This window comes from Bacillus sp. EKM501B (assembly GCF_011800505.1).
Taxonomy (GTDB): domain Bacteria; phylum Bacillota; class Bacilli; order Bacillales; family Bacillaceae_G; genus Bacillus_A; species Bacillus_A cereus.
In genome coordinates, this window is the sequence record NZ_JAALFZ010000010.1 from 1 (window position 1) to 57,671 (window position 57,671).

A 57,671-nucleotide genomic window follows, 5' to 3' on the forward strand; every position below is an offset into this window, starting at 1 on the left:
AGTGGTTAAAAGAAGTTGATTCATTAGCTTTGGCAAATGCTCAACTAAACTTGCAAACTGCCTATAAAAATTTCTTTATTGGTCAAAATGACTTCCCAACATTCAAAAGCAAAAAAGACAGAAAGTCTTATACAACGAATGTAGTGAATGGAAATATTATGTTGCTTAACGGTCATATCAAATTGCCAAAACTGAAAATGGTACGTATCAAACAGCATAGAGAAATACCACAAGGCCATATAATCAAGTCATGTACGATTTCTATGACACCTACTGGTAAATACTATGTGTCCATTTTGACTGAATACGAAAAAGAAATCGTACAAAAAGAAGTAGAAACAGTTGTTGGATTAGACTTTGCGATGGATCAATTATACGTCAGTTCTGAGGATGAGAGAGCCAATTATCCTAAGTTCTATCGTAAAATGTTAGACCGATTAGCAAAGGCTCAACGAGTATTATCAAGACGTACAAAAGGTTCAGGGCGTTGGAATAAACAACGTATCCGTGTAGCTAAGCTGCATGAAAAAGTAGCAAACCAACGTAAGAACTTCCTTCATCATAAGTCTAAAGAGTTAGCTACTCATTTTGATGTTGTAGCTATTGAAGATCTAAATATGAAGGGAATATCGCAAGCACTTCATTTTGGAAAAAGCGTCGCTGATAATGCTTGGGGTATGTTCACTTCTTTCTTAGCTTATAAACTAAATGAACAAGGCAAACAGCTTGTGAAAATAGACAAATGGTTTCCTTCCACAAAAACATGTAGCAGTTGTGGAAATGTGAAAAATATGTCATTGTCTGAGCGAGTCTATTCTTGTATATGCGGTGTAAATATCGATAGAGATTATAACGCAGCTATCAATATCAAAAATGAAGCAATACGCCTATTAGCGTTAGCATAGATAGCAATAAAATAACCCTTGGAACAAGGGAGTTAGCTCGGCTGTCTTAGGACGAATTCGTTAGCTATCAAAAGTAACGACTAACCGAGAAGCCCCCACTTCAAACAGTCCGTTAGGACGTTAAGTGGCGGGTAGTTCACTTCAGCCTACAGTTTGTACATATACTATTTCTGCCCTTGAATAAAACCCAATATTCCGTCAATACTGTAAACAACCCATTTCGAACCATATTCCATTACCTGAGCAGTTAGCTTTTGCTAGCTGCTCTTTATTTGTACAAGGTACTCAATTGACTGGCGCACATATAATATTCTGAGTTCCTTTCTTTATAAAATAGTCGTTATAAAATGAGACTTGTCACGAGAGCACTTTACTAAGTGCTCTTTTTATATTTCAACTTAATACAAAATGAAATTTTTATTCTAATCTTCTCTAACATGGTCCTTAATTAAAAACGACTCACATTCCTTACAGTAATATTGTTTCATGTATGGCAAGTAATACATTTCATCATTTGGATGGTCACAACTCATTTCTCATTCCCCTTTTTTAATAAAATAGCGTTTTTGTTGAAAATGATGTCCTCATCTATTTGGACACATTTACCTGTATTTTTACCAAAAAATTCATGATATGGTTATTTAGTCTAGTACGTCATTACTTGACGATTACCCTTAGAAACCCCGCAGACAAACGGGGTTTCTTTTATTTAAATAACGATTTTTTCTTTCTCCTCAACCAGCTAAAACTGCGTTAAAATTAATCTATAATTTGTAAGTAGGTGTATAAAATGCTCTCACTATATACATGTGTATCTTGTGATCAACCTCTCATACAACACGATGAACATTTGTTTATTCATTACTGCATTAATCCAAATTGTGAAGAAGCAAAACTGCACTTATCTCTTTTTCTTTACAATAAGGATTTTGTATTAAATCTACACCAAGATTAAGAAGCATACATGCCCCATCTTGTGCACCTTTTTATATAAATCTTGTTCATTGGGCGCCTTTAAAAGCGCTCTTTTTGTTGAAAAACTACACAAAGAGAAAAAAAAGCATACAATGTTACGTATTCTTTTTCATTGTAAGTTTGGGTAGAAGAGCGTTCTCCAGAACGCTCTTTATATTTGTTTATAAACAAACAATTTACTTGAAAATACTCACAGTTTGTATAAGCCAAGCATATATTTACTTAGACAAGACATAGTTTTTTACTATACATGTACAATTTTTGTGCATGTTTTTTGTTCAATACAATAACTATTTTATTAAAAATCCTTAATGAGCTACTCCTTACAGTTTTGTAATATGAATGTCACTAAAATCAATTTTTTCACTATAAACTCTTTACTATAATTTTCTATATACACAAACAAGGAGAGTGTTATATGAAAAAATCATTAGTTATATCTGTATTACTCGCACTATTTTCTAGTTTTGCTATTGGATGCGAAAGATCACCTACTATAAATAGAATGGGAACAGAACAATATTATGTACAAATAACAAACAACGGTGAGATAAAAAGGAACCAACGATTCTATACTTTATCTACTTATAATAAGGACGGGATAGAAAAAACAGTTACATTCAGAAGTGTAAAACCTGAAAATAAACCTCTTAAAGAAAATGCCTTCATCCGCCTTTATGTAGATCAAAAAGATGACAACAATACAGAGATAAATCATAGAGAGATAAAATCCTACGAAGAAGTTCAAAAAAACGATTTACCTTCAAAAGTAAAAGAAAAATTACATATTAAATAGGTATACAATCAACATAAAAGATACTCTCTTATACATCATAGAGTGTCTTTTTTGTTGATTTTTTTCACATTCCTCCTTATTTATTGAGACAAAACTTATGGTATAATATAGGTAGCTAATTTTAGGGAATGTTTTCTCTACATCGCTCGTTGCCAACGAGCGTTTTTATTTTTCAATAGCTAACTTTCTGAAAGTTTGTTAAAATCTGGTTACCAATATGTGTAACAACTGACCCGTGCTTCTGCACGGGCTTTTTTGATGTTTTCACGCATCGTAATACCCAGGAATCCATTTACTAGGTGATGGATATTATTTAATTTCTGAATATCAAGATAGTAAAGGTCTTGTCCTATTTAGCTAGACCTAATCAGGACGTTAATAACGTTCATTATGTTCGTTTGTTTTGTTAGATGTTAAATCAAATTGAAACTGTATTCTTCGAATTAACAAGTACTAATAAAAACATAATAAAAAAGAGTGCGATTAAGATATGCACTCTCTCAAAAGAATTTACCACTCTCGATGGTCACCATGCTCATGATTACGATCGCGGTCATGATCACGTCTACGACGACACTCATCACAATCGCAGTCACGTCTACAATGACAGTTGTTAAAATCGTTTCTTCTGCGTCTACGACCGCATCCGCAAAATACTAAATCATCCCAAAATCTATTACAATCTCGAGAATGTCCAAAATTATTATTCCATCCCATAGATATGATTCCCTCCTCTAAAAATTGAATTCATCATATTCTATGATTAAAAGTTAGAAATGGTTTGTTTACTAGTCTATGTTTCAGACTAATAATATTTCAATTTGCAAGTCTATCTGACCCCTTATCTTTCCTTAACAACAAACAAGACGCCACCCAGATTACGGCAGCGCCTACGATAATTGCTATAAACTTAATCAAACTTATTTATCCTGACTTTATTTATTCCTTTGTTTCCATACCCCATTCTCTTTACGATAAGTATTCTTGCCATCCATGAAGTCAGCTGTATTACCCGGAATGCTATATTTCTTATTTTTTTTCTTAGCCTTCTTCTTCAGTCTCTTCTCTTTTTGAATAGCTTGCAAATCTGCCTTCCATTGTTTCAACAAATCCTTTTCACGTCGCATCGAATTTGTACCCCTTGGATTAAAATGTGAACTAAATAATTAGATTCTACCTATTTATATAGAATCCTTTAATCCAAATGTCCATTTTATTCTACCCCTCGTTTAATATGTACCAATTTATGTTTTTCCTTCTATATTGGCCAACGATATATTATAATCCTTTATATCCCCAAGGAGGTTTACCATGCTTAATTTCCATAAAATATTTCCCGTCTTAGGATTCTTTTGGTTTTTATACAGTTTTATTGGTCTCATATTTTTATTACTATTCCTTAGCGTATCGTAACAATGCGTATACATGTATGCTTAATGTGTAATTTCTATATAACAAAGAAAAAAGCACCCGTTATGGATGCTTTTGATTACTTATGCGCTTAATTTTCCAGTAATCTCTTCTGCTGTTAAATCGTATTGTTATTCCTCACTGTCTATAAAAATAATTAGTTCGTTAAGTTTCAATATGTAATATTGTATACTCTTTACTTTCAATTTCCATATATGCAATAATTTATTTATAAAAATACAAAATATTAGTAAGGATGATTTATATGAACAAATTCCGGAAGAAGATAATTAAATCCTTACAAACTTCTTGGGGATGCTTAGCATTTGGTGTATTAATATTTGCTATCTTCTTAATTATAGATCTAACAGATACACCTTTAAATACATTAAGTTGGAGAGATTGGCTAGGTTCTTCAGTAGGTGCAGCCATTGTATCTGTAGGAATGTTTACTTTAAGTAACTTGGATTTAAAATAATTTTTCCGTCAATACTATATGTAGGCTGTATGTCAAAACTCATTTGAAGTAATTTTCTTTGTATCTCCTTGTATGGAGCAGTTAACTTTTACTAACTGCTCTTTTAGTCGTGAGCATTATTGACAAGCTATCATATAATGTAGTCATGCCTTTCTTAAAATTAAGTTCGTCACTTGAATTATAAAAATGGGATTAAACCCTATAATCTTTTCAAGAATCAGCCATATTTTATTCCTGAAAAAGTGCTTTATTTTTCTGAAAGGTGGTTGCGGAAACAACTGCCTTTTTGTTTATGACAAAAGGATTATTTTTTTCAAATGTTTACTACTAATGATCAATAAATATCTTATAATTTTTATATATGAAATAATTTGTTTAGGAGCAGATAAAATGCCAGTTACACTAGAACTTATTCTTTTTATTCTTATAGCAATTAGTGCTGTTGGCTATTTGATAAAAGAATCTCAAAAAACCAAGAAAAGAACACTTGGAATTTCACTAGAACTTTTAGTTCTTTTCTGGTCAATATGGAGAATATCGACTATTATAATCCAAATTTCGGAATATAATCTCTCGTGAATAAAACCCAATATTCCGTCAATATTTTATATGACATTAGATTTTCTCCCTGTTCCCCCTTGGAGAACCGAGCAGTTAGCTTTTGCTGGCTGCTCTTTGTCTGTAAAAATACACTCAATTAACAAGAAACGCATATAATATTCTGTGTTCCTTTCTTTATAAAATAAAGTAGTCTTCACAAAATGGATCTCGTCACGAGAGCACTTAATTAAGTGCTCTTTTTTGGTTTTAAAATAAACAAAATGAAATTTTTATTTATTTTTCTTTCATATATAATATTTTAATATTTGTTTATGATATAGTTGTAACTTTTGTACAACATATAGCTGTATCCAGTGAAACTTCTAAAATTGTACAACCGAGCAATTAGCTACTTTAGCTAGCTGCCTTGTTATGTAAAATAAGGCATTTATAAAAAGCTTTCTCAACACCCAACTGATGGAATCCAATTACCTTTTATGGTAATCACGTAAAAATCTATCGTTCCATTAACAGGACCCGTCCCCCTAATCGGGTCCTGTTAAATGTTCTCTATTAAAATGGTGTTTTGGTTCGACTATCGTCTTTACTTCCCCACGTCCTACAATTCAATATGCAATATTACATATTTGGTATATCAAATTTATAAACATGTAATAATTGCTTTATATAATGTTTATAATTATTATCGAAAGGAGAATACTACATGTCTTTCTTTTCGTGGTCTCCTCTTATTTTCTTAACAGTTGTTGCAATCATCATTTCTATTAAAAAGACTAAGAAACAATAGCTTTAAATAGTTACAATAAGTTATTTTTAGGAGGTGTAGTTATGTCATTTGCAGCATGGAGTGCAATTTTTATGACTTTAATCGGAGCAATGTCCGGAGCAATCTTTGGTACAATTTCTTCTAAGAAGAGTAAAAATACCAATTAAAAATCAATTAATAAAAATGAATTTTTATTTTTGTGGCAGCTGAAACAATCTTAATATTTCAGCTGTCATTTTCTATTCAAATAACTATTTTTTTCACTTTTTTGATACATTTATGAAACATTTATGTGTTATCTTCAGTAAGTTCTTTTCTTTTCATAAATTGTGTGAATTATACCCACACAAGAAGCTCTAGATCCCTAAATCTAGGGCTCCTTCGTTTAAATAAATATTTTTTCAATTCGATGTATAGACAACTATATATTAAAATGTTAAAATATCGTTGTGATTCCCGTGTGGTTTCACATACGACTTTTTTCTTCGGTTATGGGGTTCTTACGTAATAGTAAGAGCCATTTTTTTATTCCAATAAGTTTTTTGTTAAAAATTTACACACACGTACTTTTCGATATATAATTAAATTATCAATATATTAGGAGTGTTAAGTGTGTCAGGAACAATAATGATTTTGTTATATATTTGTTTCGGAATGAGTGTCGTTTTTAGCTTAATAAGGGAATTTCGAAAACCACAGAAAAACCAGTTCTTAATTTTAGTTGATTCTTTAATTTTGCTAGGAGCTCTATTCCTAGTTAGCAGTATCTTCATCTAAATCAATAACCACGTAACTCGGTACTATTAAGATTTCTTTACCGCATACATTACATTTAGGATTTCCATGTGCAGAAATCCCTTTAATAATTTCAATTTCTAATAAATCTATTTCTGTGTTATCAAATATTTCAATCACATGTAAAAGTTACGTAAAGATTGCTATGATTTAATTCTTCCACCCCAGAAACGTTATATAATGAAATTGCAAACATTAGGTTTTTACCTTTCTGTACGACATAATTCTTTGCTAGGAGCAAATCCTAGCCTTTTTTATTTCACCCTCCGTTGATTCGAAGTCCAGATTCCCTCTTTCAATTACATTAGCTTGCATGCTAGCCTCTTTAGGGAATTCAATGTAATCAACAAGTACACTAACCTTCCCTCTAAAACCACTATCTTCAGTTCCAAGAATCACGCGTCATACCACTACGCGGACGTACCTGCAATTCATATCCTGGTGGAATCTCCAAAGCTAATCCCATTTGTACAACCTTTGTTTGGCCCGGCCATATAATCGTGTCCTCTGCTGCTACAAAATCAAAACCAGCACCACCAGACTTTGCATATCTTGGTAACTCCACATCTTTTATAGATTTTCCGAACGGGAAACCCCACTACGGTGCGATAGCACCCACTTTAGGAATGGGATGAGAGTGAGGTCAAATGCGATGTACAAATAAAACACCGAAGGTACGTTCTCTACATCAAGAATTTGAATTGGGATCATTTTTATAATAGGCAAATAAAAGTCTCTAAAACAATCTTGTTCTCTGAAAACAGAATACATAGGAGGTTGAAGTAACAAATTCTTCTACTCCGTAAAATGTATTGAGTCGTCAAGCACAAGACGCTAAAACACATTTGAGAACTCACAATCTGACTCGTTTGGTAATAGAGAATGAGTGCCGTATCTGCTATATGCACTGGATACGGAGTGTTGATGGCACACCGCAATCTTGCACGTCAGCGATACTAGAAATAGACTTCGCCTTTGGTAGTAAGAATCCCACTGACATTAGTCAGCTTGTGGCTTTAGCCGTGGGAGTGTCAATTACCTCCCTTTGCTTTGATTAATAATTGAGTCACTTCGTAAACATCATGTTGTATTTCCATCATTCTTGATACACTCCTTTAATTAGATTCCACAACTCTTGTTCAGTCATCTCATAAAGTTGTCGACCAGTCTTTTCCTCTTTATAAATTCCTTTTTGTAGTAAAACATCGATATAGATTTGTTTCCTGTCCATGTTGCCTCCTAGCTACTTTTCTTCTTAGGTCTCCTTATAGGTGTAGTTGCTGCCCTTTGTGGACTCCATCCTCCTTTTAATACTCTTTTACTAAATGTGCTATATGAAATACCGTTCTCTTCAGCTAAATTGACCATATCTTCCATTGTTGCTCTTAATTTCTTTACAGGCTTTTTTGCTGCTTCCTCTGGTGACATCCCTTTATAAACACGAGTTAAAAATGTTTTCTTTTTAACCCCATTTTCTAATGCTATTCTTAACCACTTTTGTTCCCTAAATTGATATTTCCGAGGCGGTGTATTAATTGCCTTACCAACATCCCATCCCATTTGATACACCCTACGATATAACATGTTATAGCCAATGCCGTTCTTCTCGGCTGCTTGATAATCTTCCTTTTCTAGCCATCTATTTATCATCATGGCGCTATGCCTCCTAATCCAAATTCATAATCTCCTCTAAAGTTCTATCTGAAATATGGGTGGTAATGATTTGTATGTTCCCGTATTTCTTTTTAGCCATTTCTATAGCTGCGCCCTCGGACTTCGCGTCAAACCAACGGAGCTTCCATTTCTCGTCTTTATCGTAAAACTCTACTGAATACGTCATAATGCTATTACGTTTCAAAAACTTATCCGCTGTACTTGTTGCAGTATAATCAAAACTTCCGACTACATCCTCTAGTGTTAGTTGTTTCATGCTCCTAACCCCATTGGGCGCGATTTGATTTTGTTCTTATCTGCCTGATCCATGATTAATGCGGCGATTTCTAGTTGATGCCTTCCTAGCTCTTTTGCTATTTCGAGAATACCTTTATCCTCATCCCACATTTTTCTTAATTGAATCACTTCACTTTCATCAAACACTAAGTCTAATTCTTCTAAAGCGATATATAAGTTACGACGCGATTTCTTCATGTACCTTTCCTGTTGCAACGCCATTATGTAATTCTCCTTTTCCAAATCCGTTCCAAGTCGTGGCATCCCATTTCCCCTCCAGTTGTAATTGATGAATTTCCCTTAGCTCCGCCATAACAGCATGACGTCTTCTATCCACTTCTTCAGGACTGCGATTCCCTGCTTCGCAAATACAAGGTACAAATTGATAGCAGCCATTACCCATATCGTTCTTAATTATTCCCGTTCCGTTACATGCACACATTTTAATTCCCCCTTTAAAAATGATAATGTCTTTCTTCTGTAATACTTTGTTTCTTTGAAAATAATCGTTCTGAAGTTATTGAGAATCCGCGATACAATCCGTTCATCATAAGCACCCTCTAAACACACTCCTGTAAGGTTTGTTGTAAATATAGTAGATTGAACCTTACTATTTTGTTTGATCTATTTTTAACTTGTTGTAATTCCTTTTTATAAGTAACCCTTGCTTCTCAAGTTTGTTTATTATCCTTCGTAATGTAGCAGAAGACCATAAAGGAAATTGCTTAAGTCATTCATCGTAACTGTTATAGCCTTCATTGAAATTCTTTAATTTATTTACCAATAATGAACTTGTTGTAAAATATCGCTTCATTTAATACAATAGTTTTATTAATCCCAATAAAACGATTAACGATTGTTAATGTATAAGTAATTTGCTCATTTAGTTCACTTTCTTCATCCAACACTCATAACTCACATTGTCCTCCATGCCAGTAAACCGAACCTTTTCTCTCCCTCTGAACTTACCTTCATGATAAAAGGTTCTTTCTGCCCTATATATTCGTTTAATTGGCGTTACATAGTCATAACCTCGTTTTTCTAAATCACGAACTGCTATTAACATCTCCTTCATAGACCCACGCCTTACAGGTATCTTAAACATCACGCATTCGCCCTTTCGCATACCGCTATGTTGCCTTTAACCCACTTTGTTGATTTCTTAAGTACTTCTTCTGCTTGTTTTAATGTCAATTCGACAATTTCTTTAATACTTAATTGTCCTTTAATCATGTCTTCATCTACTTTTCGACGAGTAGCTAATTTTTTTATGTTTAATTTAATTGCACTAACTTGTTGGGCATTAATTATTTCCTCTTGGATTTCTAGTAAATCTTCACTCGCATAGATTTATAAATCTAATCCGTGAATTGCAATTGCTTTTACTAAGCACCGCTGGATACTCGTGTTAATGTCAAAGCTGTTACGCTCTGCAATCGGCTTGTTTTGATTGTTTAGTAGTGGATGACTTTGACTTAGTGATTTTCTTGTACAGTTAATTCCCCCCCCCTACAAAGTAACCACAATCTGTTTTGAGGTAAGGCCCTCCATTAAATCGTTTTACTTCCCATATTGCTGTTGGATCTACTTTTTAACTGCCCATGATAAGTAGTTAAAACGCCCCTTCTTTTCAACATGTTCCTTGCAATCTATTTAAGCTAATTTAGAAAAGTAATTTTCAGTTGTCATATCAATTTCCCCTTTTTAAAATGGTGCTATTTCCGTTTGTTTACTAGCTTCATACACTTGCATAAGTGCTTGTAATCCATATTCGTAAGCTACAACCATTGATGCAGCGTTAGGCTCTTTGCTTTGCTTATATCGTTCAACCAAATTCATTAAAATTTGAATTTCAGCTTCAATTTTGGTTTGTAGTCCCACCTTATTCACCTGCCACTTTCTCTGTAGAATGAGACATTACATATTGCGTAATGCACTCTGTTTCTGCGTGTAAGTAATCACCACCAAAATCTAAGTAACTTTCACCGAAGTATATTTCTCCATTGCAACCTTCACATTCTTCAATAAAGTCTCTTGCTGATGAGTCATGATAATTACCGTAAGTAATTGGATTTTCAATCATATTTCATTCCTCCTTATTTACTGAGAAAAAACGTATGTTATAATATATGTAGCTAATTTTAGGGAATATTTTCTCTACAACGCTCGTTGCCATCGAGCATTTTTTCATTTTTAATAGATAACTACCTAACAATCTGTTAAAATTTAGTTACCGATATGTGTAACAACTGGCCTGTGCTTCTGTACGGGCTTTTTTGATGCTTTCAGGCATCGTAATACTCAGGAACCAGTCTATTAGGTGGGGCCCCCTATTAGATTACCAAATATTACGAAAAGCAAGAGCTTGTCTTATTCACTCTGTAAAAACGCTATTACAAACATAATCCCTTTTGGCTCCTATGGATTATCAACTTTTTTCATAATTTTTATCTTTGTTTTTTTATATTCATAATTTCGTAATATCTTTATATAATGTTTTAATAGATTTTATGTTAAACTTATAACATTCCAAGAAGTCCTTTACTTTTAGAATCGACAATTCTTCAATACCCTTAGTCTTGCCCTACATCCCCTGTAGGGCTTTTATCATTAGCTAGAGTGATATACCTCAACCTTATCAGTGCTGTTATGCACAACTCTAGTTCTTAAATCCCTTATGATCCACAAGACTTTCTTTTGTTCATATTCATCATCTTGTTACCATCCCATTTTTGGTCTCAGACATCTATTTATTCGGTGTACCAGGTATTCCAATAAACATATTAATGACGATACGAATACCAGTGATAATGTGCTTTCCTCCATCATTTACATCGCCGCCCTATCCATTTCTGAAATAATTCCACCTTTCGTTAGTATTTTATGAATATTTTATTTCCAACGAGAATTCATTTTCAATGATCTTCTACCATCCGTATGCACTACATCAACCGTTTTCGATCTTGTATAACCTCTGTTTTGGTGTTTGGAGTACAGTAACCATTGATTATTCACTTTGTACTGCACTTTTTCTTCTTTCAGGATTTTATTAAGCTTCATCGCTGATAATCCGTAATCCGCTGCAACTTGTGAGACTGTTACAGTATCTTGTGATTGAAGAATTTGGTCTAGGTATGTAATCTTTGATGCGTTTTCTGCAATCTGTTGTGTTAACATGAGCCAATCTGAATTCATTAACGCACTAGGACTAAAAAGTAAATCTGCTGTATCTATGTGGGAGAACGAAGAAATATATAAATGTCCATCGAGAAAAACTTCTTTAGATATAGCTAAACTCACAAATGTATTCGTTTCTTATGTATTAAGTGAATCCAAAGAGAAGAATCCTAAATTAACAGCTAAGGATGACTTAGAACAAGTAATGATAGATATCCGATCTAAGAATTCTGATAAACAAAAAGAACTTATTGAAATGATAAAACAACTAGTTAAAATAGCAGGCGATTGATAGCGTTAAATGCTACCGATCGCCTCTTTTATTTTCAAAAGAATTTCATAAGACTCAGCATCCCCATTATGAGCCGCATTAAAGATTCCTTGTAGATTACTTTCAACTTCCATTAACTCTTTTTCGATTGTATTTTGTTCCATCACCAACATCCTCCGATATTTTCATAGTAGTTTGTGAATTTATCACAATGTATAACTAATATTTAATTTTGAAATTTAGTTAATCCCCCTATAAACAGCGAATGCGATTGCCCCATTAAGAGACAATCGCATTCAATCTATTTATATCGGACCCTTAACCAGAAAATTATCCCATTCCTGTCCCTGGGTCCATTCTAAGCATAATTTGAGTTTGAGCATCCTTTGCTACTTGTTTAGGCTGCTCCTTTTGACCTTTAACAGGAGATACATATAATACTCCGACTAAAGCCAAAGTTGTTACTAAAGCTAGTACTTTTTTCATTTAGTATCACCCTTGTATATTATACCATTTTTATTAATATATACCAATATTTTTCGAGGTAAATAACTATAAAATTTACACCCTTGCGAGTAGAATAACTCAATTGATTTTTCTAGTAATTTTCTATCTTCCAATGCAATTCCTAAATAACATAATTTCATTGGTGACAGACTACCATTCTCTTTTTCGTACTTTCTTAATATAGTGGCAGCTTTTTCTTTTTCTCCTGTTACTATATATAGAAGCGCTTTACCGCACAACTCTCCCCGCAATCTCTATAACTTTTTCTTAATAACATAGTCTCAACTAAATAATGTACTTTTCCGCATTTACACTGACATTGATATTTCTTGTGAGACTTCCAATCTTGTATGGTTCTATCATAAGTATCTACAGATTCAAAATTATTCCCAGTAATTCTTTCCCCATTTATAAACTTTTGCTTTTCTTGTTCTAAATCCTCAATTTTCTTTTTGGCAACTTCTTCTTGATATACTTCAAAACCACCGATTATAGTAAAACATCCATGTTTCGTTCCAATAGGCAATACACTGTCCATGTATTTCAAGCCCCCCATTTATAATATAGACACTAACAATTTATCGAATACTTATGCATTCTTATATAACATCCATTTATCATCTTTCCTTTCTCTTAGGAAAGAGCAACCCCATAGCTTCTACCGTTAAAATCCATTCTCCACGTTGCTTCCCTTCAGGTTTGTAGTATTTAATTTTTCCACCATCAATCAGTTCATCTATTAATTTATTATCTTTCCCTCTCTTCAATTTCATCCGCAGCGCTTCTTGGGTAATTCCTCAACGATCGCATGCTTCTCTTGGTGTCATAATTTCCTCTAACATAAATAACATCAAAACCGCCCCTTTTGTCACTTTACTCATAAGTTTGCCACAGTTGGAAGCATAAACTTGCCGTAAGTTAATTATTAACCCATAAGTTTGCTGTGTGTTTTATTAATGCAGCTTTGGAATAATGTTTGGTCAAATTGATACTAATAATTTTAATTTATTTAATTAAATCATTCTTTTATAAAAAAGTCTGTTCATTTCTGTGATTCTTCTTCCATTAAAGCGCCCGATTGTGGAATATAATCAATTTATTCTTCTTTCACTAAAGCTACCTGTTTGTTTAGGTACACTTTTTCACAAACTTAAGGTAATAGCAGTTCAATTTAAACATTAAGAAAAGTATATACAGAGATTGGTTTTCCAGACTTATAAAAATCAAATCAATAAAAATGAGTACAATTTGGCATTAGAATTCATTTTAAAGCGCACAAAGACTCGATGTCTAACAGATAACTCATCCGATGTATCTATCTTTGGAAGAGCTGTAGGAAAACCAAGAGTTGAAGAAGAAAAGTAGGGTAATAAAAATACTGTTCCTCAAACTTTCGAGAACACATGGATGCGTTAGGAGGTTACTAACATAACAAATAAATTCTAATAAAAAAGGGAACTATATGTATCGATATGTTAGAAGTGAAAAATGAATATCAAGGAGGTAAAGTAATGGCTTCAAAAAACTCAGGACAAGAATTAACAGCAGGAAATACGAATGAAGCTGAAAGTGGATTAGAGTTACTTGCAGTTACTGATAACGGAAAGGGTAAATTTGGAAATTATGAGAATGATTATGTTTTACATGTTTGGGCCGACTCCACAATTAATCAAAGTCCAAACTTTCCTGACACCCCACCAGCAACACCCATAGTGGGTATACGGGTTGATGGTAGCCCAGCTAAAGGGATTGAGGCGACAGGTAATAGTATAGGAGTTCTTGGTGCTGGTGCAGAAGTAGGTGTTAGTGGTAACGGAAGCAGCGGTGTTTTAGGTATTGGGGAACGTGGAGTTATTGGAGAGGGTAGCCAAACAGGAGTTATTGGTTCTGGTCCGAGAGGAGTTCTTGGTGCTGGTAAAACTGAAAACGGTACAGGAGTAGGTGTTGAGGGAGATGGTGATAATACCGGAGTCGTAGGAACGGGTTTTCAAACAGGGGTATATGGTAGAGGTGACAATGGAGTTGTTGGGGATGCTGATAATACCGGAGTCGTAGGGAAGGGTGTTCGAAAAGGAGTATATGGAGTCGGACAAATAGGTGTATTAGGTGTGCACGGTTCGGGATGGGAGAATTCCAATGGTTTCAATGGTTCATTTGGGGTTTATGGATATACTGAAGCTCAAGGTAGCGTTGGTGTATTTGGAGTTAATTTAAACATGACGGATGGATATGGAGTCTTATGTATAGGTAATTTCGCCGCATCAGGTGGGACAAAGTCCGTCCTCGTACCACACCCAGATGGCTCACACCGCGCCTTCTATTGCATGGAGAGCCCCGAGAGCTGGTTTGAGGATTTTGGAATAGGTGAGTTGGACAGAGGTAAGACCACGGTTCACCTCGACCCAGACTTTGCTATGATGGTAAGCACTGACAGTTACCATATCTTCTTGACACCCGAGGGTGACTCGAAGGGGCTATACATAAGTAAAAAGACTCCAACTAGCTTTGAAGTTCGAGAGTCACAAGAGGGAAGCAATAGTCTAAGTTTTAGCTATCGTGTGGTTGCTAGACGCAAGGATGTATCAGTATCACGTTTTGAGAAGAAGATACTACCAGCTTTTCCTCTAGAAAAAGGGACAGATATCTCTGATCTTTCTAGAGAAAAGCCAGAATAAGAAAAGGTATGCAGATTATCGCATAAAGTGAAATAGACCATCTTTTTTAAGGGTTAGAATATTTAGATATTCAATTTATCTTCATAGGTTTAATAGTGATGATTGAGGCCAGATAGCTACCTTATTTTTAATGATGGATTCTTTTTTGTTATTAAAATCTCCATGATACTGTTCATATTTTGTTAAACTATACAGTGCAAAAGTCAAAAATCGGTCATTATAGGCAGCTCTTTACTTATGTCACGGTCGGATGCTTTAAAAAATGTATGAGATCCCATTCTACAGGTTCATTAATCAGTAAAATGGCCCGTTTGCTTAATGAGAAAAAATGCTACATTATCAAAAATTTACTTATAAACGGTTTAATTTTGTTTTAAATCTACAATTAAAAGTACTTAAAAATCTTTTATAATCTTATAAAGGATGAATTTTGATACCAAGGTTGAAGAATTCCTTCTTAGCCATAATTCAAAACATCACCATTACCGGAAGCATAAGTTTGCCATAAATAAAAAGAACCATAAGCTTGCTGTTTTGGCAAACTTATGGTTCTTTTCACACCTTTCGTTACTTACAAGTAACACATAATCAAAGTATACATTACCTATAAGTAACACAAAAGAATGAAATCATAAAGAACATGTAGTAATTTCCACATGTTTTTTATGATTTCATTCGGTTTATCGCACTTATTTCTTTTTCCTTAAAATCACTAACAGAAGTATACATTCTTCAATTTAATTTTTTCATTTACTAATCATTTGCGTTTTTATAGGTTTAAAGTCTTTTCGGATTTTCTCATCAAACATTAACTTATAATGATTATACTTATCTTCCCCTGTTTTAAGGCAACATTTTTTATATTTTTTACCTGAATTGCATATGCAGAGGTCATTTCTATTTAAATCCCTATATTCTTCTATTAACTTTTCACTGATAAGAAGCTCCCACTCTTCATAAGGACTTTTCCAATACTCCATTAGAGTTTCAAGCATGTCATAACTATACTCTTGCTCCTTCGAAAACGCGACTGCATATTTATCAAACGGATTAGTAACCACGGCTATTCCAATGAGTTTCACCTCACCAATAATCCGTGAACATAATTCACCATTATATATTTCTCCTACTTTATGGTCACAAGAATTTCTAAGTTTAATAACCTGATTACAAATTGAACATGTTGATTTTTTGACAATTGTTTCTCTACTGAAGAAGTATTGGTATGGGAACAACTTTTGTAATTTCAAAATATTTTCTTCGATGAATTCAAGATTATATTTATTACCTGTATAATCTAAATGCCTACGAAGGAAATGCAATTTATTATCTGCACAATCTAGTTTGCACCATGCTTCATAGTACTCTTTATCGGTCAATTGTTTATATGCAGTAATATAGTCAGTTAGCACTTTATAAACTTGTTCTAAACACCAAATACTTTTCGCTTCCTCCTGATCCCCCTTATTAACTGCAACCTTTTTTAAGTTTGAAAGTTCTTCTAAAATATTCTTTTTTAATTTTATACCTTTGAATCGCTGTAAATACATAGATATTTCATGATATCCCAAAAGACTCACCTTCTACTTAGTTATTAATTCTATTCGCAGCTTTAATTGTCTCCCCAAATTTATCTGCATCACCTTCGTAAGAAATGTTTTTGGACGTTTCTCCATCTACAACTGTGATATTTACTTTTATTTTCAAATCCGTTTTACTCTTTTGTAATTTCCCTTCAATATAATTTGAAATTAATTGTATAGCTACTGGGAAAATCACATTTTCAAGTACCATATTAGCTAAATAAATGAGATCAGCGTGTAACTCAAGTTCTAGATAATTATCATCTGAAATACAAATATCACCGATTAATTCCCCATCATTATATTCCTTTATAAATTCATAGAATTGCATTGTCTCTTCTGGAAAAACAGGATTTTGATTATTTCTAAATCCCTCATACGGTACTAATAATAAATTTGCTTTCTTTAAATCCTCTTCATACTCTTTTGGAAAATATGGCTTACCATATATACTTTCAAAATTTAAATCACTTTCGGTAATTACCAATTCATTCACCTTATTGATTTCATTCTTCATTTTTTCTACCCCTTTTTTTATATTTAATTATTATTGCGAATCAACTACTAGTTCTCGATTTTAAAGGTTCATACTTAATAACTTTGACTTCTTTTAAATAATAATTCCAATATTCTTTCTAATCATCATTATTTATATATTATAACAATAATAAATTATTTTTGTTGATTTTCCCACAAAACGCCATGACAAAAAACCCTCCCAAAAGGTACACCTTTCGGGACACACTCCTTCCTATCCACATTAAAACCACATCTCTCTATAGATTTGATAAAAAACATTATTCAATATTAGTAAAAAATAGAGAATATTTCTCTAATATCCATCGGTAAATTCTTATCATTTTTCCATTGAGAGTTATGACTCTCTCTTTTTTGTTTTCCTTCGACATAATATAACAATATCCAAATATTAATTTTGATAAGATTGTCCAGAAATATTACATTTTATATATCTTGGAGGAATTAAATTATGAGCAAAAAATTATTAATGGCTTTAGCATGCAGCGTGTTACTTATGGGATTGGCTACTTGTGGTTCAAATGATAAAGCAAGTACATCAGAAGAACCAAAACAAGAAACTAAAAAAGAAGATGAACAAAAGAAACAACAAGAAGCAGCTCGAGCAAAAGAACAGGAACAACAAAAAGCTGCATCTAATCCTGCACCTCAGCAACAAGCTGCACCTAAACAAGAGAAAGTTCACTTTGCAAACTGTACAGATGCAAATAATGCTGGTTACTATGATATAACTCCAGATAGCCCAGCTTATGCTTCGCATCTAGATCGTGATGGCGATGGCGTGGCTTGTGAACGAAATAAAGGACATAAAAAATCTAGTAAAAAACATTAGATTTATGGATAAGCACTCTTATGAGTGCTTTTTTGTTTCCATTCGACATAATATGACAATATTCGAATTGATTGTTTGCTATGATAAGCTCGGAAATCTTACATTTTACATAATTAAAGAAATTATAATGAAACGAACAACTGAATTTGTATTAGGTCCTATTGGTGGTATTTTTGGTCTTATTTGCGCGTTTATAGCTTTAATGATCGGTGGATTAATGGGTATCTTCCGTAAAGGTAAAGCTACTGTATCTGCTTAAAATAGGCACTCAAAAGAGTGCTTTTATTTTTTTATTAAATTATCTAATACATCTAAGATTTACAGGAGGAATAGCTTTGACACTATTTAAAAGATTTTTAATTCTCGTCTTAATGTTGACGATAATGTGTGCTGCAATTTGGATGGTTACATATGGTGCGCTTTATGAAACAATTGGAGACTTTCCAGATCTCATAGATAGAGCTCTCTTCCATACTATGTTTATGACATTCAGTTATACCATAATTATCGGGATTTATTATTTAATTAAGGGATTTATTAAACTCTTATTAAAAAAATCAGCAAAAGATCATTTCATTTTTTCAGGATTATTAATGTTAATGGCGGTTATTATAATAGCAATATCATCAGAAAAAGAACCTATGAATCAACCAAAATTTAACGAACAAATCGTTGAAAATAATGAGGTACTTCAAAAAAACATAAAAACATTAGAAACAGAAAACAAAAATCTTAATACTCAAGTGAAAAAGTTAAAAGAAGAGTTAACAAAGCTAAACCGTTCTAAAACAGAAGAATCTCCTTCAACTCAAGTTACATCGCACGAGAAACCTAATGAATCAGTTCCACCATCTACAAATGAGCCGAAAAAAAACTCTGCTGACTATGATAAAAATGGTAATTATAAACCAGTGGACCAGATGAAACCCGAAGAAATTAAAAAAGAGCTGGAGGGAATGTTGGAAGAATCTTTAACAAGATAGTTTAAACAATATATAGTTGTGATACTCAAAGGAGATTAAACAGTGAAACTTACTTTATTTACAATATCTAACGAACAAATTAAAGAACAATTGAGCAAGTTACAAACAAAGGTTGAGTCTTTGGAGACTGTAAAAGAGGTTCAAGATAAGATTATTTCAACGAAGGATAGTCAAATATCATTCTTGAATGATTCGATTGCTAATATGTGGCAACCAATTGCAATCGTTGCTGCAATAGCAGGGTTAGTAATTACAGGTGCCTTTGCTTATGTATCTATTTTGCATCATCAAGCTAAAAAGAAGAGGAAGGAAGTTGAAGAACTAATACAACAATCTCATTCTATATCAACAGTAGCTCAAGAAAGATTAGAAGAATTAGAAGAAAAACAAAAAGAACTTAATAAATTATCCTCTTCTCTTGCAAATAATCAAAAAGTAGATATAACACTTAACAATATAAAATTCACATTAGATTTTATAAGCAAATCCCTAATGACTTTATACTCTAACACGTATGATACATATTTAAGTGAACCTACAGAACAACAAGAGGAATATTCTAGATTCAAAAATAATTACGAACGTTTAGGACAGCAATATATAAAAATATCATTAAATTTTAATAAAAAAATAATAAGTGGAGAGAGTGCAAACCAACAAGATATTGAAGTGATTAACAACTTAGAAAATAAATGTGTTGAACTAAAGACAAAAATATATGATTACCTAGAAAATCTCTAATAAAATATAGATTTTGTTGTCTTCTGTTCAGTTTCACTGATCGAAGACATATTTCACTTTATATTTAAGTTCCCAAAAAAGAACTAAAATATAAAGTGAGAATTTTATTTCCTTGATTTACTAAAGTACAAATAATTTTCATTTAATTCGATCAAAACTTTTAACTTTTTCCGTAATTTACCTACAAAAATCTTAATTAATTGTAAAATTAATTTTATGAAAAATTTTGAGTAACAAAGAAGGGATAAATTTAATAATGACAATGATTTATGATAATAGACCTTTTGAGATTAATGTAACTTCAGATTTATTTGGCACCCATTTCAAAGCAGATGCAATAAAAAATATGCTAGAAAGTAATACTGATTATTTTGAAAAGAATAATATGGTCGCTTTATACGGAGAATGGGGCAGTGGCAAAACTTCGGTAATGGAATACATAAATAAAAATATTACTAATTACAATGTTGTATTTTTTGAGGCATGGAAATATGAAAAGGATTCAAACCTTTCACTATCATTATTCGAAATGATTTTAGATAAAGTTGAAGCAGAAAAAGATTCTCTCGGACAAGTACTAGAAGATGTAAAACTAATCGGTAAAACACTTTTAAATTTCAGTAAAAATTTACTATTCAATTACAAAATGTCTCTTCCAGGAATGACTATTAATATCGATCAAGCCACTAAAGATACTATAAAAGAGATGGATAAACTTATAGAAAGAACATCTTTTTACACAAACTTAAAAAAATTTAATACTTCTTACAACAAATTGCTAGATGAGTATTACAAGGCAACTGGCAAGAAGTTGTTAGTTTTTATTGATGATCTAGATAGATGTTCTCCTGAAAATGTATTAGATTTGATCTCATCAATAAAACATTTCTTTATTGATTCAGATAAAGTTGTTTATTTTTGTGGAGTAGATAAACATGCGGTTAGTAAAGCAATAAATATAAGATATCAAAATATAATTAAGTCAGAGGAATACCTTGAAAAAGTGTTTGATGTAACATTTAATATGCCTGAAATTCAAAATATCGATAAACTTTTAGAAGATTTTATTTCAAGGGTACATCTATTTAATCCAGTAGCTAATGAGAATTTTGATTTTTTAAAACGGTTCTTTTTACACATGAAATTTACAAATCCAAGAAAGTTAAAAAAGTTATTTAATAAATATATATTTTTATGTACATTAGATAAATCAAATAGTAGTAGAATTTACTCATATATTCCCCAAAATTTTAGCAATCACGAGCCAGTACAAATGATATTTACATTATTTATTATTTTACTGCACGAATTTAATAGGGAAAATTTTGATCTCATATTTAATAGTGAATTCAAGGTAGGAAAGATGAGAAATATATTAGACTTAGAGATCAAAACTTATTCTTGTAGGATAAATGGTATTGAACCGTTTAAAAATTATTTGGATTTCTTAGCAAATAAATGGATCCATCAATCATTAATCGTTTCCAATAATATTTTTACTTCTTTTATGAAAAGGGAAAATGATGAAAGACTCTTTGATTTATTATTATTATTTACTCCTCTTGACATAAAGGCCAAGCCCCCGACGCTTAACTCACAAAGTGAATCTAGAATCCTTAAAGATCTGGAAACATTCGTGTATCAATTTCAAGCTTCGGAGGATAAAAATTTGAAGTTATTCGTTTCACACATTTTAGATCTTTTAGTATATAAAAATAATCCTTTACCAACTGAAATACACTTTGATGTTCATGAATTAGTAAAAATGGTTAACTTTTATTTATAATATAGAGTTTATTTACTTTCACGATACATTCATGGAACATTCATATGTTACGTTATACAAGTCCTTTTTTGAATCCTTTTCATTCTGTCAAAAAGTCCTAGCCCCTCTAGGGCTTTTTACGTTTACATAAAGCGGTATACCAAATTTCTCAATGTACAATACAACTTAACATGGTAAGATAATATTTGGATTGGCGTCCAATACATATTATTAAAATTAAAGTGGTTCAAGTCGGAGGAAGGCACCTTTGGGTGTCTTTTCTTTTGTACATTAAAAAACCTCAACATCCAATGGTGAGGTTCTTATGTATATTATTCAGTATCTTGTTTTCTCTAATACTTTCTTCTTAATTGAACATCTATTGATTCATAAACAAATAACCAAAAATTATCACAGAAATTACAAGTCCCGTAGCAGCACCTAATAGCATTTGCCCCTCACTATCAGTCCAAAATTCTTTTAAATCGGCTTTTGCCTGTTTCCTATTTTCACCTGTTGAAAATAGATAGCGAATAGAATATATAACTAGTAAAAAGAATGACAGGATTATATCTATCATAACTTATGTACCTCCCTAATATATGTGCGTTATTAATTAATCAATAATTTCCTTATATATTATATCAACTAGGGTACATGGAATTATAACTGATTATTTTTATAATTTAATGTATTAATACAGGATAGTCCAAGTCGGCGAAAGGCACCCCTTGGGTGTCTTTTCTTTTTAAAATATATAAGCGCACCATCCCTTTTCTAATAGAGGCCTCCCCTTCATGCCTCCTTACAGGGAGAATAATAAGACTTTTTATATTTACCCAATTACCGAGCTCTCAAATGTTTTAAATAGTTACAATACATGTATTACTTCAATAACATATGATTATTCTTAAGAATGTCATTGATATGTACCAATAGATGTTAGTGCAGCAAAATGAATTGTGTTATGATGTGAGCAAATATAAAGCTATCTAACGGAGGGATTCACATGCCGCATGTTGTGTTTCGTGGAATTACTATTGAACAATTAAAAAGCATAAGCAAGCCATTAATAGAAGAGCTTGCAGAGATTTGTGAGTGTGGTACGGATAATTTTACGTTGGAACTACCAAGTTCTACATTTGTATTCAATGGAGAAGAAATAGAAGCGTTTCCTCTTATTGAAGTGAAATGGTTTGAGCGTGGACAGGAAATTCGTGATCGATTTGCCAAGGCCATTACTACACATATAATGGATTTAGGACTTCCAGAAGTAGAGGTTGTATTTACGGTTTTCACAGAATCAGCGTATTATATTAACGGGAAGCATTGTGCAAGTTAGAGCTATTTGAAAGATTTTTGTAACATTTATAAGGAGTAGAACCACATTGCCATCAAGCTAAGAAACGCAAATATCTAAAAACAAAAAAAACGAACTCAATTCTCATAGACAACTAACTGTGAAAAGATAAATTTTTTGTTTTTGGGGACATCAAAATTTTAGCTTGATGGATATGTATGGTGACCCCTAATGGCTGCTATATCAATACCCAAATGATCAACCAGAGACATGAATTGTAATATGCCAACTGCCCAAAGAATTGGAGTAATATTGCTGGCCATGTCCCTAATTACATTTCCAAACTCTGTAAAAAGTTTTTTATCTACTTTTTAGCTTCATCACTCATTTCAGTGATATGAGTCCAATATTTCATTGTAATGGGATTGTATTCTACCCTAACTGTGACATTCTTTTGAGCATCTGTATTTACATATCCTTCAATCGTTAGGGCATGAATCGCATTTGATGGTCTATTTTCTTTTTTATAGGAACTCGTATGCATGTCAAAGGCTTTTTCAACAATTGTTAAATCGAAGTTATACTCATTTTTCATATACTGAATCGCTTTCAATTCAGAAATATTACGGATATTCATTTCTTCCTCTGGTGTAAGAGCCAACTGCTTTTCTAATTCTACGGCATGTTGGTTATCTTTAGATAGATTTAGAGCTCTTGTATTTTCTTCCGAATTATAATCTACCAGCCACTTTTTATCTTTGTAGTACGCTTCGACAGAGGATTTGCATGAAAATCCGCTCTTTCCTTCATTTTGTGCATCACAGCTAGCTAACTCAAAATGAATATTTATTTTGGAATATTCCGGACTTCCTGTACCTTCATTCGCTTGCATCCTACTTTCCTTTGTCACATATGTAATCTTTATAGGACCATTAGTTTTTTCAACCTCATGTTTTACTTTTTCTTCAATACGTTGTTCCTGGACCTGTTTCGCGAAAATGTAGTTCTCCTCATAAAAATGATACATTGCTAAAGGAACAAATAAAGCAATCCCTAAAACGATACAAGAAAGTGCATAATAAGCCAACATTCGCTCTGTAGTATATATACGGAAACAGGCAAGCACAACACGAATATATACTAAAGGCAAAGCGATATAAAAAATAGGTACTGAAAAGTAAAATGTAAAGGCTGTAATTAGAAAAATCCCCCCGAGTAACTCGATATATCGCGGAATACCTATACTGTATGCTGCTAAAATCAAAAACCAAATGTAACTTGTTGATACAAGAAAAGCAATTCTATAATACTTCTTACTTTTTATGTTTTTCTCTTCCATTTCCCCACCATCTTTGCAAAACTAAAACTCTACTATCGCTTACAACTTAAAATAAACGCTTACTTACATTAGGCTTCTTAAATGAATGTAAGTAATACAAGAACCAAACTTGATTCGTACAATCCTTACGTTATTTGAATTATGAGTTAGATTTAGATCTCGACATGATTCCTCTTTTAGTAATAACATAATTCTCTGGTAAGCAATTTATGCCTGGATGATTTTTGCAACGTGAAAAAAGCTCTTTTAAATCTCGTTGAAAATCACTACGTGGACGCTTTGGTTCTGCAATTCCCCATTTATCCATGCACTCTAGAATCAAAGATTGAGTCTCCGGGTATATCCTTGCAGTTTCAAGAAGACAGCCAACTGCCACTGAGCGGATAGGTTCCTCGTATGTTTTCTTAAGTTTACCTACACAGCTTGTAGTCATATGCCAAAGCCATACGTGGTAAGTTTGATTACTATCAGGGATAGGTGTATTAAAGAATCCCCTGCGAATGCATGCCCATAAAGCTAGTATACTATTATTAGTGAGAGTAGATGATTCGTGGTTATTAACATTTATGACAAGTGAACTTATATGATTGGATATATTAATGCCTCTTTCAGCCAATCTCCTCCATATACTACAAATGAACTCATTTGTCGGTATATCTTGTCTATAATAATTCGATAACATCAGTTCTACTACTTCCGGTGGCAACGAAACGTTTAACGAAATTAATTCATCCAACATTACAGCTGCCCAGTACTGAACATATCGTTCAGAATTTAACTTATCTCGTTCCTTCTTGTCAATATACAATAATCGTGCGATTTTCGTAACGTATGGTTGTAGATCAGCGTCCCTACTCAGACTTTCATAAGCCACTTCTAACAAATCAGCAATTAATTCAGGATTGTTCATTTGAGTGTAAACACCCTTATCATGCTTGTCATGCTTGTAATGACATAAGCTCTCAATATAGCTAACTATACAATTTGTAGCTTTCGACGTTTCACCAGATGATAGTATAAAATCAGCAAGGCTACTCTTCATACTTTGGCGTTGTATAGATTCCCCAGAAACAAATTGCTGTAACTTATCCAAAATAATTTCATCTTTTAACATATCGAATACAGATCCCCCTTCACTAACCTTATCTCTAGCCTCTCCATCTCTACCCATTTTACCTTATTTTAGTAATTATTGATGGAACTTTTAAAACAATTTTAATAACCATCTATCTGATATACGATAGATGGTTATTATATTTTTAACTTTATACATTTATTATTTAACTATTAACAATCCTTTTTATATCCTCTACACTTACTGAAGTTGCTTCCGCTATGATTTCAACTGAAACACCTAAATTGAAAAAGTTTTGGATTAAATGAACTCTTTCTTGTTCTCTTGCTTTTTGATCAACCTCTAATAATTCTTGTAATAAATCTGTACTCATTGTAAACACTCCTCATGATTTTTTTAATAATAAAGAAAAGCTGATGGATAAATCCTCCACCAGCTTTTCTATTTCTTGCTATTCAATTAGAAGCTAATCGTCGCTGCTTCCTCTCCTGAACTAATCATTCGTTGTTCAATCTTTCCTAGCAGTTCCTTTATCTTACTTGAATAAAGTTTAACTGCTTTCGTAGATTGAGCATTCATAAGCTCTTCTGTCCATTCTGCTAAATCTTCCTTTTCTTGATCATCTAGATAATCAAAAACTTCCTTTCGAGACATGGGGCTCACCTCAACTCAACTCTTTGTATTTGGCCGTTACATAACCAAATCTCCTCATCTCTCTATTTCTATTTATACCAGATTACTCCTCTTTCATTCCTTATTCTTTTTTTCGAGTTCGGTCAATTTCTTTGAAATCGACTGAATCTCGTTGCTTTTGACTTGTTCCGTTGCCAAGCGATTGTGCAGCAAGAAGGCTTGCCCTGAAACCCCAGCAAGAATACTCACCTTAAGAATTCCCATCATTGTTTCAGGGTTAAACATTGCGACACCAACGAGTGAAGCAATACTGCCTACAAACATCTCTCCCAAGAAACCCGGGTGAAATGCAAGCTTGCTCTTACGAGGCAACAAAAACTTTTTGTTTGTGATGTAATGACTAGCCAACCCTGAGACCATACCAGCCACAACTGACACAATTACTGTAACCAACATAATATGCACCCCTTTTCGAAAAACTTTTGACATTGCAGCAGCAGTTTCTATTTAATAATTAGTTCCTATGACACAGCATCACCCCTTTCAGGCAAAAACAAATAACCTTCCAGGAAAATGAATTGTTTACACAATGAAATAAGGTAACATAAAGTTCCTTTTTGTGTAATTTCATTAACCCGAAAGGTTATAAGTAGTTATTGATATAAAAAAGAAAAAGAAAAAAATGCAACTAAATTATATCACAATGAGGTTTGTTTTATCTTTAAATTCAGAAAGTTTTTCTATTATTTAACTTTCTCAAGTTAACAAATCAAATTCTTTGATACCTTTATACTTTCTAATAATTCGAAAACCTGATTATTATTTACTTTTTTCAATCTCCTATCAATTATGCTGTAAAGTACAATACAATTTTAATGAATATAGAATGCCAGTATCTCAAATGCTACCTGTTTTTCCTCAACGTTTTCATAATTGTATAAATTTATTATTCTAGTTCCTGTCTCATGTATTAACCACAATACCTTACGCTTAAATAAGAAATAATACTATATATCAAAAAAATAAAAATCTTCTTGATATCCTATTAGCTTATTTCGTATTATATTTTCCATCTTTATTAATTCTGTATATTTTCCCAAATCTATTTCTGTCGGTGCAATACAGGTATTCCCGTCTAAATTTTTTCAAGAATTTGCAATGTCTTCAGTACTTCGTTAAAACTGCTTTTTTTTGTTTCTTTTCTCTCTTTCCATTCTTTATTTTCGCGATTATAAATAGACACATTCATCAATATACACTCCTTTTTTATCTTTTTTATTAAAATAAGGTTCTATGACGAATATTACAAGTTACCATCTTATTGTTACTATCTTCAATTACATGTTGTTCTTTTTGATACTGATCCCATTCAGCGGCTGTGATATATGAGATAACATCTCCTACATGAATATAAACCGTATCACCTACTCTAACACCTTCGAGTTCTGTATCGATTCTTAAATCGATATTTTCAATTCTAATTAATCGTTTGGTAATAAGTTTCCCTTTAGTAATTTTCCATCGATAAGCATTTAAAGTAACAGGATGTATTGTTTCTGAAAGTCTCAATAAATGATTCAAATTATCACTCCTTTTTTAAGCAAAATAAAAAAGCAACCTAAAAGGAGAAGACATAACACATTAAAAATGCGTACTCTTCAACCCGATAGGTTGCTTTAATTACAGAAAGAAAAAAGAAAAAAATTATATACTTATTATACCATATCAATAACCAAAAACAGCCAATTCATATATAAAATCAGTGTAGCCACTCTATAATTTTTATGAACATATAATTCTTAATCCCCAAAATAAAAAACCAATATTTTTATCTTTTCACTACAATACATGTAAATTTCATCTCCATTTTTTTGCTGAGAATCCAATGCTAATTAACCAATGATTTCAAAGCATTATCCACCAGACGCATTCCCTCTCTTCAGTTATTAAATTTAAGAAGTTTACTCATTATTCCAGAAAGAAAACATTAAGATTTTATGGTACAATAATTATTTGTTTCGTATATTAGAAAGGAGAAATTTATGAATTTAATTAAAATTAAGGTGACTGCATTATGCTTTGTATTATTTTTATCGGCATGTTCGCCAGCTCAAAATGACTATGATTTTAAGAACGATAAGGATGGCTATTTAGAAGCTGTCGCAGAAAAGGAATATTTAATTAATAAAGAGTTAGAGGAAGTTGAAGATACATCAATTTCTGTTGATGAAAGAAAAAAATATATTGACAAAGCAATTTCTATTATGAAAGAGGCAAAAAAGATCTCTGCACCATCTGAATATAAAACTGCAGATAAAGAATATGAAAAATATCTAGATTTATTTGCTAAGTTAGTAGATGAAGCAAAAGGAAACCTTAAAAATGTAACTGCTGTACATAAAAGCTTTAGTGAAAAGGATTTAGAAAAGTTGGTTAAGCAGTATGAAGCTTTTGAAAAATCCTTAGGTAGTGATGCAAAAGAAAGTCTAATCAAAAAACAGCGGGAACACAGACGTGTAACACAAGAGGAATATATCGATGTAGTTAGGGTAGAAATTAGGAAGTTTTATGATTGTTTTGGAGATGGAAAACTATCTGAAAGAAGTTCATATGAAATAAAAACGCTTGAAAAAAATGCTAGGGAACACTTATATAAAATATCAGGTACTGTTCCACCTAAGAAGTTTGATGATGCAGAGAAAAAATATAGAGAAGCAGAAAAAAAATTCCACGAACTCTTAGATTTACTATATTTTGACCCAGAGATGAAAGAAAGTAAAACAGCTGAAAAAGTTCCTGTTTTATTTGATGAGGGTATGAAATTGAATAATGAGTTTATGGATATGTTAATAAAAGATAAATAATAGAATAAACTCAATTAGGTATATAAATTTCTGCACAAATTAATTCATTATGAAGTGAAGTGTATGGACTTATAAATCCATACACTTCTACTATTCTACTCACTCTAAATTAACGTTTTTAATCTATTAACCTTCTTGCCCTAATAGAATTTCTTCTTCACAATCTGTACAACATCATAATATTTGATAACCGCCTACAATTTTAGTATCATAAAAATCTGATTTTCTTCCACAAAATGTACACTTATTCATTATTCATTCTCCTTTCAATATCCCGTTTGATACTCAAAATCAAATTACATATTTTAAATAATTATTCTTTAATACCCTTATTTGTTAGATTAAACAGCTTTCTTTGTTCCTCAGTTACAGGAAATGCCCTGCTGTATCCCTTTTTCGCATGAAATACCATATGATGATTTAAAATCAAATATTGATTAACAATAAAATTCAACATATTATTAACCGCCAAAGCCGAGTATTGATTTGTAATGCGCCTTTGTGGCTGCGATACTATTACTTGATCACACGAAATATCACTGGGTGCTATTGTACCCTCATCTGTTAAAACATCTGGATACAATTCAGCAACAGGTGCTAAAATTGTTTCACCTTTCACTCTTAGCCCTGTTACTGTTTGCCCTGTATAACCGCTCTCTTCTTGTTGTTTTATAATTTCCTCATTTGGATTTCCTTTTATTAAATCCACTGCATCATTCCTTGTAATCTTGTGTAAAATAGTATAATTTCCAACTATTTTAGGCCGCATATAATCAACAGCTGCCACTATAGATTCAGGTTGAAAGTTCTGATCCAATAGCTCTTTAACCAAGAATGAATCTTCACGTATAAACTTTAGAACTTTTGCTAAATCAATAGGTACCATTAAATTAGCCACATCTGATTCACGATTATTCATCTCTAACAAACAATTCTCAAATTCTTTGTAATTAAAGACGGGCACTTTTTTTATCATTTTCATAGTCGATATATCCACCCTTCTTAGAAAATAAAAAAGACAAGGAATTGATCCTCGTCTTTTTTATAACTGCCATTAATTTTTCTCTTCATATTCAATTACTATAACCAAAAGCGGTTGGCCTTGTTCACGTTCCATGAACCGGCTTGGTGTTATTTTTTTAACTATTTTTCCATGATTAGTACAATACTTCAAAAAACCATTCACTTCTACATCAATTCTTAATGCATCAGCAATAATAGTTCTAATTTGTACTAACATAATAAATTCCTCCTAATATTTTTTTATTTTAAATATGTAATTTCAGAAATTCGAAATCCATCTATTTCTGGTACATATTTAAATTCCAGAATTAAGTCGTTTTGTTTTACCAAAAACAATCCTTTTTTTACTTTTGTAACAGTTCTTGGTTCTTCATAATTAAATAGACTTGGTTTACTTTTATAAGTAACTTTGTAATTCTTATCTGTACTAAAATAGTCTGATGTAAATTCATCAGCTGATTCTGCAGTAGTTATATGATTTCCTAAAAACATTTCTAGTTCTTTTTTGTTTTGATAAATAGTTACGTGACCGTTCTTATCAATATCATCAAATATTAATTTGAATTGCCCACCTATGTCATTAATCACATTTTGTGATAATTCATCTTCAAGCAAATAATCGTATTGAATCTTTTTTTCAAATCTTCTACTTTGATTGAAGTTAAAGCATCTGTTTGAGGTTCATCCTTTATAAAGGTGTTATATAAAACAAACACCATAGCTAAAACGCCTAATACTAAAAATAATCTTTTAATCTTCATAAAATCTTGATCCTTTCACAATGTGATGTTCTCCAAAAAAACGCAAAAAAGCCCTTTTCGGAGTTATATTTAAAAAGAAAGTAAAAGTAAAAAACTCAAACTATCTTTGAAAATCGAAACCCCGAAAGGGCTATAGTAGTTATGGATATAAAAATTGAAATTAAAAAAAGGTATACTTAATTTTAACAAATTACACCTACAAAAACAACAATGTTCAGAATATTTAACCCATTAAATTTATGTTATGATGAATATAATAAACCCTCAGAATGGAGTTTGATTTATAATTGAAAAAACGTCTAATTTCTGTTTTTCCAATATTAATATTTATAATTGGCGTTACCTTACTTTTACTAAGACAGTTCGTTTTTTTTCCATATAAGGTTTCTGGAGTCTCTATGGAAAATACCTTATTTAATAATGACAAGGTTTTAATTAATCACCTCACCCATTCAATAGACGATCTGCAAAGATTTGATATAGTTGTTGTTAATCCCCACCTAGAAAACACTTCTAATAATAAAACAATTATAAAAAGAGTAATTGGTTTACCTGAAGATACAATAGAATATAAATCACAGCAGCTTTATATAAATGGACTTGTGGTAAAAGATCTATACGCAAAAGGTAATACAGCTGATTTTTCATTAAAAAGTATTTACGGTTTCGATAGGGTTCCGAATGATACAATTTTTGTATTAGGAGATAATCGCGAAGAAAGTTTAGACAGCAGATTTAAAGAAATAGGCTTTATAAATTTGAATAATATAGAAGGCAAGATAGTTCTACGCTATAAACCACTCAATAAATTTATGAAATTGTAATAGAATTAATTAAACATATAAAAAAGCTCCAACTGTAGGACAGTCGGAGCTTTTTACAATATAATTTTGATTAGTTAAGTTCGACTGATACAAAAACTGATAGATGAACCTTCTAAAATCTTATTTAGCTACATCATTAGAATTTAATGCAAGTAATCCATTACCCTGCTCTTTAGATGTTGTTTCTGCTGTTTTCTGTTCTGGCTTTTCTTTCTCAAGAACTACCACATTTACTGTTTCAGTTGAGCTGTTTCCTGCCTTATCAGTTGCCGTTACTTGAACTGATATTGTGCCTGGCTTACTTGTATCATATGCTCCTACTGTTACTACTGGATTTGAATCTTTATTATCTTTTACACTCGCTAAACTTCCTGGACTTAATTTATCTCCCACATGTACGGTTACAACTTGTTTCGCTGTTATTACTGGTGCTTCCGTATCCTTCTCCTCTTCCTTTTCTACTACTTTTACTGTTACCGTTACAGTTGAGCTGTTACCCGCATTATCAGTTGCCGTTACTTGAATTGATATTGTACCTGGTTTACTTGTATCGTACACTCCAACTGTTACTACTGGGTTTGAATCTTTATTATCTTTTACTTCTACTAAATCTTCTGCATTTAAGCTATCTCCTACATGTACAGTTACATCTTGTTTTGCTGTAATTACAGGTGCTTCTGTATCTTTTTCCTCTTCCTTTTCTACTACTTTAACGGTTACTGTTGTACTTGAGCTATTTCCTGATGCATCTGTTGCCGTTACTATTACTTGAATTTCCCCTGCTTTACTTGTGTCGTATGCTCCCACTGTTACCACTGGGTTTGGATCTTTATTATCTCTTACGTCTACCAAATCTCCTGTGTTTAAGCTATCTCCTACATGTACAGTTACACCTTGTTTCACTGTAATTACTGGTGCTTCCGTATCTTTTTCTTCTTCTTTTTCTACTACCTTAACGGTTACTGTTGTACTTGAGCTATTTCCTGATGCATCTGTTGCCGTTACTGTTACTTGAATTTCCCCTGCCTCACTTGTATCGTACGCCCCCACTGTTACCACTGGGTTTGGATCTTTATTATCTCTTACGTCTACCAAATCTCCTGCGTTTAAGCTATCTCCTACATATACAGTTACACCTTGTTTCACTGTAATTACTGGTGCTTCTGTATCCTTTTCTTCTTCTTTCTCGACTACGTTGACAGTTACTGTTGTACTTGAGCTATTTCCCGATGCATCTGTTGCCGTTACTGTTACTTGGATTTCTCCTACCTTACTTGTATCATACGCTCCCACTGTTACCTCTGGGTTTGGATCTTTATTATCTCTTACGTCTACCAAATCCCCTGTATTTAAGCTATCTCCTACATATACAGTTACACCTTGCTTCGCTGTTATTACTGGTGCCACTGTATCCTTTTCTGGTTTTGTTGTACCACCACCATCATTATCTCCACCTGTTGGTGGTTTTGTACCGCCTCCACCATCGTTACCATCTCCGCCTGTTGGTGGTTTTGTACCGCCTCCACCATCGTTATCATCTCCGCCTGTTGGTGGTTTTGTACCACCTCCATTATTACCTTCACCACCTGTTGGCGGTTTCACTTCCCCGCCACTAGTGTCACTAGAAGTAGGTGGCTTTTTATCATTATTAATTGGAGGTATTGAGTTATCTGCAATAGCCACACCATCATTAATATTTAGATCGCCACCAAATACAAAGTTCTTACTATCCTTATTATCCGAGACAGAAGGATTGTTTGTTGCTGATACTATTGAATTATTTAAATCAGAAAAACGATTACTTGATTTATCACCGTCAATAACTGAAGCTAGGTTTCGATCTGAATTTATAGCGGCGGTTGCAATTGAATCTGTTAAGTCATCAAATTTCTTTTTGGTTTTGTTATTTTCAATGATACCGGCTAAATTTTGATCAGAGCTACGTTTTGCATTATCAATGATTTCATCAAAATCATTAGTATTTAGATTTTCATTCGTTTCATTCTTACTTTCATCTTTCTTCTCATCTTTTTTCTTTTCTTTTTCACTATCCTTTTTCTTTTTAGATACTGATGCTGTTTTAGTGCTCTTTTTTTCAGAAGAAAACAGCGAGCAGCCTGTAACTACCCCAACACTTAAGGTAGTTACAGTAGTCGTAAGTAACACTTTCTTTAAAATTTTCGAATAATCTAAAGGCACAATCAATTCCTCCTCATTACCTAATCTGCACTTATAGTTGCTACAGAAGTAGCAGAACTATTAGGTGTAGAATTATTAATTTTTTCGAGTAAATCCTTATTTCCAACCTTTTGAGCAAATTTTTTAGCTTCCTCAGATTTATTTAATTTCAAATAACTATTAACAATAATTCCTTCTCTTCTGCCATCTAGTGGCACTTGATCTCTTAAATTGATAACTTCTTCATGTTTGTTATCTAATGCAGCAATTTCAAAATTAATTAGTGGATTTTTTGTTTTTAATTCTTTTACTTTTTTCAAATTATCTACAGCTATATAATATGAAACTACTGATTCTGCAAAATCTTGTTCTAAGTCAATTGCTTTTTGTGCTTTACCGCTTAATAGATACGTAAATAAAACTGCCTTTTTATCTTCTTTTCCTAACTTTTTATAATCGACTTTATCAAATTCCAAGGCAGCATCTTGATATTTTTGAACTGCAGATAATCTTAACCCATTTATTAAATTCGCATTAACTTCTAAACTATTTACATTATTTGCAGATGCAGCCTGTGAATTTTTCATATTGCTAAAGGCAAAACCTGCTACTACTAATAAAACAATTGATGCGATTCCTATAATAGCGTACTTTAATTTTTTCATATTATTTAAGATTCCTTTTTTATCGATTGCGACTTTCTCTTCTTGTTCAAATTTAGGTTCATTTGGTAGATTTCTTTCATTATTTAAATTAATTTCATCACTATAGGGCTCCCTTTTCACCACAGCTATTTTTTGTCTCTTTTGTGCTTCTTTTATTTTCTTTTCTTCCTCTAATCTTCTTTTTCTTACTTCTTCAAGTTTTTTCTCTTCTTCCTTCCGTCGTGCTTCTGCTTCTTTTCTTGCTTCTTCTTCGGCCCTTCTACGCGTTTCCGCTTCTGCTCGTTTTCTTGCTTCTTCTTCTGCCTTTTTACGTGCTTCCACTTCTTCACGTTTTCTTGCTTCTTCTTCTGCCTTTTTACGTGCTTCCACTTCTTCACGTTTTCTTGCTTCTTCTTCTGCCTTTCTACGTGCTTCCACTTCTTCACGTTTTCTTGCTTCTTCCTCTGCTTTTCTACGCGCTTCTGCTCCTGCTTGTTTTCTTGCTTCTTCTTCTGCCTTTCTACGTGCTTCTTCTTCACGTTCCCGTGCTTCTTCTATTTTTAAATCATTTTCAGAAGTGCCTGCCTGTTTTTGAATTGTAGTGATCCAAGCAAGAGCTGGGTTACTATTTGAAGGTTCATTTTTTGGTAAATTTACATTTACACTTTCTTCACGTTGGTTCCGCGGCTGTTCTGAATGCTCTTGTTGTATTTGCTCATTTATTGGATCTTTGTAGACATCCTCATATTGTTCTTCTTCCTCTGCTAGTAATCGCTCACGTCGTTCTTTTTCTTGTCTAATTCTTTCTTTAATTACGTTTCTTTTTCTATTATTTTGCATAAAACAACAACAGCCTCCTTTCTATCAGTACCTCATTAATGAGAGTAATTAAATTATTCATCCTTCATAATTAATCATTAGATATTTCCACAAAAAAACTAAGGAAAATTAGTGATAATATTATTTTTTAAGCATGATAAATTAAAAAAGGATAAATGGTCTGCACCCATTTATCCTTCTTTTTACTTTACATCTATTGAATTCATAGTACATGTTCTCCTCTTAATGCATCACTTTGTTTCAAATTTTAGATAAAAAAAGATACTACACACTTACTGCATTGAATATTCAGGGATATATGAGTTTATATTTTTACACCATATTAAGTTCATCCATAACTTTCAACTTTTCATGTAGTAGATTAAAAATTTCATCTTTATAGTCACATTTCTTCAATTTTTTAATTGCTTCTTCCTTTATTTGTGACACTCTTTCAGTTGTTATCATAAGTGCTTTTGCAATTTCTTTATGCAAATACACTTTACCATCTAAAAGACCAAAACATAGATTTAGTACCATCTTTTGTTTTGGGTTTAATACTTCATCAAATATTAACCATATCTCGTAATTTAAGTCTTCAATTACCATCTCATTTATTGAAGGAATTGCTGATTTATCATCATGGGATGAATTTGATATACCTATATCTTCATTTATTGTATCTATATCCAAAGTCATAGTAGTAGCTCGCTTATAATATACGTTGTGCCTAATGACTATTTCGCTAGTTACATCTAACTCTTTTACAACTTCCTCCACCGAAGGGGGTCTGTTGTACATTTGTAAATATTTATCTTCTAATTCGACATATTTTAAATTAAATTGATTCACATAGTTAGGTATTTTAAAAGGTCCCGACCTTTTTTTACATATAATTCCTAACATCCTTTTTTGTATCCACCAAAAAGCGTATGTGGAAAAGCAATAGCCTAAAGCTGGATTAAAATCTTCCATTGCCCGTAACATTCCCTCATTTCCTTCTTGAACCAGATCATCAAACTCTATATCAGGGTGCTTATTTTTGTACTTTCTTGCAATAGATAATACTAACCCTACATTCACATGAAACAAATAATCACGTAGATCCTTTTCACCATGTTTGTACCGCTGAAATAAATTTAAACTTTCTTGTTTTGAAAGTACCTGATAATTTCCTATTTCCTTAATTTCAAAAGTGTTACCTTCTGGATAAGCCATTGGCTTAATACTTCTTGCAGTAGAACCTTGTGTTATAGTTTTATTTAATGACTCATGGCGATTCAAGCTGCTATATGATTGATTCATACTTATTCCTCCCTTCTCATTTTTAACGAATTGTTTCTAAAAACATCTTTGTCTCCTTTTGTACGTTACTAATCAACTTACAGTTCCTTGCGCATGTATTGGCAACTTCTTTATGTGCTTTCGTTTTTCTCAATTCTATATAAATATCGCATCCTTTGCAGATGCTACTAATACCTTCCATTATTTCTAATTGTCTTCTTCTTTCATATAAAAACTGCTCTTTTGTTTTCTTCTCGCTTACTCGTCTCCCCATTTGTTTCACCTCGTATACATAAATAGTATTATTTAGTACTTAAAAACTACTATCGGTATTACATAGATACGAAACTTCTCCTTCAAAACTCTTCCAAATTTCTCCTGTATGTATATGATATAGGATTATAACAAAATGTAAAATAAATTATTCTAAAAATTTCAAAAATTACCAGGATATTAAAATATCCATCATTTCCTTATGATTAAACTAATTATATATACAATTTAAACCCTGATGACTATCAAGAATATGTATAAAACAATGGATGTATTGTATTCTTCTATACAATACATCCTTCGATTTTATAAAACCCACTCATTCTAGTTATGGTATAGAAAAGTACTGAATCATTTCTACCCCTTATTGATATATATCTTAATTCACTTCAATTAAAATAGCGTTTATCTCACTTTCTCTATTGCTGGAATATAATCGTTTAACAGTAAATCATCTAGACCCTTTCCAAGATTAATATCCCAACTTGCATAATTAATACTTATCCCTTCTTGATAAAGCACTTGCGCACATTCTAATAACGACCGCTGAACATCTGAATTTGTAATCATATCCATATCTAAAGCGAACGTCGCCTGTCTAACTCCCATTTTTTTCAATGGTTCAATTAATATTCTCCATACTTTAACCCCTGGTATTGATACAACTGTGGTACCATACAATACTTTTTCCTCATTTGTTAGAAGCTCGTCTAAATTTTCTGCAGCAATATCAGACTTTAGAGCGCCTTCTGAAATCCATACATTATCCTTTTTTATTAGTTCTCCACGTTCCAAACTTTTCAACTCTCGACTAGGTACTGCTACATGTATTGGCAATGGGTTCCCAGCTCCTGTTCCATGGAATTTCCCACCTGAACTGATCCAAATATATTTACTTTCTAACTTTAATTGTACTTCACCTAATTTTTCACCTTCATAATTAGTTTCATACCATTCTTTAACATCGATTTTACCTTTAAATATAGACTCTATCTTCCCATTGATTTTATAGGTCACCTCTATAACATTGGGTTGCTCAATAACTTCTGCCTTAAAGCTTGGTTTATGATTTTTTACAACTGTCATATATTCAGGATTATCAATTCTACATTGAAAACCGCATATCTGATTATATATATTTCTCTGCGGTATTAATAAAGAATCTCTCCTTCCTGCAAACGTAAAATATCTTCCATCCTTTGTTTCTTTTGCATAAAATCCTGGAATTCCAACAATATAGCTTGTTTTCCCTCCTACTTTTTTTATTAGCTCTTTCGTAGTATCCCAAGGTTTAATAGGAAAACTTTTGTAATTTCTAACATTTATTACTTCACTTGTAACCCTATGTTTCGATCCCATTAACATTTTAATATGTTCATCTCGCATGTCTAAAAATTCTAGGAATAAAGTATAAATAATATCAAGGTTGTAATCATTTTTCTTCCTATGTTCCTTAATCATCTGATTTTGAGAAAAGTCATATCCCCTTTTTTGATCTTCAGCTATTATATGTAAATAGCCTGCTTCCCCCAATACTGTTTCAGATGAAATTCGTCCACATATTATTTTAGTTTCAGCATCATTAACCATGCACCATCCTTGCTTACCACATATAGGGCACGTTGTTCTATAATATTCAAACCACCTCTCATTACTCCCCTTATTCATGCTTCTCACTGGCCTTAATATTCTACTTGCTGCTAACTTTTCAATTGACATCACATATCTCCTTTCCCCTTGAGCAAATAAAAAAGCCCTTTGGAATACGGAGGTTAAATACCACACAAACGTGTAATTTAATCCGTAACCCGAAGGGCTTCATGTAATCACTAGAAATTAAAAAAATTAACAAGTTATAATAAGAATATACTAAAAATTCTTTATTTAATCTAGAGGTTAATTATAATATTATTAAACTCCCACTATAATTATACATGGGCATCTTACTGCTTAACCCCTTTTGGACCTTTTGAAGCGAGAACTTCTTCGGAATTAAATACTATTTTAGCAATCTATATTTACTAAGCTATAAGGAGCCTCCTTATTAACCGTCCACTAATGTTTTTCTGCTAACTTTTTTTGGTACAGTATACTCTCTACTAACCAATTAATTGTGCTATTAAGGGCACCGTTGTTAACCATAATCATTTTCTTGTAAACAAGCATCATAAGATTATATTTTGTTCAAATTTAATTAATCCTACTCAAAAACACTTTAGAATACGGACTATAAAACAGTCATATAATTATCAATCTCATGTTGATACCAACAGAAAATCAACACATCTCACCCGCATTTGACATTGACATATCAGCTGAGATTAACATGTCAAATGAAGCGCACCAACTTTATCGCTAGTATCCACCGGTTAACATTAACATAACATTAACAAGCAGCTACTTATCAAAAACGTTTGTACCTATCTAAACTTCAAAATCTATATTAGATGAAGATTAATCCACTCCAACTGATTGTACGGAAATAAGTTAATTAATAAACTACCTTTGCAAATGTTTAAATGCTAGTACGACATAAAAAAAGAAACACCATGAAACTATCAATCTCATGTCGATACCAATGAAAAGAGAAATGGTTTTCAATCTCTTATTTGTTATTAACATGTTAACTGAGATTAACATGTTAATTGATTATTTTCTTTTGTTATCAATATCATTTTGAATAAGATTGACATAACATTGACAATAAGATTTCAAAAAAGAAGAATCGTTTATAGCTTTCAAGATTTCAAAATCTATATCGATTGAATTTTTTCTTCTTCGGCAGTTTTCTTGAAGTGAATCTAGTGATGATCTATCCTAGAAAATGTCTCGACACCATTAAAACATAGTTGAAAATTTAATTGGGATAATAAATGATGACAGCATTTTACCCTTTATTTATCATTGACATTTAGTCTAAAAACAACACATAGAAAGGAATACTATTTATATTGTTAATCTCATATCAACAATTTGCGTTTAACATTAATATGACATTAACAATTAAGTAGTTAAAATACACATAAATACAGATCTTAGGTCTTCGAGATTTGTATTAGTTATAAATTTATCTACCACAACAGATTTCTATCGAAAAACCAAAAAACACTTTAATAGAACTATAATTTTGGTTAGAAGCTAACAAGAAATCCATACAATTGATGGTTTCTTATTAGTGACATCAAAAAATAACAGTTTTCTTTTCATTTATCATTAACATGTAACTTGAGATTAACATGTTAAGCAATCGTATTCTTTTGTTATCGATATTATTCTAATTGATGTTGATAAGACATTAACAATAAGGTATCAAAAGCGAAAGCGTTTATGGATTTCGAGATTTCAAAATCTATATCGGTGGAAATTTTCTTCTGTGGAGGTTTACTCGAAGCAAATTTAGTGATGATCTATCCTAAAAGATGTTTTCACACTATCAAAACATAGTTAAAATTTAATCGCAATGACATATAGTCTAAAAGCAAAACGTAAAGAGACATGCTATTGAATTATTAATGTTATATCAAAAATTTGCATTTAACATTAATATGACATTGACAATTAAATAGTAGAAATGCACATAGAAGCAGATTTCGGGTTTTTAAAATCCACATTAGTTAAAAATTTTATCTACTACAACAGATTTCTATTAAAAAACAAAAAGGAAAACACCCTAAAAGAACTATAATTGTGGATAGACATTAACAAGAGATCCATACAATTGATCGTTTCTTATTAATAACACACGAAAATTAACAGTTTTCTCTTTTTTTATCATTGATATATAACTTGAGATTAACATGTTAATAGGGCTAGTTATTAATTAATGGTAGTTTCATATCAACTATTGTTGATTAATATTGACATAACATTAACAATTTCTGATTCTAAAGTTGAGAATATACATACAGATAGAGTTTTAGATTCTACATCTATTAAAGGACTTTTTTCTATAGTAAAATTCACTGCATTAACTGCGGAAGATATCATTCTTGAAAACATTTTAATAGTAATAAAAAATAATGAATCGCTTTTTATTACTTACGATTTAAAAATAGCAATTGTATAAATCAATTTTGATTATATAGAGATCACTTGTAAAGGGTGATACCCCTTAAAAAAGTAAGTTTATATTAAACCACATAAAAATACTTCAATAACCTATAATAGCCTTTACGTGCATTCTAAAGACCTACTGAAACCAATTAGCTATACAGTTCTTGGTTTTCTACTACCGGGTATCATAAATTATAATAAATATAGGCCTTTATTTACTATTAGTATGGACTTTTCTCTTTAGATTTATACATGCTTTTTAGCTTTTAAGTCTTTAAGTTTAATGCTATATCCTCATAATTTATTTACAAATCACTAATATTTTCTTATCATTAGTATATTGTAGACTAATTTGTTAATTTCATAGCAACAATAATCATTAATAACTAACGGATTATTAATAGGACATTAACAATAGTTAATTCAAAATCCTGATTTATCAACTTTATGTTAACAAGTGATACTTTATATATCAATGACACATTTCATGTGAATGTCAATTAATAAAGGTATTGAGGTTTATATCGTCGAAAGACACTTAACATGTTAATCTCACTTTATATGTTAATTACATTTTGCTATGGCCATTATATTTATATTTCAAGGAGGTATAACGATGATTGAACAAGATAACAAAAATACAAATGAACATATGGAGTCCAATAATACAAACTCTAGTCATGAAGATACTTTTGAAAAAGCTTGGCGAATAACAGAGTTTTCAAAACTAGTAGGCCGACATCATAACACTGTATACAATTGGTTCAATATCCTAGAGGAAAAGGGGTTACACGGAACATTAAGAACCAATAATACAAATGAAAAGCTATATAATACACTGGATTTAGACATAGCTTTATTTATCAAGCTAAAGAGGGATGAAAAGTGGTCGCTAGATGCAATTATTGAGCTTTTACCACATCAATTTGAACTAAGACCAGTTTCTCCAGAAAATCAAACCAGTGAAGTCTCAACCCAATTAAACATGCAGGAAGCTGCAGCGACTATTGAAAAAATAGTAGAGCAAAAGATTCAAATGCATTTACAAAACATTGAATTAGAGTATCAAGGAAAGTTTGAAGAGGCTATACGTGCAGTGCTACCTGAACCAGAAGACCCTGAAAAGTTAAAAGAGCGCCAAAGACAAGAAAGACTAGATAATATAATTATTCAACATAGAGCGCGTACAGAGTTAAGAAAACAAGCTGAAAACGAGTGGAATACACAGCCGGAAGAAACTCGTATAAAAAAAGTTGGTTGGTTTAAAAAAGAGGAAGATCTTGCGAGAAAACAACTTTTCATAGAAAACTATATTGATGAGAACATGATTGAATACATGAAAAATGTAATGAAAATAGAAAAATAAGCCTGGAATCTTCCAGGCTTATTTTTTATTTAGTTCCGAACATCTTATCTGGATCCATAAATGCCGCTAATTCTTCATCATTTTGCGCTTGTGATTCTTCATCTTTAACTGGTTCTAATTCAAAGTAATCACCAAAGTTAATATTGAAGTCATCATCCGAGTCTTGCGCTTCAATAGTATTAATTTGAGACTTTGTATATTGAATTTGACTTTGTTTTTCTTTAAATTCATTATATTCTTCAACTAATCCTTTAGATAAACGTGATGGTAGTGCATCTGTCTTATAGAAAGTATACACGCTGCCCATAAAGTCATTTTTACTCACTAAATAACCATTAAAAACAGTTCCATTGATTGGTAGTTTATTTGTCACTTCTACTTTTGCATCATCCATAAATGAATCATCAATGTTCTTCTGTTCATCTAAAATTGCTAACATACCAAAATGATGTACCTTCGATGCCTCTAAATCTCCATTTTCATTTGTCTTCATCAGGTCAATAGGGTGATGGAATGAACTTCCTTTCAATGATTCTGAGAACATATCTACAATTTCTTCACTGTTTTCAATTTGATTCATATTACGTGAAACCTTATTAATTACTAAACATCCTGTTCTTTCTAGTAAAATTCGTTTAAAGTCCTGAGAATCTAGAATTACTGATGTTCCTGAACCATTTGCAGCTGTGTTTAACTCATGAATAATATCTCCAATACGCTGATTTGCATAGTCTCGTGAGTTTCCAATGCCTTTTTTCTCATTCTCGTTTAATCCTTTAAACTCATCATAGAAATGTTGGTTATCTGCAAATACAACAAATGCAACGCCTTTGGCTGGATCATTAGCTAACTTCCAAATTTCTTGTGAGAATTTATTCACCTGTCTTAGTACATCCGGCCCATCTGCTCTAACTGGAAGTGTAACCACAATACCCATTTTAATAAAATCTTTACGCTCAATAGCATTATTGAAAGCAATTCTTGCATACTTTTGTTGATTTTTTATTAATTCTTCTCTAGGAATTTTCATTGCCATACTTTTAAGTTCTTCAGCAATTACAGGTTTATTATGAAAAGCGGAGAATTCTTCAATTGCTTGAATAATTGTAGATGTACCTGTACCACCACCTAAACCAGCAAAAAATAGTACTAATTCATCAGTTGGTCTAACACGTTCTGTTATAAATTCTTTTAGTTTATCTTTAGCTTCTTCATTAGATTCTAAGACCTTTACAGCACGCTCAGGATTCTTACCTAAACCACCTAATTTTAGTGAAACTTGGTTACTTTTCGGCACATTTTTCAGTTCAGCTAAATCCCCATCATTACTATTCAATGCTAGACAATTATAAACTGCTGTCCCGTCTGTATGCTTGTACTCAGCAAACTTATCTACCATTCTAGTTCCAGCTTGACCAAAACCAACCATAGTCATTTTCACAGCTACTTCGTTTTTCAGAAAGTTTTTTGCCATTATTTTATCTCTCCCTTATTCTCATTACTTTTTTTGCGTTTCCCTAATTCAACTAATACTTGTTGTCCCCTAATAGTTGAAATTAAAAACTTATACGGATGCATAATTTTTTCTGTTATTAATGACATTGAAGCTAAAGTAGCAACACTACCTTCTGCCGATCTTCTTGAAATGTTAGTTCTTTCAAGTTCTAATGAATAGGATTTACCCTTAGGTTTCTTTACTCTCCTATCAATAACAACACTTTCTACTATTTCATTTATTGAGATTCCTCTCATATACTTTGTCTCTTGGTATTGTTTGTTTACTTGTGACCCTATGTAATGAAATACATTGTAGAGTATTTCGTCTTCTTCAATAATGTCTGCAAACATTTCCACAACTTCTTCAGTGAATTTGTTTTGTTTATATTTTTCACTTAATACCTCGTTCAAGTTGTCCCCCCCTTAAAACGTTGGTTAATTATTCCTAAAAATATATTACATCATTGTAAGACGTATATCAAGTCATTATATATAAGTCTTATATTAAGTTGTTATATACAAGACTTATATAATATTTACAAAATGTAAAATCGAAGCAATGTTCTATATATCAATGTTAAATATATAAGACGTACATGAAAGTCGTTTATATAAGCAGTAAATAAAACATGTTAATATGAGGTTTCATATAACTAACAATAACTATTAAATTATAAATATGAGTGCAGTATTTATGTATATTTTTATCTAGAATTATAATTCCAATATATAATACTCCTAAAATAACCTACTATTATCATGGTTATTTCATTTATGCGTCTTATATATACGAACTATATATAAGACGCATAAATAAACACTTATTATTAAAGGATTTATATGCTTTTATATTAATTTCATGTCAATAGAATATTACCACGATTTATTACACGTCCTATTTAAAGGTCTTATATGAAAGACTTATCAATAAAACGTGTATATAGACCTATAAAAAAGAGTAATACTTCTTAAGTATTACTCTTTTAACTATATAGTTTTATATAAAACACTTAGTTTATTAAACAGATCTTTATGATCCTGCTTCTTTTTCAATAACTCATTTTTCTGTTGGTTGTCTACAGAAAGGAAAGGGGATGTCAATGTCATGTTATATTTCGTTATTTCTTTTATTAATTCCGTAGTTATTTTTGAGATTTGTAGAAATAACACATAAAATTGTGATTCATTTTCATTCATTTGTTTTTCTCTAAAATTAAGTTCTACAAACTTGTCAGTATAACTTGTCAATTTCATATCAATATAATCACTATAACTCACATGTAAAGCCATAAAGCGATTAAACTCTGATAAACTAATTAATTTCTTTGTTAAACATAGATGTACTAAATAAATCTTATATACAGCTTTAAATGAAATAACATATTTAGTTCCTTTTTTTATTAACTGGATGTATTCACCGTATCTGTTAATTAAATACCTTAATTTATTAGGTTTCAGTCTCAATAGTCTACTAACTTGTGAGATATTGTAGATTTTATAAGGATCTAGAGCAGCAAACTGTAATGGGATTATCTCATATTCGTTATTTAATGTGTTAGTTACCATGTTATAAAGAACGTCTGTTTCAAATTCACTTTGTATAATTGTTTTTATTAGCCCATATTCTGTGTTCAAATTCCGCATTTTTTCACCCCTTAAATCAGATTGTAACATGCAAAATATGAAATATACACAATTTTCATTTACTTTATTATGTTTATTTACTTATTTCTTTTATGATGTGATTTTTCCTTCTGATAAACAAATAACTCTACAGAATTAAATACAATTTTGTTTAATACTTAATATCATCTATGCAAAAGAATATTCACTGTACATTTTATTTATTTTTGTTACTCTACACATATATGACGAGATACATATGCCGAACCCTTTTTTCATTATTAGAGTTCGTCATATGTTCTTTTATCTATGTCGAAGTACAAATGACGAACTCTAATAGTAAATTCTCACTTGATATCATTGATTTTAATTACCCACACCTGATGAAATAATATGTGTTTTTAAACCGAGATTCTATAGGGGATAATGGGTTACTTTTTTGCAAATTTCCGTTAAAATATACACTAATCATTTTTATGTACTGAACTGCTTAATTTATCCAACATTAATTACTTTCATTTCATGACAATCGCAACCGATTTTATTCAGATTCCCGTACATTATTTCCATATCAAGGGAGTGTTTTAAATTGAAAAAATCATTTGATCATGCCGTTAAATATATCGTCGGAGAGAATGACCGTGGAGTTTATTTTAATCGTTCTGACATTTTTACAGTCTTATTTTTATATGAACAACGAACAGTATCTCAAATTCAATTACGAAAATTTTATGAATTGATAAGTGGGGGGCCTATAAGTCGAACTACGTTTTCATCCAAGTTAACTAAGTGGGCAAAAATGAAATTAATAAAAAAAGAAAATATAAGTGTGAGAAAAAAACGTGGCTTTACATTGGATTTCGTTTCTATAGCTTCAAAGGGAGCAGAAATATTATATCGTTTAAAATTAATTACTGACTGCAACACCTCGTTTGTTACCAAAAGGCAATATGAACACAATATAGCTATTACACAATTTGTGCTCAATTTACTTGAAGCAGAATCCCAAAATGAACATACCGGTGCAATTGTAGGTGGTAATGGCGATTATCTTTTTCCATTAAACTCAATTGTGAAGCAAAACTTACATTTACCCAACCTAATGTATTCCGATTCAAATGATGTTTACTTCTTATACGAAGATGAAGAGTATCGCGAAATGTTTCAGCCAGAACTTCAACCCGTTTCCTTCCAACCAGATTTACCTCAACTCGTTTATTCATTTCGTCCATCTAAAGAGTTTTATCCAGACGCAAAGGGAGACCCATTAATCATTCCTGATTGGGTTCTTACATGTAATGATTCTATTATCAATATTGAAGTTGATACAGGAACAGAAAACATTCCATTTCTAGAAAACAAACTTAAAAAATATTTTGATATCGCTGCTTCTAATCCGTCTAAACAGTTTTACGTTTTATTTTCAGTAATCGATGATTCCTATCACACAATTTCTACTTACAAAAAAAGAACTACACGTGTAACAAATTTAAAAAAGGCTTTCAGCAATATACCACGTTTAAGTGTAGTGAATAACCTAAATGTTTACGTGTGCAATATGGGTGGATCTGCACTTGTAATAAATAATATTCTTCAAGAAATTCGCGAAATTAATAGTTTAAACAAAAGTCATTTGCTCAAAAAAATTGCTGAACGTTTAAACATAAATTCTTCTTTCCCTTATTCGGTAGAGTGGATTTCTAATAAAAATAAAATTCAAGTGAAAGGGATTCAACATTCTAAACTACTTGAGCTAACAGATGACATTTTGGTATTACGAAAAAAAGCACCTGATGAAGAAAAAAAATCTTTAGATTACTTAGAAATATTATGTATATTAACAATACTTAAGGTAGGGGAGGTTAACACACACTTTAAATTACAGAAATTATCAGGATTGTTGGCCATGCAAAATCAACACCGAACACTCAACCCAATTAAGATTTTGGGGATATATGAAGCGGATGAATTAGAGCATGGGCAGCAAGCCATTTTTACTGATCTGTATCACAATTCCATAGCACCAGAGAATATATTATTGGCTACTTCTGCTGAATTGCTTAATTTCACCGCTGCTTTTTATTCGTTAAAAGAGAGGGTGAAACAAGAATTTGGAGAATGCAGTTCAAAAGAATGCTGAACTCAATAATGCACCAAGTAATGGGGAGGATCCAAAAACCGAAAAAAGCAAAAAAAATTCCTATATAGTGACAATCGACATTACAAAAAGCTGGAAATATCGTTTAGCAGCCCGCTCATCTTACTATGTTGTGACATTACTACTTCTGCTAGCTTGGTATTTTGCTTTTAGAGGAATTTATAAATACGCTTCTTTCTGGTTCATACAAATGGGGGCTCCATTACCTACTTTAAGTATCTTCGGTAATCCGTTTAAAACTAATTATTACATTGAAACCTTTTTTAGCTTTTGGATTTTAATTTATACTTGGAAACTATCAACCAAAGTTAAGACCTATCAGGAGATAAAGCGTCGATGGTTTATTTTCTCGATGATGTTAATTGGTATAGTTGCCCAGTACTTATGGGCGTTTAGTGTTCCATTAGCTAAGATATTTATTCCATTCTTACATTCGAAAGCTGGAGAGGTTTCACTAAATGACAAAGGATTAGAGGATACTATACTTTCAAATTTTAGTAATATCATGTACCTTGTATTTGCTATACCTGTAATTATTATTATTCTCGTACTCTTATGGCTCTTTAAGATTTTTTATGAACATAAAAAAGAGCTTATAGATGAATTCGGAAAATGGGAATACGTATTTAAAATACCTGGTTGGATGCTTTCCTTTTTGAATGATGATCGTCAACGGAAACTTGCTACTTCATTACACAGATTTTTCACTGAAAAAAATCCATCAAAATTGCCAGAACCCGATATCTTTCTTGGCCCTAACAGTGCTACACGGGAAATGGCAGTAATACAGGGCAAGTCTCTAACGCTTAATATAATGATCATCGGTAACATTGGTACAGGTAAATCAGCTGCACTAGGTTTGCCAATTGCCAATCAAATTCTTGACTATATGGCTTCCATGATTAATAATTTTAAAACTTTATATGCAAGAAAAGATTATCATTCAGAGGATGTAAAAGGAACGCAGGTTAATGGTCTTACAGTTATCGAGCCATCTAATGACTTCTGCGAAAAAGTATATAAATTGGTATTAGCACATAAGATTCCCGAAAGTGTTATTTTCTATTTAGACCCAACAAATCCTGATACCCCTTCAATAAATTTTGTACGTGGTCCAGTTGATAAAGTTGCTGAGATGTTATGTTCAGTATTAACGGGTCTCTCTGATAATGGAGCAGGAAATCCGTTCTTCGTTCAATCTGAGCGTTCCCATCTTAAACAACATATTTATTTGTTAAAACTCCATGATTCTAGTTTTGAAGCTAGGTTTGAGCATTTAATTGATATGTATAATGATGCTAATCTCGTGTTTGAGATGCATCTCAAATTAAAAGAACGACTTCCAAATGATATTGAATCCATTCCAGATAGGGATGAACGAAACCATTTCCGCATAATGAAACAAGTTGATGAATGGTTTAATTTAAATTATATTCCTGAAATTTCTGGTGGCCGTAGGGGAGGGGAAGTTGTTTATCATACTGAAGGGAAATACTATGGTCAACCCAAGATAATTGATAAACAAGAAACATTTGTTCGCGGTTTACGAAACACATTAAATGATATTTCTGCTCAACCTCTGCTCCGACGTGTTTTATGTGGTCCATCGGATTTTGATTTTGAGAAGCATTTGGAATTTGGAGGTATTCTGTTAGTCAATACAGCGAAAGGAGAACTTTCTGATTTATCTGATGTATTCGGTAAATTGTGTTTATATGCCGTACAGAACGCTGTTTTCCGTCGTAAGCCTAACGTATCTCCTTATCATCCGGTTTTAGTCGATGAGTTTGCGGATTACATTTATAAAGCATTTAAAAGTTTTCCTGCTCAATCACGTAAATATAAAGCACCTTTAATTGTTATTGCACAAACCATTAGTCAATTAGCAATTGAACATGGCCCAAGATTCATGGATATACTGTTAGGTACATTTCGTAATAAACTTGTTTATGGTGATGTTACAAATGAAGACGCTAAATTATTTAGTAAGCTAATGGGTACGAAAACAATTTATGAGGCACGTGAAGGTGATCAAGAAATTGATATGGTAACAGCAGAAACAAAAACACAAAGTACTCGTAGAACATCCTACTCTTATTCGAAAACAGAGGTACCAATTCTTTCTGAAAATGACATTTTAATTCAAAAAGCATTCCAGTGTGCTGCTAAAATTGTAAAAGATAATGCTCCTCAAGGAGGGATACAAGTAAATGCTAACTTTGTTCCTGCCTCTGAGTTTAAAACAGCTAAGATTCAAGTTGATGCAGAAGCAGCTGCTTATTGGTTAAAAATTCGTGAAGAGTCATTGAATACGGAAATTAAATATGATGATTATGTCACAGATACAGATGTTGATAGTGAAGAAACTGTAATTGAAGAATTAAGTACACCTAAAACAGCACCTACTGCAATAGAAGGTTGGTTACAAACGTTAAATCCTGATACTTACGATTTTTATAGTAATGAAGATGATACTGACAATGAAGGGGAGTTAACAAATAATCAGTCTGTTCAAGGTTACTCAAGGAATTCTGCTCCTAAGCTCGAAAAGGAGGACGCTACAGCATCAATTGCTACTTCTAATAAAACAGAACCCGAAAAAATTAATGAAGTAATCGATGTTCAAAAAGAAAATGTACCAGATACAAGTAAACATAGAGAACCTATTGAACTTAACAACAAAACATCAGTTATTACTGAAACTCCAATAGAAGTGCCAAGGGCGAAGCATACACCACAATATAGAGAACCTGCTTACACATCAACTGTTACCCATAATCAGCAGGAGCAGGAAATTCAACGAACTGCAGAAATCAATGGTAAAAATACAACATCTAACTTAACAATGCAATGGTTACAACAAATGGCTGCCACTGTTCCTCAAGAAGAAGAAAATACATTACCTTTAGATGAAATGGAAGGTGGCTCTCGTCTTCGCAATCGTAAAGTAGCAGAAGTAACTCCAGAAAGTGCGGCAATTAAGGATAAACTCAGTCAATATATCGAAGGTGACATTGATCATAATTGATGCACTAAGCATATAACGAATATTTATAACGGTAAAAAGGTGTGGGTTGTATACTCATACCTTTTTATTATTTCATATTCCACTTTCCGCAAGAAGACCATTTCTTTATGCTAAAATTTAATTGAGTTTGTGTAGAAACAGAAAATGGATTAAATATTAAGGGTTGGAGGAATGACATTGGAAATAGCCAAATTAAATTTGCCCATTGATAGTATGCACTTTTTACTTAAGCATCAAATTAAAGGAAATGAATTCGAATGTCTCAATGTAGAATTTTACACCTATTCAAATGGTTTTCTTTTAGATGTAGTGGAATGGACAAAACAAAATGATTTTTCTTTATCAATATTGGATAAAGAATATACAGAAGCGTTTTTAGCGAGTTTAGAGAAGTTTAAACCATACCTTGTTATTGGGAGTAATATAGATTCAGGTAATCTAATTACTATCTACCAGCCCACAGGCGAGATATATGAGCTAGAGCATGAAATTACAGAAAGAGTAGAAAGATATTTTGTTAATTCTTCTATAGAGAAAATGCATTCCTGCTTCAATTGCTTTAAAAAGTATTGGGTTCAGCTAATAGGGCAGGGGCACTACAACGATTATGATCTAATAAAGACTTTTCATGATTTGAAGAACAAATTAGTCGAGCTTGATAATAACATATTAATTAATGATGATAACTACAATAGACACTTTTGGAATTGTTTATATCACAACAAGTTAAACTTCTTTTTAAAGAAATCAAACAAAATATAGATTATTTCTAATGAGGGATACTTACATGAAATAAACTTTATATCAAAGTAAAAACAATTTTTTTTAGAAACAAAAGCAGATAATAGGAAATCTCCTTACTGGTTAAAACTTTCACTAAATAAAAAACAGTAAGGAGTGTTTTCTTAATCCCGCATTGCACCTGCTTCTCGGGAAGTCATTGCTCCTTGTCCTTCCCTTACATCATTTTGAATTTCTTGTTTCACTTTTTGCGCATCAGTTTCTGCAAAATTTGGTTTCATAATAGAACCAGACGTTTCTATATCTTTTTTATCCTGTTGCATACAAACCCTCCTGACTTTAATATTTGCAAATCTTATTATGTACAAAAGGACACATGGTATCCACCGAACAATCGAGCGCGTTTATGGATTAATACAGGCAGAATATGAACAAATTAAAAAGAAGCAGGTACCTCTCCATTTTTAAAAGGTATCTGCTTCTCTTTACATTGACTCTATAATCATTTGTCTTTCATACCACTTGTTTAGTTTTTCATTAACACTTTTTGAAATACGCTTCATTTTGTTATTACAGAATCTTGATAGCGTAGCAGGGGATAGACCTATTTCATCAGCTATTTCACGCATTGTTTTATTTTGATGCATATGCTGATACATAATTTTTTCTCGTATCATATCTTCTGATCCTTCAGGAGTTTGTTTTACAGTCTCTGCAATATAATGGTCCTCCGGATTCTCTTGCATACCTATTGCTTTTTTCTTTACCATACTATCTATATTATTCATCAATTCTTTTGGTGGTAAGATAATGATCCCTAATTTTGAATAGTAATTCTTAAACCAATTACGTTCTCCTATCTTTGTTTCATCCAATTCCTCTGCATACGCCCAATGTGAAATTACATTTTCTTTTTCTAAATCAATTAAAACATTTTCTAGTTGTTCACGAATTCGAGTTGGGCGACCCTTTGTGGTTGTAATACCCATTACAGATAGTAAACCTTTTTCTCCACCAATGGAGTATGGTCTTTTTAAAGTACTGTATTGTTGACGGATTCGCCACTGCCAGGATAAATAACGTATTAAACGTTTATGAAACTTGTGTCTATAGCTATTATACTCTAATGCTTTTTTCGATAATAAAGCAGTTGTGCTATTAGATCCATACAAATAGCCTGATAAAAAACTACCTGGTTTAATCTTACAGGATTCTATCCCCATATATTCATTAGTATTCTTATCTCTCCATAACACTACAGAGTCCAGTACGAATAACCTTTTGATTACTTCACGTTTCACTTCAAATTTTTCCCCAGTTTCAGCTTGATCGTTCAATACTACAACTTCATTATCATCATTCAAATAAATAAAGATGCTTGCTAACGCTGCAATACGTTGTGCTACTTTTATCTTATCTTCTGCACGATAATACTCTACACCGTTTGCTGATGCTTTTGGCATATTACATAATTCCAACACATTTTCATAACTAAAATCTATGAATTCATCTGGAGATTTAGCTTGATTTAACCATTGTATTGTAATGGTATCTAAACAGTCTGCTGTAAGATCATCCATATTACTAATTACTCCATCAACCAATATAGACCATCTTTCTGCTTCGTTTGTATTCACTAATCTCAAATCCTCATCCTTATGTGAAGATAGTTGTGCGACTCCGCTTGAATTTTTTGTTTCTAATGGCAGTACCGGTTTTGCTACTGCTTCATCTTCCTCAAAATGATTTTTTGCTATTCCATCACGTAATTGATAGTACATTGCGTCATTGGTTACAGGATAGTAATCATCCGATATATCTTCTATATGCTCTGTTACCTGACTATCTTCAAAAATTGAAATTTGAGTTGGTTCAACTGCTTCAACTTTTTCTCCAAATTCTTGTTCAATGATCTTATCTAGTACATTTTGAATCTCAATTTTATATTTATTCAGATTGGCATAAATGTTTAACAACGATATTCCTTGCTCTTGTTTCTGACCTAACCAAGAAACAAGTGTCGAAAAGGAAGGGGACATATTAGCTGATGTTACTAATTTATCGTGATTCTCTTGTACTTCTTTATAATATTTATTCCATTTGGCCCATAACTGCTTATTTTCTTCATAAATTGGAGCAGCAAGTAGGAGGGCATCACTAAACAATGCTAACACTTTCTCCATATTTAAATACCTCCTAACAATATTAATTACAAATATAATTTGAATCTTAAAAATGTGAAACGTCATAGCTATATGATGGCTATATAACCTTTAAGTTGAAATATTATCAGAATAATCAGCACATTTGTTGATTTTTACTCGTTCTATTGTGGATCATTTAAATTCTCTTTACTTGTCTTTAATTATATAAAACTGCTTCTATTTGTAAAATCATTACTTTACAATACAATTTCAATTTTTAAAAGTGTTTAATGCTCAAATTCAGTTACTGTTACATTTTTAACATCTATATTTTTGATTCAAAAAGTTGTAAACCCGAGTGGTAAATATGTTGATGTAAGTCCTTGAATATCGTATTCTTCAGTTTTCCATTCCCTAAATCTTCTTCATCAACAATAATAGTTTTTGGGGCGACTCGATTTGTTAGCTTGATAATTATGGGGCTTTCCTCTAAAAGGACCAAAGCAAACAATAAAAGCGCTTGCATAATTAAAAATCCGAGTTATAATACTTGTATACAAGTATACTTGATTAACATGAGGTGAATTTATGGCGAAATCAATGGAATTTCTTTATCCTGAAAAATGGCTTTCAAAAGCCTCTACAGGTGATCGTGTTGCGAGCGAACTGAGAATGCGCATTATTGCAGGGGAGATTGAAAGCGGTACCATCCTGTCGGAAAATAAATTAGCTGCCGATTTTTCTGTAAGTCGGTCACCCGTTCGTGAAGCATTAAAAGTACTAGCTTCTGAAAATATTATTCGCTTAGAAAGAATGGGCGCAGTTGTCATTGGTTTAACCGAGAAAGAAATCGAAGAAATATATGATGTTCGTTTACTTATAGAAAAGTTTATCTTTGAGCGACTTGTAAAGATGGACACAAATGATTTAGTAAGAGAACTAAATAAAATAATGGAAATGATGAAAATCGCCATTAAATATCATGATTCTGATGAGTTTTCTTATCAAGATCTTTTATTCCATGAAACGATTATTCTAACCATTGAGCATTCCTACATCCTGATGATTTGGAATAATTTAAAGCCTGTTATGGAAAGCTTAATCCTTTTATCAATGCGTACTCGTTTCAAGGAAAAGTACGAAGACTTTGAACGGGTTATTAAAAATCATGAGCTTTATATAAAAGCAATCGAATCAAAAGATCGAGCCCTCATGATTGAGGCCTTACATCTAAACTTTGATGATGTTCAAGGGAAAGTTGAAGATTTCTGGATGTCACAACAAATGTTATCTAAAGGAGTAGAGCAAGGACATGAGTAGCTATATGTTAGGTATAGATATCGGTACAACAAGTACGAAAGCAGTTTTATTTACTGAAAAAGGCGAAGTCATCCAAACCGAGAATATTGGTTATCCACTTCGCACACCGGATATATCCACAGCGGAACAAGATCCAGAAGAGATTTTCCAAGCTGTTTTACAAGCAATATCAAATATAACGAAACAGCATTCAGATAAAAAACCATCGTTTATTTCATTTAGCAGTGCTATGCATAGTGTCATTGCTATGGATGAAAATGATCAGCCGCTGACACCTTGTATCACTTGGGCAGATAATCGTAGTGAGGCATGGGCACATAAAATCAAAGATGAACTGAATGGCCATGAAATTTATAGACGAACAGGAACACCTATTCACCCAATGTCACCATTAAGTAAAATTACATGGATTGTGAATGATCATCCGGAAATTGCTATTAGAACGAAAAAATATATTGGAATCAAAGAATATATCTTCAAACAATTCTTTGATCAATATGTTGTTGATCATTCCATCGCCTCGTGCATGGGTATGATGAACTTAAAAACACTAGATTGGGATGAGGAAGCTTTAAAAATTGCTGGTATAACACCAGATCAATTATCTGAACTCGTACCAACCACCCAAATATTTAGCAACTGCAATCCAGATTTAGCCCAAAAGATTGGTATCGATTCACAAACACCGTTTGTCATTGGTGCCAGTGATGGGGTGCTTTCTAATCTAGGTGTGAATGCAATTCGAAAAGGTGAGATTGCTGTCACAATTGGAACCAGTGGTGCTATTCGGACCATCATTGATAAACCACAAACAGATAAAAAAGGAAGAATATTTTGTTATGCCTTAACGGAAAAGCATTGGGTAATTGGTGGACCGGTAAACAATGGAGGGATGGTCCTTCGCTGGATTCGTGATGAACTTGCTTCATCAGAAGTAGAAACTGCGAAAAGACTAGGAATTGATCCATACGATGTATTAACTAAAATAGCTGAACGCGTGAGGCCTGGTGCAGACGGATTATTATTCCATCCATACCTCGCAGGGGAACGTGCACCATTATGGAATCCAGATGTACGTGGCTCCTTCTTCGGTTTAACGATGTCACATAAGAAGGAACATATGATACGTGCAGCTTTAGAAGGCGTTATATATAATTTATACACTGTATTTTTAGCATTAACCGAATGCATGGATGGTCCTGTAACTCGTATTCAAGCAACAGGCGGCTTCGCAAGGTCTGACGTTTGGCGACAGATGATGTCTGATATTTTCGCATCTGAAGTCGTTGTTCCAAAGAGCTACGAAAGCTCTTGTCTAGGTGCATGTATATTAGGTCTCTATGCCACAGGAAAAATTGATTCTTTTGAAATCGTTTCCGAAATGGTTGGGAGTACCTACAAACATACACCGAAAGAAGAAGCAACAAAAGAATACAGACAATTACTGCCGATATTTATTAACCTATCAAGGGCGCTAGAAGATGATTATACACGAATTGCAAATTATCAAAGAAATTTAATAAAGTAAAATTTTCATGAGTAATTCCCCACGCCTCGCTTCTATCTAAATCTTGAGGTGGGGGGAATTACTTCCCGCGAATAGTGGGATAAATACAAATACAGCTAAGATTAGGGGGGAACTACGATGCCATTAGTCATTGTAGCAATTGGGATTTTAGCATTACTTTTACTGATTATGCGCTTTAAATTAAATACCTTTATTTCATTAATCATTGTATCGGTCGGGGTTGCTTTAGCACTTGGAATGCCACCAGAAAAGATTTTTAAAACCATTGAAGCGGGATTAGGCGGAACACTTGGTCATTTAGCACTCGTTTTTGGACTTGGTGCGATGTTAGGTAAGTTGCTTTCAGATTCTGGGGGCGCACAACGCATCGCCATGACACTTGTGAAGAAATTTGGTGAAAAGAACATTCAATGGGCTGTTGTGACTGCCTCATTTATTATCGGGATTGCATTATTTTTTGAAGTAGGATTAGTATTATTAATTCCAATTGTATTTGCGATTTCAAGAGAATTAAAAGTTTCTATCTTATATCTCGGTATTTCGATGGCAGCAGCTTTATCTGTAACACACGGATTTTTACCGCCACACCCAGGACCAACTGCTATCGCTGGTGAATTGCATGCAAACATCGGTGAAGTATTACTTTACGGTTTTATGATAGCGGTTCCAACGGTTGTGTTAGCTGGACCTGTATTTACTAAACTTGCAAAAAAACTAGTACCTGATGCGTTCACAAAAACCGGTAATATCAAATCTTTAGGTGAGCAGAAAGTATTTAAACTTGAAGAAACTCCTGGCTTTGGAATCAGTGTTTTTACCGCTTTACTGCCTGTTCTTTTAATGGCAGTCGCTACAATTATTACTTTGCTGCAAAAAACAATGGGATTCAAAGATAATAGTTTACTAGCAACGATCGAGTTTATTGGGAATGCGGATACTGCCATGTTGATATCCTTACTGGTTGCGATCTATACAATGGGTTTGGCAAGAAATATTCCAATCAAAAACGTGATGGAATCTTGTACAACAGCGATCTCTAATATTGGGATGATGCTTTTAATTATTGGTGGAGGCGGTGCTTTCAAACAAGTATTAATTGATGGCGGCGTTGGTAACTATGTAGCCGAATTATTCAAAGGAACTTCATTATCACCGATCTTGCTCGCATGGATTATCGCTGCCATCTTACGTATTTCATTGGGGTCTGCTACGGTTGCTGCATTAACAACTGTCGGTTTAGTGATTCCGATGTTAGGTCAATCTGATGTTAACCTTGCTTTAGTTGTCCTTGCAACAGGGGCTGGTAGTTTAATTGCTTCACACGTGAACGATGCTGGTTTCTGGATGTTCAAAGAGTACTTTGGTTTAAGCATGAAAGAAACATTCGCAACATGGACTTTACTTGAGACTATCGTTTCTGTTGCCGGATTAGGGTTTACTTTATTATTAAGTTTATTTGTATAGATCTTTCTAAACAGTAAAAGGGATA

General features: G+C 32.4%; 57 protein-coding genes and 7 pseudogenes. 21 read left to right on the forward strand and 43 right to left on the reverse strand.

Translation table 11 applies throughout. The features are described 5' to 3' along the window. Window positions 1-905 (forward strand): RNA-guided endonuclease TnpB family protein (locus tag HFD78_RS18185; protein WP_191968097.1); only part of this gene is annotated, 905 nt, incomplete at its 5' end. Window positions 906-2,298: 1,393 nt separating this feature from the next. After that, a complete protein-coding gene (locus HFD78_RS18190) occupies window positions 2,299-2,676 on the forward strand; it encodes a YxeA family protein (protein WP_000749404.1) in 378 nt (125 codons plus the stop codon). Between the two features lie 510 nt (window positions 2,677-3,186). Here the strand turns inward: HFD78_RS18190 and HFD78_RS18195 are convergent. Together HFD78_RS18195 and HFD78_RS18200 are read right to left on the reverse strand one after the other, a co-directional pair. Beyond that, complete coding sequence (locus tag HFD78_RS18195) at window positions 3,187-3,393, reverse strand: hypothetical protein (protein WP_080002070.1); 207 nt, start codon at window positions 3,391-3,393, stop codon at window positions 3,187-3,189. Between the two features lie 218 nt (window positions 3,394-3,611). Next, window positions 3,612-3,803 (reverse strand): hypothetical protein, encoded by a 192-nt coding sequence (locus HFD78_RS18200; protein WP_001250598.1) that lies wholly within the window; start codon window positions 3,801-3,803, stop codon window positions 3,612-3,614. A 548-nt stretch (window positions 3,804-4,351) separates the two neighbouring features. On the opposite strand from HFD78_RS18200, the gene HFD78_RS18205 reads away from it, so the two are divergent. Next, window positions 4,352-4,564, forward strand: a complete 213-nt coding sequence (locus HFD78_RS18205) for a hypothetical protein (RefSeq protein WP_001032093.1) — start codon at window positions 4,352-4,354, stop codon at window positions 4,562-4,564. 390 nt (window positions 4,565-4,954) lie between these two features. Then, window positions 4,955-5,143 carry a hypothetical protein gene (locus tag HFD78_RS18210; RefSeq protein WP_001145518.1) on the forward strand — a complete coding sequence of 63 codons (189 nt, stop codon included), beginning with the start codon at window positions 4,955-4,957 and terminating at the stop codon, window positions 5,141-5,143. 1,831 nt (window positions 5,144-6,974) lie between these two features. Here HFD78_RS18210 and HFD78_RS18215 read toward each other — a convergent pair. From HFD78_RS18215 to HFD78_RS18270, 14 genes and pseudogenes are all read right to left on the reverse strand, one after another. Next, window positions 6,975-7,251, reverse strand: a pseudogene (locus HFD78_RS18215) (dUTP diphosphatase); the annotation flags it as partial. A 531-nt stretch (window positions 7,252-7,782) separates the two neighbouring features. Further along, window positions 7,783-7,917, reverse strand: a complete 135-nt coding sequence (locus HFD78_RS18220; RefSeq protein ID WP_000375383.1) for a Fur-regulated basic protein FbpA — start codon at window positions 7,915-7,917, stop codon at window positions 7,783-7,785. Between the two features lie 8 nt (window positions 7,918-7,925). Next, complete coding sequence (locus HFD78_RS18225; RefSeq protein WP_000973344.1) at window positions 7,926-8,339, reverse strand: hypothetical protein; 414 nt, start codon at window positions 8,337-8,339, stop codon at window positions 7,926-7,928. 13 nt (window positions 8,340-8,352) lie between these two features. Further along, window positions 8,353-8,616 (reverse strand): hypothetical protein, encoded by a 264-nt coding sequence (locus HFD78_RS18230; RefSeq protein ID WP_000811968.1) that lies wholly within the window; start codon window positions 8,614-8,616, stop codon window positions 8,353-8,355. Continuing rightward, entirely contained in the window at window positions 8,613-8,900 is a 288-nt protein-coding gene (locus tag HFD78_RS18235) for a hypothetical protein (RefSeq protein ID WP_031313036.1), read from the reverse strand. The genes HFD78_RS18230 and HFD78_RS18235 overlap by 4 nt, the downstream gene beginning before the upstream one ends. Beyond that, window positions 8,815-9,078, reverse strand: a complete 264-nt coding sequence (locus HFD78_RS18240) for a hypothetical protein (protein WP_000332348.1) — start codon at window positions 9,076-9,078, stop codon at window positions 8,815-8,817. The genes HFD78_RS18235 and HFD78_RS18240 overlap by 86 nt, the downstream gene beginning before the upstream one ends. Continuing rightward, window positions 9,051-9,239 (reverse strand): annotated as a pseudogene (locus tag HFD78_RS29510) (hypothetical protein); the annotation flags it as partial. The gene HFD78_RS18240 and the pseudogene HFD78_RS29510, both read right to left, overlap by 28 nt. A gap of 7 nt (window positions 9,240-9,246) precedes the next feature. Then, window positions 9,247-9,333, reverse strand: a pseudogene (locus tag HFD78_RS29515) (replication protein); the annotation flags it as partial. 76 nt (window positions 9,334-9,409) lie between these two features. After that, a complete protein-coding gene (locus tag HFD78_RS29825; protein ID WP_255292428.1) occupies window positions 9,410-9,541 on the reverse strand; it encodes a hypothetical protein in 132 nt (43 codons plus the stop codon). Beyond that, a complete protein-coding gene (locus HFD78_RS18250) occupies window positions 9,520-9,741 on the reverse strand; it encodes a hypothetical protein (protein WP_000472844.1) in 222 nt (73 codons plus the stop codon). Before HFD78_RS18250 ends, HFD78_RS29825 begins: the two co-directional genes overlap by 22 nt. Further along, window positions 9,741-10,289: pseudogene (locus HFD78_RS18255) on the reverse strand (Sak single strand annealing protein). Before HFD78_RS18255 ends, HFD78_RS18250 begins: the two are co-directional and overlap by 1 nt. Before the next feature lie 51 nt (window positions 10,290-10,340). Continuing rightward, window positions 10,341-10,517: a hypothetical protein gene (locus HFD78_RS18260; RefSeq protein ID WP_000524193.1), complete on the reverse strand. Its 177-nt coding sequence runs from the start codon at window positions 10,515-10,517 to the stop codon at window positions 10,341-10,343. Window position 10,518: 1 nt separating this feature from the next. Continuing rightward, window positions 10,519-10,719 carry a hypothetical protein gene (locus HFD78_RS18265; RefSeq protein WP_000572102.1) on the reverse strand — a complete coding sequence of 67 codons (201 nt, stop codon included), beginning with the start codon at window positions 10,717-10,719 and terminating at the stop codon, window positions 10,519-10,521. 746 nt (window positions 10,720-11,465) lie between these two features. Continuing rightward, window positions 11,466-11,816: pseudogene (locus HFD78_RS18270) on the reverse strand (phage antirepressor KilAC domain-containing protein); the annotation flags it as partial. Between HFD78_RS18270 and HFD78_RS18275 the strand changes: the two are divergent. After that, window positions 11,812-12,105, forward strand: a complete 294-nt coding sequence (locus HFD78_RS18275; RefSeq protein WP_098204918.1) for a transcriptional regulator — start codon at window positions 11,812-11,814, stop codon at window positions 12,103-12,105. The pseudogene HFD78_RS18270 and the gene HFD78_RS18275 sit on opposite strands and share 5 nt — an antisense overlap. 5 nt (window positions 12,106-12,110) lie before the next feature. Here the strand turns inward: HFD78_RS18275 and HFD78_RS18280 are convergent, their stop codons facing one another. The 5 genes and pseudogenes from HFD78_RS18280 to HFD78_RS18295 all read right to left on the reverse strand — a co-directional run bounded on the left by HFD78_RS18280 (window position 12,111) and on the right by HFD78_RS18295 (window position 13,442). Further along, window positions 12,111-12,248 carry a hypothetical protein gene (locus tag HFD78_RS18280; protein WP_176543413.1) on the reverse strand — a complete coding sequence of 46 codons (138 nt, stop codon included), beginning with the start codon at window positions 12,246-12,248 and terminating at the stop codon, window positions 12,111-12,113. 166 nt (window positions 12,249-12,414) lie between these two features. After that, window positions 12,415-12,570: a hypothetical protein gene (locus HFD78_RS18285; protein ID WP_000756311.1), complete on the reverse strand. Its 156-nt coding sequence runs from the start codon at window positions 12,568-12,570 to the stop codon at window positions 12,415-12,417. Continuing rightward, complete coding sequence (locus tag HFD78_RS29350) at window positions 12,567-12,842, reverse strand: AimR family lysis-lysogeny pheromone receptor (protein ID WP_340637700.1); 276 nt, start codon at window positions 12,840-12,842, stop codon at window positions 12,567-12,569. Before HFD78_RS29350 ends, HFD78_RS18285 begins: the two co-directional genes overlap by 4 nt. Further along, window positions 12,803-13,129: a hypothetical protein gene (locus tag HFD78_RS18290; protein WP_238797730.1), complete on the reverse strand. Its 327-nt coding sequence runs from the start codon at window positions 13,127-13,129 to the stop codon at window positions 12,803-12,805. Before HFD78_RS18290 ends, HFD78_RS29350 begins: the two co-directional genes overlap by 40 nt. A 79-nt stretch (window positions 13,130-13,208) precedes the next feature. Beyond that, window positions 13,209-13,442, reverse strand: a pseudogene (locus tag HFD78_RS18295) (helix-turn-helix domain-containing protein). A 660-nt stretch (window positions 13,443-14,102) separates the two neighbouring features. Here HFD78_RS18295 and HFD78_RS18300 point away from each other — a divergent pair. Continuing rightward, on the forward strand, window positions 14,103-15,266 hold the full coding sequence (locus HFD78_RS18300) for a hypothetical protein (protein WP_098204905.1): 1,164 nt from the start codon (window positions 14,103-14,105) through the stop codon (window positions 15,264-15,266). A 746-nt stretch (window positions 15,267-16,012) separates the two neighbouring features. Here HFD78_RS18300 and HFD78_RS18305 read toward each other — a convergent pair. Beyond that, a complete protein-coding gene (locus HFD78_RS18305) occupies window positions 16,013-16,837 on the reverse strand; it encodes a YecA family protein (RefSeq protein ID WP_098204906.1) in 825 nt (274 codons plus the stop codon). Window positions 16,838-16,853: 16 nt separating this feature from the next. Further along, window positions 16,854-17,366, reverse strand: a complete 513-nt coding sequence (locus HFD78_RS18310) for a hypothetical protein (RefSeq protein ID WP_098204907.1) — start codon at window positions 17,364-17,366, stop codon at window positions 16,854-16,856. 471 nt (window positions 17,367-17,837) lie between these two features. Here HFD78_RS18310 and HFD78_RS18315 point away from each other — a divergent pair, with 471 nt between their 5' ends. From HFD78_RS18315 to HFD78_RS18330, 5 genes are all read left to right on the forward strand, one after another. Then, on the forward strand, window positions 17,838-18,218 hold the full coding sequence (locus HFD78_RS18315; protein ID WP_098204908.1) for an excalibur calcium-binding domain-containing protein: 381 nt from the start codon (window positions 17,838-17,840) through the stop codon (window positions 18,216-18,218). 127 nt (window positions 18,219-18,345) lie between these two features. Next, the gene (locus HFD78_RS29830; RefSeq protein ID WP_255292430.1) at window positions 18,346-18,477 is read left to right on the forward strand and encodes a hypothetical protein; all 132 of its coding nucleotides are present in this window, start codon (window positions 18,346-18,348) and stop codon (window positions 18,475-18,477) included. A gap of 76 nt (window positions 18,478-18,553) precedes the next feature. Next, window positions 18,554-19,201, forward strand: a complete 648-nt coding sequence (locus HFD78_RS18320; protein WP_098204910.1) for a hypothetical protein — start codon at window positions 18,554-18,556, stop codon at window positions 19,199-19,201. Window positions 19,202-19,243: 42 nt separating this feature from the next. After that, window positions 19,244-19,942: a hypothetical protein gene (locus HFD78_RS18325; RefSeq protein ID WP_098204911.1), complete on the forward strand. Its 699-nt coding sequence runs from the start codon at window positions 19,244-19,246 to the stop codon at window positions 19,940-19,942. 256 nt (window positions 19,943-20,198) lie between these two features. Continuing rightward, window positions 20,199-21,728 carry a KAP family P-loop NTPase fold protein gene (locus HFD78_RS18330; RefSeq protein WP_098204912.1) on the forward strand — a complete coding sequence of 510 codons (1,530 nt, stop codon included), beginning with the start codon at window positions 20,199-20,201 and terminating at the stop codon, window positions 21,726-21,728. Between the two features lie 358 nt (window positions 21,729-22,086). Here HFD78_RS18330 and HFD78_RS18335 read toward each other — a convergent pair whose 3' ends face one another. Further along, window positions 22,087-22,287, reverse strand: coding sequence for a hypothetical protein (locus tag HFD78_RS18335; RefSeq protein WP_098218976.1), 201 nt, complete (start codon window positions 22,285-22,287; stop codon window positions 22,087-22,089). A 429-nt stretch (window positions 22,288-22,716) separates the two neighbouring features. Between HFD78_RS18335 and HFD78_RS18340 the strand changes: the two genes are divergently transcribed. Beyond that, on the forward strand, window positions 22,717-23,049 hold the full coding sequence (locus tag HFD78_RS18340; protein ID WP_001120952.1) for a DUF1904 family protein: 333 nt from the start codon (window positions 22,717-22,719) through the stop codon (window positions 23,047-23,049). Window positions 23,050-23,371: 322 nt separating this feature from the next. Here the strand turns inward: HFD78_RS18340 and HFD78_RS18345 are convergent, their stop codons facing one another. The 6 genes from HFD78_RS18345 to HFD78_RS18370 all read right to left on the reverse strand — a co-directional run bounded on the left by HFD78_RS18345 (window position 23,372) and on the right by HFD78_RS18370 (window position 27,635). After that, window positions 23,372-24,346 carry a hypothetical protein gene (locus tag HFD78_RS18345; RefSeq protein WP_000391572.1) on the reverse strand — a complete coding sequence of 325 codons (975 nt, stop codon included), beginning with the start codon at window positions 24,344-24,346 and terminating at the stop codon, window positions 23,372-23,374. Window positions 24,347-24,485: 139 nt separating this feature from the next. Next, entirely contained in the window at window positions 24,486-25,460 is a 975-nt protein-coding gene (locus HFD78_RS18350) for a hypothetical protein (RefSeq protein ID WP_074593309.1), read from the reverse strand. A 166-nt stretch (window positions 25,461-25,626) separates the two neighbouring features. Further along, the gene (locus HFD78_RS18355) at window positions 25,627-25,794 is read right to left on the reverse strand and encodes a hypothetical protein (RefSeq protein ID WP_170952444.1); all 168 of its coding nucleotides are present in this window, start codon (window positions 25,792-25,794) and stop codon (window positions 25,627-25,629) included. Window positions 25,795-25,880: 86 nt separating this feature from the next. Next, window positions 25,881-26,075 (reverse strand): hypothetical protein, encoded by a 195-nt coding sequence (locus tag HFD78_RS18360; RefSeq protein WP_074593310.1) that lies wholly within the window; start codon window positions 26,073-26,075, stop codon window positions 25,881-25,883. Between the two features lie 93 nt (window positions 26,076-26,168). Continuing rightward, on the reverse strand, window positions 26,169-26,510 hold the full coding sequence (locus HFD78_RS18365) for a DUF4257 domain-containing protein (protein ID WP_071680168.1): 342 nt from the start codon (window positions 26,508-26,510) through the stop codon (window positions 26,169-26,171). Between the two features lie 822 nt (window positions 26,511-27,332). After that, the gene (locus tag HFD78_RS18370; RefSeq protein ID WP_017657951.1) at window positions 27,333-27,635 is read right to left on the reverse strand and encodes a hypothetical protein; all 303 of its coding nucleotides are present in this window, start codon (window positions 27,633-27,635) and stop codon (window positions 27,333-27,335) included. Window positions 27,636-28,096: 461 nt separating this feature from the next. Here HFD78_RS18370 and HFD78_RS18375 point away from each other — a divergent pair, with 461 nt between their 5' ends. After that, window positions 28,097-28,918 carry a hypothetical protein gene (locus tag HFD78_RS18375; RefSeq protein ID WP_048538505.1) on the forward strand — a complete coding sequence of 274 codons (822 nt, stop codon included), beginning with the start codon at window positions 28,097-28,099 and terminating at the stop codon, window positions 28,916-28,918. A gap of 313 nt (window positions 28,919-29,231) precedes the next feature. On the opposite strand, the gene HFD78_RS18380 is transcribed toward HFD78_RS18375, so the two are convergent. From HFD78_RS18380 to HFD78_RS18390, 3 genes and pseudogenes are all read right to left on the reverse strand, one after another. Next, on the reverse strand, window positions 29,232-29,900 hold the full coding sequence (locus HFD78_RS18380; protein WP_097814500.1) for a hypothetical protein: 669 nt from the start codon (window positions 29,898-29,900) through the stop codon (window positions 29,232-29,234). A gap of 72 nt (window positions 29,901-29,972) precedes the next feature. Continuing rightward, entirely contained in the window at window positions 29,973-30,158 is a 186-nt protein-coding gene (locus tag HFD78_RS18385; protein ID WP_098204913.1) for a hypothetical protein, read from the reverse strand. 23 nt (window positions 30,159-30,181) lie between these two features. Next, window positions 30,182-30,702 (reverse strand): annotated as a pseudogene (locus tag HFD78_RS18390) (peptide ABC transporter ATP-binding protein). A 287-nt stretch (window positions 30,703-30,989) separates the two neighbouring features. On the opposite strand from HFD78_RS18390, the gene lepB reads away from it, so the two are divergent. Further along, window positions 30,990-31,526 (forward strand): signal peptidase I, encoded by a 537-nt coding sequence (gene lepB / locus HFD78_RS18395; protein ID WP_097814501.1) that lies wholly within the window; start codon window positions 30,990-30,992, stop codon window positions 31,524-31,526. 120 nt (window positions 31,527-31,646) lie between these two features. On the opposite strand, the gene HFD78_RS18400 is transcribed toward lepB, so the two are convergent. From HFD78_RS18400 to HFD78_RS18420, 5 genes are all read right to left on the reverse strand, one after another. Then, complete coding sequence (locus tag HFD78_RS18400; protein WP_191968098.1) at window positions 31,647-33,725, reverse strand: DUF5011/hyalin repeat domain-containing protein; 2,079 nt, start codon at window positions 33,723-33,725, stop codon at window positions 31,647-31,649. A 20-nt stretch (window positions 33,726-33,745) separates the two neighbouring features. Then, window positions 33,746-35,188, reverse strand: coding sequence for a hypothetical protein (locus HFD78_RS18405; RefSeq protein ID WP_191968099.1), 1,443 nt, complete (start codon window positions 35,186-35,188; stop codon window positions 33,746-33,748). 312 nt (window positions 35,189-35,500) lie between these two features. Next, the gene (locus HFD78_RS18410) at window positions 35,501-36,472 is read right to left on the reverse strand and encodes a sigma-70 family RNA polymerase sigma factor (protein ID WP_098432137.1); all 972 of its coding nucleotides are present in this window, start codon (window positions 36,470-36,472) and stop codon (window positions 35,501-35,503) included. Between the two features lie 22 nt (window positions 36,473-36,494). Next, window positions 36,495-36,725 carry a hypothetical protein gene (locus tag HFD78_RS18415; RefSeq protein ID WP_000533697.1) on the reverse strand — a complete coding sequence of 77 codons (231 nt, stop codon included), beginning with the start codon at window positions 36,723-36,725 and terminating at the stop codon, window positions 36,495-36,497. 404 nt (window positions 36,726-37,129) lie between these two features. Continuing rightward, the gene (locus HFD78_RS18420) at window positions 37,130-38,443 is read right to left on the reverse strand and encodes a DUF3854 domain-containing protein (RefSeq protein ID WP_098204916.1); all 1,314 of its coding nucleotides are present in this window, start codon (window positions 38,441-38,443) and stop codon (window positions 37,130-37,132) included. 2,950 nt (window positions 38,444-41,393) lie between these two features. Between HFD78_RS18420 and HFD78_RS18425 the strand changes: the two genes are divergently transcribed. Beyond that, window positions 41,394-42,143 carry a MerR family transcriptional regulator gene (locus HFD78_RS18425; protein ID WP_000572414.1) on the forward strand — a complete coding sequence of 250 codons (750 nt, stop codon included), beginning with the start codon at window positions 41,394-41,396 and terminating at the stop codon, window positions 42,141-42,143. Between the two features lie 25 nt (window positions 42,144-42,168). On the opposite strand, the gene HFD78_RS18430 is transcribed toward HFD78_RS18425, so the two are convergent. From HFD78_RS18430 to HFD78_RS18440, 3 genes are all read right to left on the reverse strand, one after another. Beyond that, window positions 42,169-43,617 (reverse strand): FtsZ/tubulin family protein, encoded by a 1,449-nt coding sequence (locus HFD78_RS18430; protein ID WP_001097025.1) that lies wholly within the window; start codon window positions 43,615-43,617, stop codon window positions 42,169-42,171. After that, entirely contained in the window at window positions 43,617-44,051 is a 435-nt protein-coding gene (locus tag HFD78_RS18435; RefSeq protein ID WP_001006720.1) for a hypothetical protein, read from the reverse strand. Before HFD78_RS18435 ends, HFD78_RS18430 begins: the two co-directional genes overlap by 1 nt. A gap of 576 nt (window positions 44,052-44,627) precedes the next feature. Then, complete coding sequence (locus tag HFD78_RS18440; RefSeq protein ID WP_002196086.1) at window positions 44,628-45,314, reverse strand: hypothetical protein; 687 nt, start codon at window positions 45,312-45,314, stop codon at window positions 44,628-44,630. A gap of 538 nt (window positions 45,315-45,852) precedes the next feature. On the opposite strand from HFD78_RS18440, the gene HFD78_RS18445 reads away from it, so the two are divergent. The 3 genes from HFD78_RS18445 (at window position 45,853) to HFD78_RS18455 (ending at window position 51,211) form a co-directional block, all read left to right on the forward strand. Further along, window positions 45,853-47,403 (forward strand): replication-relaxation family protein, encoded by a 1,551-nt coding sequence (locus tag HFD78_RS18445; RefSeq protein ID WP_000747963.1) that lies wholly within the window; start codon window positions 45,853-45,855, stop codon window positions 47,401-47,403. Next, window positions 47,375-50,449: a type IV secretory system conjugative DNA transfer family protein gene (locus HFD78_RS18450; RefSeq protein ID WP_098204917.1), complete on the forward strand. Its 3,075-nt coding sequence runs from the start codon at window positions 47,375-47,377 to the stop codon at window positions 50,447-50,449. The genes HFD78_RS18445 and HFD78_RS18450 overlap by 29 nt, the downstream gene beginning before the upstream one ends. Window positions 50,450-50,620: 171 nt before the next feature. Next, the gene (locus HFD78_RS18455) at window positions 50,621-51,211 is read left to right on the forward strand and encodes an SUKH-4 family immunity protein (protein WP_002196088.1); all 591 of its coding nucleotides are present in this window, start codon (window positions 50,621-50,623) and stop codon (window positions 51,209-51,211) included. 143 nt (window positions 51,212-51,354) lie between these two features. Here HFD78_RS18455 and HFD78_RS18460 read toward each other — a convergent pair whose 3' ends face one another. Together HFD78_RS18460 and HFD78_RS18465 are read right to left on the reverse strand one after the other, a co-directional pair. Continuing rightward, the gene (locus tag HFD78_RS18460) at window positions 51,355-51,513 is read right to left on the reverse strand and encodes a hypothetical protein (RefSeq protein WP_001183576.1); all 159 of its coding nucleotides are present in this window, start codon (window positions 51,511-51,513) and stop codon (window positions 51,355-51,357) included. 162 nt (window positions 51,514-51,675) lie between these two features. Continuing rightward, window positions 51,676-53,373, reverse strand: coding sequence for a helix-turn-helix domain-containing protein (locus tag HFD78_RS18465; protein ID WP_000416748.1), 1,698 nt, complete (start codon window positions 53,371-53,373; stop codon window positions 51,676-51,678). Between the two features lie 549 nt (window positions 53,374-53,922). On the opposite strand from HFD78_RS18465, the gene gntR reads away from it, so the two are divergent. The 3 genes from gntR (at window position 53,923) to gntP (ending at window position 57,646) form a co-directional block, all read left to right on the forward strand. Further along, the gene (gene gntR / locus HFD78_RS18470) at window positions 53,923-54,654 is read left to right on the forward strand and encodes a gluconate operon transcriptional repressor GntR (protein ID WP_001130025.1); all 732 of its coding nucleotides are present in this window, start codon (window positions 53,923-53,925) and stop codon (window positions 54,652-54,654) included. Beyond that, on the forward strand, window positions 54,647-56,182 hold the full coding sequence (gene gntK / locus HFD78_RS18475; RefSeq protein ID WP_069603956.1) for a gluconokinase: 1,536 nt from the start codon (window positions 54,647-54,649) through the stop codon (window positions 56,180-56,182). The genes gntR and gntK overlap by 8 nt, the downstream gene beginning before the upstream one ends. Window positions 56,183-56,299: 117 nt before the next feature. Further along, window positions 56,300-57,646 carry a gluconate permease GntP gene (gene gntP, locus HFD78_RS18480; protein WP_001131717.1) on the forward strand — a complete coding sequence of 449 codons (1,347 nt, stop codon included), beginning with the start codon at window positions 56,300-56,302 and terminating at the stop codon, window positions 57,644-57,646. Window positions 57,647-57,671: the final 25 nt, after the last annotated feature.

Bases quoted from the DNA above. Each gene is read 5' to 3' on its own strand.
- HFD78_RS18190 (WP_000749404.1), top strand. From the start codon at position 2,299: ATGAAAAAATCATTAGTTATATCTGTATTACTCGCACTATTTTCTAGT.
- HFD78_RS18195 (WP_080002070.1), bottom strand. From the start codon at position 3,393: ATGGGATGGAATAATAATTTTGGACATTCTCGAGATTGTAATAGATTT.
- HFD78_RS18200 (WP_001250598.1), bottom strand. From the start codon at position 3,803: ATGCGACGTGAAAAGGATTTGTTGAAACAATGGAAGGCAGATTTGCAA.
- HFD78_RS18205 (WP_001032093.1), top strand. From the start codon at position 4,352: ATGAACAAATTCCGGAAGAAGATAATTAAATCCTTACAAACTTCTTGG.
- HFD78_RS18210 (WP_001145518.1), top strand. From the start codon at position 4,955: ATGCCAGTTACACTAGAACTTATTCTTTTTATTCTTATAGCAATTAGT.
- HFD78_RS18220 (WP_000375383.1), bottom strand. From the start codon at position 7,917: ATGGACAGGAAACAAATCTATATCGATGTTTTACTACAAAAAGGAATT.
- HFD78_RS18225 (WP_000973344.1), bottom strand. From the start codon at position 8,339: ATGATGATAAATAGATGGCTAGAAAAGGAAGATTATCAAGCAGCCGAG.
- HFD78_RS18230 (WP_000811968.1), bottom strand. From the start codon at position 8,616: ATGAAACAACTAACACTAGAGGATGTAGTCGGAAGTTTTGATTATACT.
- HFD78_RS18235 (WP_031313036.1), bottom strand. From the start codon at position 8,900: ATGCCACGACTTGGAACGGATTTGGAAAAGGAGAATTACATAATGGCG.
- HFD78_RS18240 (WP_000332348.1), bottom strand. From the start codon at position 9,078: ATGTGTGCATGTAACGGAACGGGAATAATTAAGAACGATATGGGTAAT.
- HFD78_RS18250 (WP_000472844.1), bottom strand. From the start codon at position 9,741: ATGTTTAAGATACCTGTAAGGCGTGGGTCTATGAAGGAGATGTTAATA.
- HFD78_RS18265 (WP_000572102.1), bottom strand. From the start codon at position 10,719: ATGATTGAAAATCCAATTACTTACGGTAATTATCATGACTCATCAGCA.
- HFD78_RS18275 (WP_098204918.1), top strand. From the start codon at position 11,812: ATGAGCCAATCTGAATTCATTAACGCACTAGGACTAAAAAGTAAATCT.
- HFD78_RS18280 (WP_176543413.1), bottom strand. From the start codon at position 12,248: ATGGAACAAAATACAATCGAAAAAGAGTTAATGGAAGTTGAAAGTAAT.
- HFD78_RS18285 (WP_000756311.1), bottom strand. From the start codon at position 12,570: ATGAAAAAAGTACTAGCTTTAGTAACAACTTTGGCTTTAGTCGGAGTA.
- HFD78_RS18290 (WP_238797730.1), bottom strand. From the start codon at position 13,129: ATGGACAGTGTATTGCCTATTGGAACGAAACATGGATGTTTTACTATA.
- HFD78_RS18300 (WP_098204905.1), top strand. From the start codon at position 14,103: ATGGCTTCAAAAAACTCAGGACAAGAATTAACAGCAGGAAATACGAAT.
- HFD78_RS18310 (WP_098204907.1), bottom strand. From the start codon at position 17,366: ATGAAGAATGAAATCAATAAGGTGAATGAATTGGTAATTACCGAAAGT.
- HFD78_RS18315 (WP_098204908.1), top strand. From the start codon at position 17,838: ATGAGCAAAAAATTATTAATGGCTTTAGCATGCAGCGTGTTACTTATG.
- HFD78_RS29830 (WP_255292430.1), top strand. From the start codon at position 18,346: ATGAAACGAACAACTGAATTTGTATTAGGTCCTATTGGTGGTATTTTT.
- HFD78_RS18330 (WP_098204912.1), top strand. From the start codon at position 20,199: ATGACAATGATTTATGATAATAGACCTTTTGAGATTAATGTAACTTCA.
- HFD78_RS18335 (WP_098218976.1), bottom strand. From the start codon at position 22,287: ATGATAGATATAATCCTGTCATTCTTTTTACTAGTTATATATTCTATT.
- HFD78_RS18340 (WP_001120952.1), top strand. From the start codon at position 22,717: ATGCCGCATGTTGTGTTTCGTGGAATTACTATTGAACAATTAAAAAGC.
- HFD78_RS18345 (WP_000391572.1), bottom strand. From the start codon at position 24,346: ATGGAAGAGAAAAACATAAAAAGTAAGAAGTATTATAGAATTGCTTTT.
- HFD78_RS18350 (WP_074593309.1), bottom strand. From the start codon at position 25,460: ATGTTAAAAGATGAAATTATTTTGGATAAGTTACAGCAATTTGTTTCT.
- HFD78_RS18355 (WP_170952444.1), bottom strand. From the start codon at position 25,794: ATGAGTACAGATTTATTACAAGAATTATTAGAGGTTGATCAAAAAGCA.
- HFD78_RS18360 (WP_074593310.1), bottom strand. From the start codon at position 26,075: ATGTCTCGAAAGGAAGTTTTTGATTATCTAGATGATCAAGAAAAGGAA.
- HFD78_RS18365 (WP_071680168.1), bottom strand. From the start codon at position 26,510: ATGTTGGTTACAGTAATTGTGTCAGTTGTGGCTGGTATGGTCTCAGGG.
- HFD78_RS18375 (WP_048538505.1), top strand. From the start codon at position 28,097: ATGAATTTAATTAAAATTAAGGTGACTGCATTATGCTTTGTATTATTT.
- HFD78_RS18380 (WP_097814500.1), bottom strand. From the start codon at position 29,900: ATGAAAATGATAAAAAAAGTGCCCGTCTTTAATTACAAAGAATTTGAG.
- HFD78_RS18385 (WP_098204913.1), bottom strand. From the start codon at position 30,158: ATGTTAGTACAAATTAGAACTATTATTGCTGATGCATTAAGAATTGAT.
- HFD78_RS18405 (WP_191968099.1), bottom strand. From the start codon at position 35,188: ATGCAAAATAATAGAAAAAGAAACGTAATTAAAGAAAGAATTAGACAA.
- HFD78_RS18410 (WP_098432137.1), bottom strand. From the start codon at position 36,472: ATGAATCAATCATATAGCAGCTTGAATCGCCATGAGTCATTAAATAAA.
- HFD78_RS18415 (WP_000533697.1), bottom strand. From the start codon at position 36,725: ATGGGGAGACGAGTAAGCGAGAAGAAAACAAAAGAGCAGTTTTTATAT.
- HFD78_RS18420 (WP_098204916.1), bottom strand. From the start codon at position 38,443: ATGTCAATTGAAAAGTTAGCAGCAAGTAGAATATTAAGGCCAGTGAGA.
- HFD78_RS18425 (WP_000572414.1), top strand. From the start codon at position 41,394: ATGATTGAACAAGATAACAAAAATACAAATGAACATATGGAGTCCAAT.
- HFD78_RS18430 (WP_001097025.1), bottom strand. From the start codon at position 43,617: ATGGCAAAAAACTTTCTGAAAAACGAAGTAGCTGTGAAAATGACTATG.
- HFD78_RS18440 (WP_002196086.1), bottom strand. From the start codon at position 45,314: ATGTTACAATCTGATTTAAGGGGTGAAAAAATGCGGAATTTGAACACA.
- HFD78_RS18455 (WP_002196088.1), top strand. From the start codon at position 50,621: ATGACATTGGAAATAGCCAAATTAAATTTGCCCATTGATAGTATGCAC.
- HFD78_RS18460 (WP_001183576.1), bottom strand. From the start codon at position 51,513: ATGCAACAGGATAAAAAAGATATAGAAACGTCTGGTTCTATTATGAAA.
- HFD78_RS18465 (WP_000416748.1), bottom strand. From the start codon at position 53,373: ATGGAGAAAGTGTTAGCATTGTTTAGTGATGCCCTCCTACTTGCTGCT.
- gntR (WP_001130025.1), top strand. From the start codon at position 53,923: ATGGCGAAATCAATGGAATTTCTTTATCCTGAAAAATGGCTTTCAAAA.
- gntK (WP_069603956.1), top strand. From the start codon at position 54,647: ATGAGTAGCTATATGTTAGGTATAGATATCGGTACAACAAGTACGAAA.
- gntP (WP_001131717.1), top strand. From the start codon at position 56,300: ATGCCATTAGTCATTGTAGCAATTGGGATTTTAGCATTACTTTTACTG.